This is a genomic window from Herbiconiux gentiana (assembly GCF_024978135.1).
GTDB lineage: Bacteria > Actinomycetota > Actinomycetes > Actinomycetales > Microbacteriaceae > Herbiconiux > Herbiconiux gentiana.
On sequence record NZ_JANTEZ010000012.1, the window covers coordinates 1 to 44,928 of the forward strand.

Below are 44,928 nucleotides of genomic sequence, written 5' to 3' on the forward strand. Positions count from 1 at the left end.
GGGCACTCGGCCGTGACGGCCGTGATCGCGCTCGGCCGGATCGCGCGCCGCGACCCGTCGACGAAAGTCACCTGGGTGCTGCGCCGCGGCACGGTCGGCAACACTTTCGGCGGGGGAGAAGCGGATGAGCTGCCCGCCCGCGGCCAGCTCGGCATCACCGCGAAAGAGTTCGTCGATGCCGGCCTGATCGACCTGGTGACCGGGTTCCGGGTCGAGAAGATCGCCCGCGACGGCGACCGGGTGCTGCTCACCAGCGAAGACGGCCGCACCCTCCCGGCCGCCGATCACGTCGCGGTGCTGACCGGGTTCCGGCCCGATCTGTCGTTCCTGTCGGAGCTGCGCCTGGAGCTGGATGCGACGTTGCAGGCGCCGGTGGGGATCGCGGCCGAGGTCGACCCCAACCTGCATTCCTGCGGATCGGTCGCTGCGACTGGCGCCGCCGATCTCGCCCAGCCGGAGCCGAACTTCTACCTGGTCGGCGCGAAGTCCTACGGGCGCGCGCCGACGTTCCTGGCGATGACCGGCTACGAGCAGGTTCGTTCCGTCGTCGCGGAGCTCGCGGGTGACCACGAGGCCGCTGCCCGGGTTGACCTGGTGCTGCCCGACACCGGGGTGTGCGGGGGAGCGGGCCTGTTCGACTCGACCGGGACCGCGATCGGCGGGAGCTGCTGCGCGCTCCCGGAGCAGCCGCTGATCCAGATCGGCCGCGCCCCCGCCTCGGTCTAGCCGGTCGGGGCCTAGCGGGTCAGGAGTGTCGACTGAATCTGTGCGGCCACGGCCTCGCGCAGCGGCCGCACCGCGTCGGCGTCCCACGCTTCCGGGTTGGGGAATGACCATTCCAGCACCTCGCCGCGCGGCGTCGCCGGCAGGGCGAGTCCGGGCTTCATCAGCACCACAATGTCGGCCTCGTCGAGGTCCGAGGTCGTGACCGCGCGTGGCACGTTCCCCGAAATATCGACACCCAGCTCGGCCACGGTCGCGGCGACGGCCGGGTTCACCTCGTCGGCGGGCGAGAGCCCGGCCGAGGTCGCGGTGAACCGGTCGCCGGCCAGGTGGTCGAGGAGCGCGGCTCCGAGCTGGGAGCGGCCGGCGTTGTGCTGGCAGATGAACAGGACGGTGGGGGTGGCGGTCATGGATCGCTTTCAGTAGTCGTGCGGGTGGTCAGGCGTGCGAGCTGGTGAAGCGAGGGGCGACGTGCAGCTCGTCGAGCAGGGCGAGGACGCGGCGCTCGATCTCGTCGCGAATCGGCCGGATATCCGTGGCGGTCAGCCCGGCCGGGTCATCGAGCACCCATTCCTCGTAGCGTTTTCCGGGGAAGATCGGGCAGGCGTCGCCGCAGCCCATCGTGATGACGACGTCGGCGGCGCGCACCACCTCATCCGTCCACGGCTTCGGGTACTCGTTCGAGATATCGATACCGCGCTCGGTCATCGCGGCGATCGCTTCCCCGTTCACCTGGTCGCCCGGCTCGGAACCGCCCGACCAGGCCACCGCGTTCTCGCCGGCGTAGTGCTCGAAGAACCCGAGGGCCATCTGGGAGCGGCCGGCGTTGTGGACGCACAGGAACAGCACGGTGGGCTTGCCGTCGAGGTGCTTCCCCTCGACCCGGGCGAGGGCGCTCAGCCGTTGGCGGGCGAACTTCTCGGCCAGCAGCGGCAAGAAGGTGGTAACTTTCGCACGTCCCGCGAACTGGTCGTAGGAGAAATGCAGGAACCGTTCGATCGTCTCCACGTTGAACGTGCCGGCGAAGTCACGTTCGAGCCTGGTAGCCGCGGTCTTCAACGCGTACTGCTGATCGAGGGTGATGGCGGGATTCATGGGGTGCTCCCTTGTTCAGGATGCGGCGAGCCGCGGAGCGAGGTCCGAGATGCGTCGGTGCAGCTCGGCATAGGTGGTGTCGAATGCGGCGGCGGTGCCGATTCGAACCGGGTCCGGGATCGACCAGTGGAGGTTCCCGGTCACGCCCAGCTCTTCGTGGGCGTTGTCGCAGACGGTGACCACGAAATCGGTGTCGGTCAGCACGTCACCGAGCACGCGCGGCTGGACGTCTGCGAGGGCGAGGTGGTGGCGCTTGGCGGCGGCGATCGCTCCTGCGTCGATCTGCTCGGCCGGATGGGTGCCCCCGGATGCGGCCGGGATGGTCGACTGCTGCTCCCAGAGCGCGGCCGCGAGCTGCGACCGGGCAGAGTTCGCGGTGCAGACGAACACCACCCGGTCGGCCCGTTCCACCGCACCCGGCGTGAGCCCGGCAAGCGCGGTGGTGGTCAGGTGCACGTAGGAGCGGCGCTTGTCGGCCTCCGATCGGGACCGGGCGACCATGCCGACGGCTTCGAGGGCATTCAGGTGATGGGTGACGAGGTTCGATCGGATGCCGAGCGCAACCTGGATTTCGGTGGGGGAGAGGTCGCCCAGCGTGAGCAGGTCGACGATGCGCAGCCGTGCCGGCTCGCTGAGCGCGGCGTGCTTCGCTGCCCGCCGCTCCAACTCTTCACTTCGCTCAATGTTCATTGTCTCAATCTTGACTGAACTAGTTGGTTCGAGTCAAGATGGGGCCGACATGAAAACCCCACACCTTCACCCCGAGCTGTCCCGCCCGCATCTGGCGCGCCGGGTCACCGCCGAGTTCGTCGGCACCGGCCTGCTCGTGACGGTCGTCGTCGGCTCCGGGATCGCCGCGCAGCAGCTCTCGGCCGGCGACGTCGGCCTGCAACTGCTGGAGAACAGCATCGCCACCGCGCTCGGCCTGGCGGTGCTGATCCTGATGCTCGGACCGGTGTCCGGGGCGCACTTCAACCCGGTCGTGTCGATCGCGGATTGGCTCATCGGCCGTCGTGGCCACGGCCTCCCGGGCCGCGATCTCGGCCCGTACCTGCTCGCGCAGATCGCGGGCGGCATCGCCGGCACCCTGCTGGCCGGCGTCATGTTCGACGTCGCCCCGACGATCTCGACCACCGACCGGGCATCCGGTGGGCACCTGGTCGGGGAGGTCGTGGCCACGGCGGGCCTGGTGCTGCTGATCTTCGCGCTCGCCCGCACCGGCAAGGGCGCGGTCACCGCGGCCGCGGTCGGCGCCTACATCGGCGCCGCCTACTGGTTCACCAGCTCGACGTCGTTCGCGAACCCCGCCGTGACGATCGCCCGCACCTTCACCGACACCTTCGCCGGCATCGCCCCCGCATCCGTCGCCCCGTTCATCCTCGCCCAGCTCGCCGGCGCCGCCCTCGGGCTCGGCCTGCTGCTCGTGCTCTACCCGACCGCCGCCCGCAGCACGGCTGGCGACGTCGCGGTCCCGCACCCTGTCGAAGCCCACTGATCCACCCCTTGAAAGGCACACCCTCATGCACCTCGTAGCGATCGGCGGAAGCGACGCCGGAATCTCCACCGCACTCCGCGCCCGCGAACTCGACCCCTCCGTCGACGTGACCGTCGTCGTCGCAGACTCCTACCCGAACTTCTCCATCTGCGGCATCCCCTACTACTTCTCCCGCGAGGTCAACCCGTGGCAGTCGCTCGCGCACCGCACCCACGCGGACCTCGAAGCGACCGGGATGCAGCTCCGCCTCGACACCCTCGCCACGGGCATCGACGTCGCCGGCCAGCAGCTCACCGTCCGCGACGCGAACGGGCAGGAATCGACGATCGCCTACGACGAGCTGATGGTCGGCACCGGGGCATCCCCGTCGACGGCCGGCATCGAAGCCGGCGGGCTCGGCCCGGACGACGGCGTGCACGTGCTGCACTCGATGGGCGACACCTTCGCGCTCGAGCGCTACCTCGACGAGCACCAGCCCGCGACGGCGATCATCGTCGGCGCCGGCTACGTCGGCCTCGAAATGGCCGAAGCCCTCACCGTCCGCGGCCTCCACGTCACACAGCTCCAGCGCGGACCCGAAGTGCTCTCCACCCTCGACCCCGAACTCGGCGCCCTCGTCCACGACGAACTCACCCGCCACGGCGTCGACGTCGTCACCGGCACCCGCGTTCAGCAGATCACCCGGACGGCCGCAGGCCTCACGGTCACCGGGCAACAGAACGGCACCGAGTTCGCCCGCACGGCCGACCTCGTGCTCGTGGTCGTCGGCGTGCGCCCCAACACCAGCCTCCTCACCGAAGCCGGCGCATCCACCGGCGCCGGGGGAGCGGTCGTCGTCGACGAGCAGATGCGCACCGGTCTCCCGCACGTCTGGGCGGCCGGCGACGGCGTGGTCACCCACCACCGCCTCCTCGGCATCACCTACCTGCCCCTCGGCACGACCTCGCACAAGCAGGGCCGCGTGGCCGGCGAAAACGCGATCGGCGGCGACGCCCGGTTCGCCGGCAGCCTCGGCACCCAGGTCGTGAAAGTCTTCGACCTCGTCGCCGCCCGCACCGGACTCCGCGACCACGAAGCCATCACGGCTGGGCACACGCCCCTGAGCGGCACCGCGATCGCGGACGACCACAAGGCCTACTACCCGGGCGCGAAGCCCCTCAGCATCCGCATCACCGGCGACACCGGCACCGGGCTGCTGCTCGGCGCGCAACTCGTCGGCGCCCGGGGAGCGGAGATCGCCAAGCGCGTCGACACCTACGCCACCGCCCTGCACCACGGCATGACCGTCGACGCGATGAGCGACCTCGACCTCTCCTACACGCCCCCGCTCGGCTCCCCCTGGGACGCGGTGCAGGTCGCTACGCAGGCGTGGAGCCGACAGCTTCGTGCAGCGGTCAGTGTCTAGAGAGGTTCGTCATCGACGAGTTGAGCGTGGCGACAGCGCCACCCACAGCCCGCAGCGGCGACAGATGTAGCCGCCGTCGCTGAGAGCGTGCAGTTTGGCGAGTGGCAGCGTGCGACCGCAGCAGGAACACTCTGTGCCCGGTGCGATCGACGTCACGTTGTCATCTTCTCACTCGGTCCCTGTCACGGCGGGGCTAGGCGACGTGATCTCGGATTGCTTCGATGAGTTGGGCGACGGACGGAGCGCCAGCGAAACCGCTGTCGCTCCGATAGACGCGGCACGCCAATTCCGAGGTTCGTCCCCCGGACGGGAACGCGTCCACGCCATCGAGAAGAATCGTCGGGGAACCCGCGAATGGAACTTCCGAGGCCTGGACGCTGTTCGATAGCAGCCGATACGTCACCTCGACGTCACCGTGCCCCAATTCGGTCAGCGCCTCCTGTGCTCGAACTCCGGCCTCAACCCAGTTGGGGCATTCATCGATATGAAGGATCTCCACGCGCATAGCTCAGTATCGCTCGATCTCGTCAGGACTCAGGGTCGTCGTCCTGATCGAGGAGCATGCCCACGGATGTGGCGCAGGCGTCGCCCTTCCAGGCCTCGATGCCTTCGCGGAAGGCGAAGGCGACGATGACGAGCGCGGCGATCGGGTCGGCCCACCACCAGCCGAGCAGGCTGTTGAGGAGGAGCCCGATCAGCACGGCGGCCGACAGGTAGGTGCAGATCAGGGTCTGCTTCGAGTCGGCCACGGCGGTCGCGGAGCCCAGCTCGCGGCCGGTGCGTCGTTCCGCGAGCGAAAGGAACGGCATGATGGCCACGCTGAGGGCGGTGAGCACGATGCCGACGGTGCTGTGCTCGGCCTCGACAACACCAGTCAGAGCCAGGATCGAGTTCGCGCCGACGTACAGGGCGAGGGCGAAGAAGGCCACGGCGATGACCCGCAGCGTTCCCTTCTCCCACCGTTCGGGGTCCCGGCGGGTGAACTGCCACGCGACCGCGGCCGCGGAGAGCACTTCGATCGTGGAGTCGAGGCCGAACCCGATCAGGGCGCCGGAGGATGCGGCTGTTCCGGCGGCGATCGCGACGACGGCCTCGATCAGGTTGTAGCCGATCGTGACGGCGACGATCAGCCGGATGCGCTTGTGCAGCAGGGCGCGGCGCTGTTCGGTGGGTTGCGCGGTCGTCGCGGTCACGGGGTGGCCTCGCAGCATCCGGGAACCGTGCAGGACTCGTCGTTGCAGGGCGCCGAGGTGTCGACGGCGAGCACCACGCTCACCAGGTCGTTCAGTGCCTTCGCGAGATGGGCATCCGCGATCTCGTACCTGTTCTGCCGCCCCTCGGGCTCCGCGACGACGATGCCGCAGTCGCGCAGGCAGGTGAGGTGGTTCGATACGTTCTGGCGGGTGAGGTCGAGGGCGGTGGCGATTCCGGCCGGGTAGGCCGGCCCATCGAGCAGCAGCATCAGGATGCGCGAGCGGGAGGGATCGGCCATCGCACGGCCGAGGCGGTTCATCACGTCCAACCGCGAGCTGAGCGTGAGCGGCACGGGAGCGCCCGCCATCAGATACTCAGCATTCGGAGCTGGTCGGCGTCTCCGGTGACCACCAGCGCCAGGGTGTCGCCGGCATCCCGGATGTCCCATCTGACGAATGAGCAGCAGCGCGATTCAACGTCCACGAGCCGGCGCAGCTCGGCCACGGACTCCTCGGTGCGTGCGTAGTGGATCGTCAGGACACCATCGGCATCGTCGCGACCTTGGGCGAAGGCCTCATCGAACCGCCGCCAGGCCGTGAGCTGAGCACGCCCATCGGTGGCCGTCAACGAACACGCCGCCGGCACGAGGGGGAGCGCGCTCCGAACGAAAGAAGTCATACCCACATTAATACAGCGTCTGCTGTATTAATCAAGGGTGGTCTGATGGGAACGCGTCAGCCAGGGTACGAGGCGCACGAAGACCACCATGCCGACCAGCTCGACGAGCGTCTGCGTGACGACCGCTAGTGGAGCCAAGCCGAGCGACGCCGGCAACGCCAGAGCCAGGGGGAGGACGACGAGCGAGTTGCGGGTGGACCCGCTGAACATCACGGCTCGGGTCGATGGAACGTCCAACCGGGCCACACGGCCGGCGACCAGCCCGACAAGAACCATGATCGCCAGGAACACCACGTAGAGCGGGACGACGCGAAGCAGTGCCACGGCCTGTCCGCCGACGGCCGCGATCTGAGAGCCGATCACGACCGCGAGAGTCAGCATCATGAGCGGCACCATCGCCCCGGCCATGACGACCTCAATAGCTCGGCCGACACGATGCCTGGTGGCGATCGCTTGAACGATCGCGGCCGCCACCAACGGCACCACGATGAGCACGACAAACGCCTCGACGAATGGCCCCACCTCGATCAGCTCCACCGCGCCGCTGCCCGCGAAGAGGAGCAGATATATAGGCAGGAGCACGATCTGCAACAGCATTAGCAGCGGCGCTGCCGCGAGAAGCCGTGCCCGCGCCCCGCCGGCCAGCCCGGTGAACACGATGACGTAATCCACGCAGGGGGTGAGCAGTACCAGGAGCAGCCCGAGGAGCAGCCCCCGATCGTCGGCGACGAACCGAGAAAGCCCGAACACGATAAGCGGAACGACGAGGAAGTTCACGACCAGAACCGTGAGCAGGAATCTGACGTCGCGGAACGAACGGCCCACCTCGATCAGTGGCACGCCGAGGAACGTGGCGAACAACAGCAGAGCCAAGGTCGGATTGATCGCGACCGTCAGGGCCGGCGCGATCGCCGGCACGAGAGAGCCGACAAGGGCGCCGAGAAGAATCGCCGCGACGTACAGCGGAACCTGTTGCCTGTCCCACCACTCAACGACACGCCCCATTCGACCAGCCTAGAGAACGACAGGCACCAGATCAGCGATGAGGCTAGCCGGCCGGGCGCCGCGGAAACGTGACGTATTGCGAGAAGGTGCCGGGCAACGGCACAGTTGGCCTATGCCGCGCTTCGTCCCACTGCCAGATAGGGATGGCCCTGCCGGCAGCGCGCGGATGTGGATCAATCCTGAGCACGTTGTGTCGCTCGTTCCGAAAGTCCACCGAGACGGAACCCACCACATTCTGCGGGTCGAGATCAAGCTCGTGGGCACGCCGGCCTTCGATGCCTGGCTGGGGAAATTCGACTCCGGAGCTGACGCCGATACGCGATGGGGAGAGTTCCTTCGCGACCTCGGCAACCAAGTGCGCGCGGAGGGCTAATCCGTCGCTATTGACATAACGCACGTTATCCGCGGTACAAAAGCATGTGTGACAAACACACTAAACCTCGGGCCGAACGGCGAAGACTCGCGGTCTGCGGCTGGTTACGCGGCTCTACAGAGAGTCGCTGTAAAACTTTCCATGCGAGCGGATGATGCGTCGCTGCTGCAGTTCCTGGCGAGCCTCTTTGATGAGACGAAGTAGGTCGGGATTCAGCCCTGGAATCCATTGAGGAAGGAACTGATCAGTAGCTTCGATGAGTGCCTCTGGTGATGGATCCGTGCGAGCCACGTGATCAAGCAGCCCGAGCTGGGCTCGCGCATCAGCAGATGCCGGGAGAACGAGAGAACTGACCTCGCTCGGCACAAGTTCAAGGACTCCTCCTCCGAAGCTACGTCCGTTTGTTTCCACCGAGAGGAGGGTGAGGGAATTGTGAAATGCTGCGGCAACATCGTCTGGTGTCAGCGAGGAGCTAGACAGCATCTGGCCTCTGTAGATGGTATCGGTAGTGACGACTCCGGCCCGGTTGACGATCACGCGAGGGAAAAGGTTGGAGCGTTTAGACATCAGGAGTTGGCCAGGCTGCACCACCGGTACTCGGAACCAAGGAGTTCGCACGCGGCATTTGAATCGCTCGTGCAGCTCGGCTTGCTCGCCTCGACTCAGATATCCGTGTGCTCGAGAATTTGAAGTGGGCGAAGGCCTGGCAGCATCGAAGCTCAGCATCCACGCCGAAGCGTCGCTATCGGAGAGCTGCTCGTGTTCCGCTGCCGTGTAGGTCAGGCCCCTCGCGAACCGTGTTCGCGGTAAAAGGGGCAAGGTCCACTGCTTCAGGTCATTCTTCTTCACGGTGGCGCTGTCGACGCAGAAGAAGTCATTGGCGCCCGTGACGGTTGACACCGTGAATCGTGCTTCATTGCCGAGATGAGTTAGACCTTCAAGACGCATGCTCGCCGAGAGCGCGCTCTCCTGTTCGGGATTGAGCAGGTACGGCGTCCAAGTCTTGGCTGCGGGAGAGACTTCGTGGCGCCATTGATGCGTTCCGCCGTTGTGATCGAAGAAACGCACGGTTTTGCTGGCGCTCGCACCTCCGGCAGCCTTACGGCCGGTCAGAATGAGCACTTCCTGCAGGACGGCGGGGAAGGAGCCGGGCTTGAATAGGTCGATGCTGAGGTCAGTAGTGGCTTCCAGTAGCCAAGCGCGAACACGCCCCGCAGAAACGCCCGTAAGAAATTCTGCGGGGAGGATCATGGAGAAGACGCCGCCCGGAGCGAGACGCTGAATCGCAAGCAGAAATACGGGTATCCAGAGGTTGGAGACGGCCGCCCCAGGGATGCCCAGCTGGGCGCCTATGGAAAGTGCATGCTGCTTGTCTTCGGCCGAGATGAATTGGAAGCGCACGTAAGGCGGATTCCCCAGTGCAAGGTCAAACTGAGAGGCGTGTCGCCGATCCCAATCGAGCACATTGGAGGTCTGCACTATTCCCGGCAGCCTCGCCGCTTCGAGAGTCTGCGAGGCCTTGTGTGCTTCCTGATCAAGAATTTCCACCGCCTCGATATGGGCGATGCGGTCGGCCAATGGAGAGCGACGTAGGCCGCGAATGAAAGCACCATCGCCGGCTGCAGGCTCAAGGACACGCAAATTGTGCCGACCCTGCAGGAGGTCAGAGGATCGCTTGAGGCACAGATCCACCAATATGTCGGGAGAATAGAATCCGCCCCGCAGCTTCTCGTCGCTTACTAGGTTGCGAGTTCGCATGGTCTCCACTTCAGTAGCTGAAGCAAATCCTACGTGCTCGCGTCCCACCCAAACGACGCAACGCCCGAGAGACTCATCATGTGAAAGCGCGTTTTGTGGGGCAGCCCGCGCAAGGCCAACCCAGCCTGCTCGACTTTGTAGAGCATGTTCTAGCAACCGATGCCGACCATCTCTCCATCGTGGTGGCATGGGCCAAACGTTCCGGATTGGGGCGAGTTTCTGATCAACTCGAGGCTTTTCGTGCTCGCGGCGGACATGTCGAGATGATCGTCGGTGTCAGCGAAGGGGGAGCAACGCAGGAGGGCCTCACCTTAGCCCGTGACCTTTCAGACGAAGCCTACGTATTTCACGATCCACGCCGAACCTTTCATCCGAAGGTCTACCTCGCGACCGGCGCGCAACAGCATTCGTTGTTCGTCGGCTCGAGCAATCTCACCGCAGGCGGTCTGGGGTGGAACTACGAAGGCTCTCTTTGGCTTGACTCCACTGGCGACGAATTAGAAGGCCCTTTCGCTGAGGCGCGCGATTGGATCGCGACGTTGAGGGCGGAGCCGACCGTCTGCCGGCCCCTGACAGAAGAGCTGATCGACGACATGATGTCGAGTCGGGATATCTTCATCGCAAGTGAAGGAGCCAGCCGGCGGGTATCCACGCCAGAGCAACCGGCTCCCGAGGACTCCGACAGCGTCTCCTCGGGATCTGCAAAAGGGTTGTTCGGCGTCCCGACTGGTCTGATGCGACCGCTCCCGGCTCTCGCCGCAGCATTCAGAAAGGCCAGGTCGCGAGCCCGACCCTCGGCCGCGAAGCCCGTGGCTCCTATTGCTGCTGCTCCCCAACCCGTTGCCCAGATACCCCCCGCTCACGTCGTCCGACGGTGGTTCAAACACATGGACTCAACAGCGGCGCAAAAACCCAAAACGGCTAACAGCAATCCGACTGGAAACCTTCGCCTGAGTCAGGAACGGTTTCCGTTCGACCATCAGACGTACTTCTTTACAGACTTCTTCGGGGGCCTCCCCTGGACGCCGAGAGCAGGGAGGGAGAGCGAGATGGAGGTGATCGTATCGTTCGAGACCTACGTGGACGGCGTTTCATACGGCGATTTGGACCTCAGGCTTAGTCACGATCCTGCCCGGGCGTCAGGTCAAGGCAACGTGACGACGCTTCTGCACTGGGGAACGGTGCTGAGTCGACTCCTCCGGGAGGGCAATCATGTTGGCGACCATGTGACACTGGAACGCCTACAGCCCGAGGGATTTCGGCTGATCATTGCGGCCCAGTCCACCGGAGACTTCGCTGTCTGACATCGGCGGCAAAGTAAGCCCTCGACTCTTGTGTGCTTGAGATGGGACTGTCGGTGGCCAGGACGATTGGTGAGCCAGAACGGCTTCCGCTGTTCGACCCGGTTAATCGGACGGACCCGAACCCTTCGTATTACGCGGAGCCTGAATTCAGGTTCCTAAGTCGCGTGCCAGGACCATGGTGGGATCATGTTCGCCAGCTCATGCAGTCGTGGGCTGATCATGTTCAGGATGACGGCGACTACAAGGACCTCCGTAACCGCCTCCGTTCAAGTGATGACGATCAGTACCGAAGTGCATACTTCGAGCTGTACCTACACGAGTCCCTGATCCGTGCGGGTTTCCAGGTAACCGTTCACCCGTCAATTCCCGGGAGCAGCCGGCACCCTGATTTCTTGGCAGAACGAGAAGACCAACGGCTCTATCTCGAAGCCATCGTTCCGGGGACACCGCCCTTATCAAAGGCCGCCAATCGCCGGCGCGCGATCTTGTTCGATACGGTCAACAGGCTTCATACCCCAAACTTTCTACTCGCGCTGGAGCATCTAGTCGATGGCCCTCGCGATCCCGCGTCCGCGCGGCTTCGTCACGCGCTCGGAGTGTGGTTAAAGACTTTGGATCCCGACACGATCACAACAGAGAACGCTCCGAGTTTTCAATGGGAGAACGCTGGTTGGTCGGTTGGTTTCAAGCCCATCCCGCTTCGACCCGATGCCAGGGGCGTGCGGCCGGGCGATAGAGCCATCGGCATTTTCGGTCATACCGGTGCGCGGGTCGTCAATGAAGCGGCAACAATCGTGAGCGCGCTCGGGGTGAAGCACAACGCGTACGGAGTGCTTGATGCTCCGCTACTTATCGCGGTCGGTTTGCAGGCGTTCAGTGCGCACACCTGGGATAGTGCCAACGCGTTCTACGGCCCCGAAGTTGTGCGGATACGCAACGCCAGTGACGGAATTGAGACGGTCGACCGAAGCCGGGAGATGAACGGCTACTTCGGTTCACCTCCCGACTGGGGTCATCGACAGGTTTCGGGAGTGGTCGTGGTCAACCAACTCGGACCATACAAACCGCTACTGGCCCAGCCGACGACTTGGCTCCACCCCGGAGCCTTATACCCGCTGAGGAACTCTCCCGGTCTCCCGGGGTCGGTCATGGAAGCTGTCGGTGACCAGGTAGTGGAGACCAGCGCTATTCCATCAGCTGACTTCTTCGACCTGCCGGACCCGTGGCCACCCGGAGACCCATGGGGCGCACCATGACTTCGATGCTCTAACGCGAAAGTCAGCGGCGAAGAATTAGGCAGCGCGGTGATGCGACTTCGCCGGCACGAGGCGCCACTCCTACCGGGTGGTCTTAAAGCTAGATACAGCGTTCATGGCGTGTCTGTCGCTATTAAGGCTAGATACATCTCTAGCCTCGGGCTATGGCTCCCCGTCGACTACCTCGTGGCACACGAGTTGACGCAGTGTCGCTCGGCTACAAGATCGAGCGGCCGCAGAAAGAGCGCCTAGACGCGATCGCTCGCAATGCGGGCGTCTCTAGCGCTGTTCTGATCGAGAAGATGCTCGATCACCTGGAGCTGACAGACCAGGGCATTCCCGTCTGGTGGGAGCCCTTGCCGCGTGATGGGGAGTTGCCTATCGACTCGGCTTAACGAGAGAGGCCCGCCAGAGGCGGGCCCGAAGCTCTGGCTCCCTACCTCGGGAATGTTTGGCGACAGAACGAGGTGTGGAGCAATCCCAGTACAAGAACCCGGTAGAGCCGGGAGGCTCTTCCGCGTCTTCAAGGAGACGTGTCGATCGTACCTCACGTGGGACTTGCTGTCCCGTTTTCGCGCGCAAACACGCCGGTCGGCGTGTCAGATCACTTCGACGACCCGATTTTGGGGCCACAGGATGCCCCAGGAGCTGCGAGTTCGAAGCGGTCGGGCTCTTGGAGCCTGGAGGCCCCTCCGGGGGCGTATGCGGCTGTGCCGGCTTGGACGAGTGGTGCTGCGTGGTTCGATGCGGTGATGGATGCTCTGCGCACCCCGGAGGGTGAGGAGCTGCGTCGGCGGGTGTCGATCGCGCCCGATACGCTGCTGCGGATTGCGCACGCGGACATGCTCTCGGCCGACGCCGACACGGGCCGCGGTGTGAGTACCGCGCATGAGACGGTGGCCGAGGTGACGGGTGTGTGTAAGAAGACCGTGCAGCGCGCTCGTGGGCTGCTGGAAGCGCTCGGGTTGGCCGTGTCGATCGTGGAGGGCCGCTACCTCACTGTGGCTGAGCGTGAGGCCGCTGAGAGTGTCCATGGGGGACGTCAGATCAAGGCCGCGTCGGTGCGTGCGCTGACGATGCCGAAACGGTGGGCTGTTGAAAATGTCCATCTACCCCGTAGGGGTGACCTTGGTCTTAAAGCTCCTGATTTAGAAGTTAAACCAACGCGCACAAGCGCGCGCGAGTCGGCCGCTTCGCGCCCTCCAGCAAAGACGAATGGGTCAGACCGCCCAAGTCTCCCGAGGTCGGGCCGGCCGAGGACAATTGGGCTCCAGCGGTTTGCTGCGAGGCTGGTAGCTCGGATGCGGTGGTTGGCGGATGGGCGGCATATCGGTCAGGTGTGCGCGATGCTGGAACGCTGTGAGGTCGACCCGGACAGGTGGACGATCGACGCCTTCATGGACGCTCTCGCCTCGGGTAACAAGCGTGCCGGCTTCACCGTTGCGGAGCCTGCCGGGCAGCGTGATCCGGTGGCGTATCTGGGGTGGCAGATCAAGAATGCGATCGACCCGAACGAGCCGACGCCGGCCGAGGAAGCGCAGCTCCGAGCGATCCAGGCCCGGGCCGAGCTGGAGGCCCGCCGACGTGAACGCGAGGCCGAAGAAGCACGGTGGGCGTCCCGCGATCAGGCGGCTATCGACGAGGCGATCGCCGCGATGCACGAACAGCAGAGAGCGTGGGAACGTGCCCGCCGGCACCCGGGCGGAGCTGCCGAGTGAGCGCACGAGCTTTCACCTCAGTTGCAAGGTGCTCAGTTGGCGGTCGGCGCCGGCCGCCGGCGAGTCGATCAGAATTCGCGAGAGGCGGCCTGGTGCGTCGACGTCGAGCTGCAGTCGAGGTGCCTGCCTTAGGGGCGTGGCCACGTGCTCGAGCACGGTGCGGTGAGGGGTTTGAATCCGGCGTCAGGTCGCCTATCGTGCAGGGAACGGCTTCTGAATGCCGAGCCCGCGCCGCATAGCGCCGGCCGCCCACCCCCAGCAGGGCGGTTCGTAAACCTATTCACTGAGCGCGAATAGTTTGGCGAACGGTTGAGGCCTGTTTTCCCCCACCACCACACCACCCCCGGGCTTCGCCCGCTTCCCAACCTCCCCCAACTCAGCGATGCAGATTTGATGGAGGTTGGGAAGTAAAGGGGTGGTGTGGTGGTGGGGGAAAACAGAAGAGATAGAAGAAGTGGAAAGTGAAGTGAATAGGTAGGTATGGGGGTGGTGGGGTAGTCAGATTTGCATTCGGGTGAGGGTGAGTGGTGGTGACGGATCTGAGTCGATGATGGCTGGTGTCGTCCGAGGATGGGTTGCGGTTTGTGACTCGTGTGGGGGCCATTTGGTCTAGCGTTTGTCGGGGGTGCAACGTAGGGTCGAATTGAAAGGCTCTAGGGGGTTGTATGCGGTTGACCGAGCGGGACGAGCAGATGTTGGCCTGGCTGGACGTGGTCCGGTTGTGCGATATGGATGCGATCAGGTTCGCGCTCGGAGGCTTGTCGGGGGCTGGTGAGCCGGTGAGTTTGCGGAAGGCGCAGCAGTGGGTCGCGCGGCTCGGAGAGGTCGGTTTGGTTGACCGGCAGCGGCTCACGTTCCGGGATGGGTCGATCGTGTGGGCGACGCATCAGGCGACCGGGAAAGCGGCCCCAAATCTGTACAGGCAGACGACGCGTCACGAGATCGTGGTGGCGTCGGCCGCGGCCCGGTTCCTGTGTCGTGGCTACAGCTGGGAGCGCGACCGGAAGCCGGCCAACAGGAACGACCACCAGGCCGACGGCGTCGCCACCCGGGACGGTGTGCGGGAGCTGGTCGAGGTGGAGCTGACGCCGAAGACGGGAGCCCGGTACGGGAAGATCATCGACGATCACGCCCGCCGGCTCGAGCGCGAAGGCTTCGCCCGGGTGATCTACTTCGGCACCTCCGTAGCGCTGCGCGCGGCCGGCGCCGACGAACACACTAGAGCACTCGGATCACTGCGCACCCGATTCCTCTGGCTGCCCCTCCTGGATGCTCGAGGGCAATGGCCGAAGGACGACGAGGCCGCCTGGCAGACGATCGCGGATCAGGCCGTGGCCGTTGAGCTGGAAGGCGCCCGCTCGAGTCGTTGACACGTAGGTGTCAACGACCACGGCGCACCGATGACCCGATGAAGGGGACACGAGGATGAGCAACCCGCAACAGACCGACCAGCCCCAAAGCGACCCAGGCAGCGACGCTCTCACCGCCGTCGTCGCACTCGCATTGAAAGTGGTGCTGGCGCTCCTGCTGCTGCCGCTACTGGTGCCGCTGATCGTGGTGGCGGTGTCGAATGAGATTGTGGCGACCAAGACCCGGTTCTGGATCGTCTCGCCCTGGCGGTGGGTACTCAACACCGTCGGCGTGCTCCTAGTCATTGCCCTCCTCACGGTGGAGGTGATGCTGCTGGCCGGGTGGTTCAGCTCCGGCCAGGCTGAGGCATTCCGCAACTCCCCCGACTGGGGCGATCAGATCCTCCCGACGTTCCTGCCGTGGGCGATCGCCAACCTCGCCTCCGGCGTGTTCCTGATCCCGGCCGCGATGTCGGCCCACCGCCGCCGGATCGCCCGCCGGGTGCGCACCCGCCGCATCTCGGACGTGCTGCGGCAGACCCAGATCGAGCAGGCCCGGAAGCGCGCCGCGGACGCGGCCGCCGCGAAGCGGGTTGGTGTGCAGCTCGACGCCGAAACCGGCGCCATCGCCAGCACCTCCTACAAAGCACTCACCGCTCCCCTAGCCGGCCCCCACGGGCGGCAGGGGTTCGGGTTCGTGTCGCGCGCGACCGTGAAGAACCTCGCGGAACGGTTCTACGACGTGCGCCGCGTGCGCGACTGGACCGACGACGAGGGCAAGCTGATGATGCTCCCCGCCGACGCCGCATCCGTCCGGGCGCTGCTGATCGCCGAATCCGGCACAGGAAAGACGGTGTTGCTGTCGGACATGATGCTGTGCGCGCTGATGTACGGGTGGCCGGTGGTTTTCATCGACGCCAAGGGCGACCCCGCCGACGCCGAAAAGCTCCAGGCGATCGCCCGGTCATTCGGCCGCACCGCCGAAGTCGGCGGCCCGTGGAACCTGTTCACCGGCACCGCCGACCAGGTCACATCCAAGCTGATGCGGCTCATGCCGCCCCCGGACGGTGCGAACCAGTACTACCTCAACGAGATCCGAGGCGTGCTGCAGGTCGTGCAGGCAGCGTCACCACTGGCCAGCGTCGACGACCTCCGCGAACGCCTCACCCGGCCGGAGAACTTCATCGACGACCGCGTCGACCTCGGCATCGTGCTGCACAAGGTCGACCGCGACGGCACCACTGCCGGCGAACGCGCCCTATCGAGCTTGCTCGTGGAGCTTCGCCCGCTGCAGCAGTGGATCGGTCCCGACGGGTGGTCCTACGACAACCCGCAGGCCGACATTCGGATCGTTCCCCTCTCCCCCATCAGCGACACCCAGGCGCGCCTGGGTGACCTGCTGCTGCTTGACCTCCGCAACTACCTCGCCACCCGCCTCGAGCGCCGCGACAAGACCCCCACGCTCGTCGTCGTCGACGAGTTCCCCCAGCTTGTCACCGGCACCACTGACCCCGGCGACACCGCCACGAGCCTGTTCGAGACGGCCCGCAGCGCCGGCATGGGCCTCATCCTCGCCGCCCAGTCCGTCGCCGGCCTCTCCCGTGATGAAATCTCCCGCCGCCGCGCCCTCTCCTCCGGCGCCGCGCTGATTTTCGGGCGATCTAAAGACCCCGAAGACGTCGTGCAATACGCCGGCACCATCATGCAGATGGAAGCCTCCGGCGCCGCCACCGGCGAGGAACTGAAATCCGGCCGCGCGCAACACACCTTCCTCGTCCCACCCCAGGACGTCCGCGAAGCCGCCGACGGAGCATTCTGGATCATCCAGGCCGGCGGAATCGCACCCTTCCGAGCACTCCCCACCCGACGGGCCGCGGCCACTGCCCAGGACGCCGTGCAGGCGGTGGAGGTACCGTCAGCGGTTGTGGCGGAAGATGTTGACGGCGAGCAGCAGAAGCCACGCGAAGAAGAACAGCAGGAGCACGCTCAGTAACCCGATCGGCAGATGCATCCGATTGGTCAGCTCCCCGAACGGCCGCGTGAAACCCCACGCGCTCATCGCCAAGACAAACACGGCGAGGGCGATGACTGCCCAGGCGTTGCCCCGCGTGGCGCCGGCACGAACCGGTGCCACGCGATCCAGCCACGTCTTCGAACTCACTGGCCCGCTCCCCCGCCCTCGACGGCCGGAGGCTGCCGGTGCAGACGCCGAAGCATGTAGATGGCCATGCCCACAAGCGAGGCCGCAACTGCGGCCAGAATGCAGCCGGCGATGAGAATGCCCCAGTCGCGCCGGTCGGTGCTGTCCGACGCCAACTGTGTGGCTCCGGGCGCAGCGATGACGAGGCCGCCGACTACGAGGATCGACTGGACGATAAGGATGCGCCACCAGGCCTTCACGCGAGCAAGCCTGGCACCTCTCGCGCTGGGAAGCATCGAACATATGTTCTAATCTGGCGGCATGGGAACCAATCGCCGATACGGGTCTGACCTGACCGACAAGGCGATCAACGCGGTCCTGGTTCGCCCGAAGCCGCTCTCGCTGACCGAAGACGAAAAAAAGTCCACCGGCGAGGCGGTGCAGCAGCCGCCGGCGGAAAAAGCGCCCCAGGTGCTCGCGTGGGTGCGTTACCCCGAGTGGACGGTCCAGGTCGCTGGCCGGGTAGTCGCGTACAACGACCGGATGGTGCTCGTCGAGTGGGAAACCCAGGGCGGCGGCACTCACCAGGCGTGGGTTTGGCGCTCCGCGGTGACGATCCCGAAGCCTGGCCGGCCAGGCAAATAGGGCCGGCCTAGCGGCCGCTGTTTCTTTCCGCTGCGCTCGACATCTCCGGCCAAACCCTCGCTCACACGGTAGTTCGCTCCCGGCGCTCCGTTCCGGAGTTCTCGGACGCGCCCCTGCGGGGCTTATTTCGCCCGAGAACTCCGGCACTGCGCGCCTCCCGCTCACTGCCATGCACGTGAGGGTTCGGCCCGAGAAAAAGTTTGGAGAGCACCATGACAATCACCATCACGACGAAGGTCACCGTCTACAGCCGCCCCGGCTGCGTGCAGTGCACCGCCACGTATCGCGCGCTTGATCGCAAAGGCATCACCTACAAGCCCGTCGACATCGACCAGACCCCCGGCGCCGAGGAGCTGCTACGCGAACTCGGCTACCTGCAGCTTCCCGTCGTGATCGTTACCGGCACCTGGGACGGCTGGTCCGGATTCCGCCCCGACTGCATCGACGCACTCTGACCCGACCCGCTTTCGAGAAAGGACGACAGCCATGCTCACACTCACCACCCCCGATGGGACCGCGATCACCGCCGCCACCGATGTTGAACTTGCTTCGAAGTGGCTCGACCACCAGTACGGCGAGAACTGGGACACCGGGCTCATCCCCTTCGACCAGCACGACGCAATGAACTCCACGATCGAAGAACTCGCCCTGATGCAAGATGGCATCCTCTCCGGCTACACCGTCACCGAAAGCACCCCCATCAGCACGACCGTGCTCGAACGCTTCGTGGCCGCGTTCACCTGGGACACCGCGGGCGACGTCGCCGCGACCCTCAACTGCGGCGAGGTTGACGCCCTCGCCGATCTTCTCCGCGCCGCCGGAGCCACCGACACCGCCGCCTTGTGGATCGAGCGCCACGCCGAAGGCGACGAAGAGGGCGACGCCCACCACCCCGGAACCGCCGACCAGGAGGCAGGACGTTGACCACCACAACCATCACCGTGCCCCTCGTGGCCGCGATTGAAGAAGCCTGGGCCGCGATCCAGGACCGCCACGAAGATGTTCCCGAGGTCGTCGTGACTCTCGCCTCCGGCAACGGCCGCGGCGGCATGGCCTACGGCCACTTCGCCGCCTCGCGCTGGGCTCGCGGCGATGCCCTCGTGCACGAGCTGCTGGTTGGCGGTGAAGGGCTCCAGCGCGGCGGCCGCGCCGTGCTCGGCACCCTCATCCACGAAGCCGCCCACGCCGCCGCCGAGGCCCGCGGGATCAAAGACACCAGCCGACAGGGCCGATTCCACAACACCCGCTTCAAGGCCATCGGCGAAGAATTCGGGCTCACCCTCACTAAAGACCCCTCGATCGGCTGGTCGATCACCGACGTACCCGCCGCGACCGCCGACAGCTACCGCCACGCCATCGACGCTCTCGACGCCGCGATCGTCGCCTACCGCCTCACCGACATCGGCGGTGTCAGCAAGAAGACCAACAATGGAGTGGTGGCCGCCTGCGAGTGCGGGCGGAAGATCCGCGTCAGCCGCTCCACGTTCGAGGTCGGCCCCATCGTCTGCGGCGTGTGCAACGCTGAGTTCGAAGCAGAGGACGACGAGGGGTGAACCATGCAGGCGCTACAGGCGGCAGGCTTTGCCGTCTTTGCCTGTGGCGCCGTGCTGTTCGTGCTCCCCCGCGTGCTGTCGATCCGCGGCCGCGGCCGCCGCGGAATCGCCCGCGCATCCCTCGCCGCATTCGCGCTCGGGCTGCTGCTCATCATCGGCCCTCTCATCGTTGGCCTGATCGGCCACGCGATCCTGTACCCAAATAGCTGAAAACATCTAGTCCCCCTTGATGTTTACTATCTAGGGGGACTAGACTAGTCTTATGACGAAGCCGCAGAAGTACCGGGACGTTACCAAGTTCCTGCGATCGAAGGGCTGGGAGTTCAAACGCCAAAAGGGCAGCCACGAAATCTGGGGGCCGTCCGAATCCGGCATGATCTTCTCACTCGTCGCTCACAAGGGCGAGGTTTCGGTCGGAGTGGTTCGACAGATTCAGCAGATTTTCCCGGATGCGCCTCGTGAATGGAATTGATGTGAAGACCAGCCAGATGCCCCGCACGCTCCACGCACGCGCCTACCGCGACGCCGGCAAGTGGTGGACGATCGAGATTCCCGAACTCACCTCCACCGGCCCCAACGGCTCCACCATCGTCGCTATCGGCGGCGCCGTCGCATTGAAGGACGTCGACCAGGCCGCCCGCGACCTCGCCGCCGTCTGGCTCGACGTCGACGACGATCAAATCGCCGTCGAGGTGACCGTGGAGCTCCCCGAAGCCGCAGCCACAATGTGGGCCGAGGCGAACGAGAACGAAGAACACTCCCGCGAAGCGGCAGCAGCGGCCGCGCGCCTTCGGCGCGAGGCAGTGCAAACCCTCAAAAAGAGCGGACTCACACAAGCCGACGTCGCCCGCGCGCTCGGCCTCTCCGCTCAACGAATCAGCCAACTCTCACACTGATCGCTCGCTGGTCAACCAAAGGACCACTCCCCCGCATTGCGTAGCGCCAGGACTTTGTCACGGTCATTTCGGATCGTAAGTCTGTAACTCTGTACCAACGTAACTCTGTAAGTTCGTAACTTACGGGGATATGGGCTGTAACTTACAAGCTTTGTGAGTAACGAAGTTACGGACCCCGCATCTTACTGACTCGCCGTAGCGGCACTTTGTAACTCCGACAGTTACAGACAAAATGTCCACATGAGAATCGTCGCGCTAGTCGGCCAGAAGGGTGGCGTGGGCAAGACCACGACCACAATGAATCTCGCTGCGGTGATGTCGAAGCACTCACGGGTTCTCGTGGTCGACGTCGACCCCCAAGGTTCAACAACGTGGTGGGCCGAGAACGCGGGGGAGAGCCTGCCGTTTGACTTCGCGGCCGATGTCGACCCGAATAATCTCGCGCGGCTTCGAGAGCTGCCCTATGACGCGATCTTCGTTGACACACCAGGAAGCCTCGAAGACACCGCGGTACTGTCGGCGGTCCTCGACGTCGCAGACTTCGTGATCCTCCCGCTCAACCCCGAGCCGCTGAACACACCAGCACTCGTCCGAACCGTTCGTCAGCACGTTCAGCCTCGCGATCTGCCATTCCGGATTCTGCTGAGCAAGATGGACAGGCGTCGACCCGGTCAGCTAGAGGACTGGGAACAGCTGATCGATGATGGCCTCAAAATGCCGCGCTTCAAGCAATATGTCCGGCTTTACGCGGCTCACTCAGACGCGCCACTGCAGGGCAAAGTCGTGACGCAATATGCGGACACCAGGCAGAACGCGAACGCGATCTTCGACTACACGCACGTCGCAATGGAGCTGATGGCTCTATGGGCGAACCAGACAACAACTGTGGGGAGCAAATAATGGCAAGAGCCGACCTCAGCAGCATGCTGGGCAAGTTGGAGTCAGCAGAGGCGGCGCCGGCCGCGCCGACGACGACGGCGAGTCGCCCAAGCGCACCACCTACAGGCGGCAGATCCGCGCGCAAACGGGAACAGAAGCCTGTTAAGTCGGCGCCACGCAGCACCCAGTCGAAGGAGGGTCCGCTCTTCAGTAGTCTCGAACGTAAGGAGACGCGCCTTCGTGAAGACCAGTACACAAGCCTCACGGCGCATGCGCGACGACTCAATAAGGCCAAAGGGGCCGGCGGCGAACGGATCACCGAAAACACGCTCATCCGAGTCGCGATCGACCTGCTCCTAAGCCAAGTAGACAGGCTCGAAGGCGCGACTGAACGAGAACTTACAGACTCTGTAACTAACAGGGTGCAGGCCAGCTAGGCACCAGCCGCGTCGAGCCATCTCGACAATCAGGTCAGGTCGGAAGCCTGACCACTGCATCAGCCCCGCCATCACGACCGGGAGTTGAAGATGCCCGAGAGAGCGGATGAAGCCGGCCGCCGCGGGAACCTCGTCGATCTCGACGTATCGGTGCTCGACTCTCTTGATCTCCAGAGTTCGAATGGTGGCGTCGCATTGCACGCAGCCGCTTCGTCCGTAAACGGTGACCATGATCTATTCCTCCCAGACGTTTCGAAATGCCAAAACCGGCAAGAGCATCGAGAGTGAGCGGGAGGCGCGTAGTGCCGGACTTGTCGGACGAAATAAGCCCGTCAGGGCGCGTCCGAGAAGTCCGGAACGGAGCAGTGGGAGCGAGCTACGATGTGGCGGCCGGTCTTGGCATTGGGGCGACCGCGTAGCGGGGGAGTGGCGTTGACACGTAGGTGTCAATCAGCTCGAGCTGACGGAGTCAGCGAACCATCCAGGACCACAACAGGCTGAGGTCGTCGACGAACTTCCCGCGATCGGCGGAGTATCGGACGGTGCGGCCGTTGCGTTGGCCCTCGACGTCGGCGGTGACGTACCCGGCCTCCTCGAGGTCGGTGAGCGAGACGCGCGCTGATGCCGGGCTCACGCCTGTGGCATCCGCGATCGCAGCGACCGTCGACTTGGGGTGGTCGAGGAGGAAGCGCAGCGTCATCATGCGCGAGCTGCCGGAAATCGAGCGATAGGCCACCTCGGCTCGCTCGGGCATGTCGGTCGGGTCGCGACGGCTCGGCATGGCTCCATTGTGCCTCGGTACCTGGCGGACCGCCGTGTGGCCTGAAAGGTCGGGTGGGACGTCGTCCATGAGGTCGGCTCTACTACCTTGTAGTCGAATTGCAAGCTATGGAATTCGGGTCTAATGTCCCAAGGTAGGCATAACCTAGTCAGAAGTCACCACTTCGGGGGGTAGGTAAGTATGAACGACCACAGTCACATTGGCTCAATCCCGCGTTTTGGTGTCGTGCAGGCGGGAGTCAGGAAGCGTCTAGCTGATGGTCGGGTAACGTGCTGTGAGTTGCAAGAATCACGGCATCTGTAGCCAGCCTTTCCGGTTGGCTATAACTTTCATACACACGAAATGAGACTGGGAGTCCCAAAGATGAGTTCAGAACCTGTCGGTGAGTCGCGTACATCCCACTTCTCGGGGGCCTACCAGGCCGCCGGCTACGTCGAGGACTCGGCACCGCCCGCCGGCCTCCGGGCCGTCGGCGGGGGAGTGGCAACCGAGATCGCCCCGGCCGCACTGCCGGCCGAGGTCGTGACGGCAGTCGAGGTCAACGAAGAGCCCGGGCGCACCGTCGGGGCTCACGCGGCGCCGATCACGGATGCGGAGTTCCAGGCGGAGCTCGCGCCCGAACCGCTCGACGATCTTGCCGTCATCAGCACGATCGAGAAGGCGCCCACGGCGACCCAAGGATGGCGTGGGTTGATGAGTCGACTCGGGTTGAAGATGCAGCCGGGCGAGGCGGAGAAGCAGCAGCTGCAAGCTGCCGCGCAGCTCGGGCAGTGGGAGACGGTGATCCGGCAGTTCGTCGGCACCGAAGCCGTCGGGGTGCTCGTCGCGAACCCGAAAGGCTCGAGCGGCAAGACTCCCACGTCGATCGTGCTCGGCGGGCTGCTCGCCACGATCCGCGGTGGGTCGGTCGCAGTCCTCGAAGTCTCCGACGACCGCGGAACGCTCTCGTTCCGCGCCGAGGGAAACCCCTCCCGCGGGGTCGCCGAACTGGTGCGAGACGCGGATGGCATCCGCAGCGCCGGCCAGCTCGCCGGCTACACCGCACCACAGACCAGCTACGCCTCGATCATCGGCTCCGTCGGGAACCGCGCCCCGCTGACCCACGATGACGTCGTATCGGCCACAAGGGTCATTGATGAGTTCTACGCCATCCGGGTCATGGACTCCGGGAACCAGCCGACTAGCTCCGCATTCGCCGGCGCGATCGAGACGACGGATGCGCTCGTCGTGCCGGTGCTGAACTCGGCCGACGTCGTGCTCGAGGCCGTCGCCATGCTCGACCGGCTCCGCTCGGAAAGCCCTAAGGGCGCACAGCTCGCAAACACCGCGATCATCGTGCGCCTGGTTGACGGGCGCCCCGAGAACCCGCAGCTCGTGGCGCGGCTCGACAACATCATCGACCGCGCCGGCGTCAGGGGAGTGTTCACCATCCCCTACGACCCCCACATCGCAGAACGCGGCCAGATCACCCTCAGCAAGGTATCGCCTGCCACCCGGGCCGCATTCACCGCGGCCGCGGCCGCCGTCGTTCACACCATCCAAAAGAACACCAAATAGGCCAGAAGGAGACAACCATGAGCCTCACCACCCGCGTGCCGGCGATCGACAACCCGATCGACGGCATCGTTCCGGACTTCACCATCTTTGGTACAGAGTTCACCGAGCTCTGGCAGAAGCTCTTCGCTGGCCTCTGGGGCCTCGCGATCGTCGCTGCGATCCTCTTCTTGATCGTGAACGTTGCCTCGATGGCGACTGCTTCTGCCGGTAACAACCCGCAGGAGTACAAGACCAGCCGAACTAAAGCACTTGTGTCCGGGATCTCCCTCGGCATCCTCGCCGCCATCGCTGTTGTCGTGGGGGCGATTCTGGCCGTCTTCGGGAGTTGATCCATGCGAGCCAAAGCGCGACCGCCGCGCCGCATCTGGCCCTGGTTCCTCGCCGGTGCCGCCGTGATCGCGGCCGCGGTCGTCGTGCTCGTGATCGCCCTCCGGCCGGCACCGGCCAACCCGGACGCCGCCACGCCCGCGCCAGCCCCCACGCCGAGCACGACGGTGGTGACCGATCAGGAACCGACAGGGTGTCTCGGCGGGCCACAGCGCGATGCGGCGATGCTGCTTGCAGCTCAGGCGGCAGCTCCACACACAACCAACGGCGCAGTCGAGGTGGCCGCAGCAATGGTGCGCTTCACGTTCCGTGATCCGGCTGTGTCAGCCGATGAAGCAGCACAGGTCGAGCCGATCCTTTTCGCATCTACCGCCACGCCGCAGTTCCGCGATTTGACTGGCGCTCTGCCCCAGGGACAGAACAACTCGTCGGGTGTCGTGCCGAACGGCACACCGTTCTACCTGTCGACTGTCCCTGGGGTCTGGCACGTCGAATCGGCCGAGCCTGATCGCGTCGAGGTATCAGTTGGCGCGGGGTACGTCGTAGACGGAGAGCTGAGTGCCCAACTGCGATCGTCATCAACCTTGTCGCTCGTCTGGGAAGACGACACCTGGAAGCTCGAAAGCGGCTCGATCTCGCGCACGACGCAAGACCTCTACGCGATCGGAACCACCTTCACCGGAGGCTGCTGATGGACAACGAATGCCTGAACTGGGTTGACTGCGCTGCAGGCGGTATCGGGGATGTCATCAACGGCGGCGGGGAGGTGCTTGGTTTCTTCCAAGACCCGTGGGGCAAGACGTTCGAGGCGATGCGGGACGCATCGAAGAGCCTCGCCAATGACCTGCTCCCGGCGTTGACCTCGGCAACGCTGCCCGATCTGTCTGTCGACTGGTTCTTGAGTGCTTACGCGGTTTCGTTCGCGACGGCGATCCTCGTGATGGTCGTCATTCTGCTCATGCAGCTCGTGCGTACAGCACGCGGCCAGCAGTCGGGCCGCGCCCTGGCCGAATCGCTGGGCCTCTACACGCCGCTGTTCCTCGGTGGGGCGATGTTCGGGCCGCTGATCGGCCTGCTGTTGGTGAATTTCTTCCACTCGCTGTCGAGCGTGTTCATGAGTTGGGGCATCACCGGCAGCATCGATGACACCATCAGCGGGTTCCAGACGATGCTCGATGAGGCTGACCCGGTCGGCATGGCCGGCGGGGTGCCCGTCGCCGCGATCTTGATGATTCTGATGCTCATCGGCTTGCTGCTGGTGCTGTGCATCCTGATCGTGCAGCTCGTCGCCCTGTACTTCATGGGCGTCATCGTGCCGTTGGGCATCGTGTGGATCATCGACGAGAACCACCGCCGATTCGGACTGCGTCATCGGCCTCTGGGTCGGCATCCTCGCCGCCCACCCGCTGCTGTTCCTGCTGCTGGGGGTCGCGTTCCAGATGATGGGTTCGAGCGTCAACACCTTCGGCAACAACGCCTCTCTGCAGTCCCTTGTCGGGCTCGTCGTCGCCGTGATTGCGCTGTTCATCGCCGCGTTCTCCCCGCTGTTGTTGAAGAGCTTCGCACCTGTGATCCCGCTGGGCACGGGCGGCAATAACGGTGCCGGAAAGGATCCCGGATCGTGGGGGTCGGACAAGCTCACCTCCGTCACCGAGAGGCAGCACCCCGAAGCCACCCAGCAGGCGAGCCCGACGAGCGAATTACAGGCAGCACCCGGGGTCGTGGATGAGCTGCCCGCCTCGAGCGCCGGTGGTGGCGGAGGGCTCGGCGCCGCAGCCGCTCAGCGAGCCAGCATGGGAGCCGTAAGAGCCGGCAGCGGCACCGCTGGTGGAGCTGGCGCGGCCGCGGGAGCGGGGGCCGGCGCATCTGGAGCTGCAGCGGGCGTAGCCGGCGCTGGCGAGGGCATCGCCGCTGGAACTGCTGCGGCCGGCGCCGGGGAGTCCGCAACGGGTGTCGGCGCCGTGATCGGTGTCCCGACACTGGTGGCGGCCGGTGCGATGGCTGTAGGGGCGAAGGCGGTCGAGTACACGGACGCGGCGGCGCAGCAGTCGCTGGACACGATGGATGACGAAGGAGCCGGCCAGTGACCACGGAACAACTCCACAGCGATGCCGCCCGCCACATCGGTGGCGAGAGCGGGCACCGCTCGTTCTTCGGCGGCACAGTCTCCAAGACCCGCATCGTGGGCCTTCTCGGCGCGTTCCTTGCCATGCTCGTGCTCACCCCCATTCTCGGCATCTGGGGCCTCGCGCTCGGGCTCGGCGTGGGCCTGGTGGTGTTCTTCCTGACCCAGCGCACGCACCGCGGATCGATCCTCGACAGGCGCACCCGCCGGGCTCGGTGGCGATCACGGGTAAAGACCGGAACCGACGCATTCGAGCCCTTCGACGTCGCCGTCTGGGACCAGCGCGAGCAAGCCGCAGCGCAGGCCCGCGGCCGCACCGAGAAGTGGGAGGCGGCACGGCAGCTCACGATCATGCGGAGCCACCCGGACGGCGCCGACGGCATGGGGTGGCTGCAGTGCGGCCACAACGAGCCCGGGATTGCCTGGCACGCCCCGCTTGGTGAGCAGCCGTACTTGTCGGTTACGTTCACTGCGACCGGACAGGTGTCCGGGTCGGAGTCGTCCGCGAAGCTCCGCCGGGCGGCTGAGGCGTTCGGTCTGTTCTTGGCGTCGCGGGCGACACCGATGAACCTGGTCAGCGACGTGCAGATGACCACCCGGGTGTTGCCGGCGGATTCGGCGATGCAGGAGTTCTGGGTGCTCAGTTCCCTTGACCCGGACGCACCTGCGGAGGCCGTGCGCTCCTATGAGAACGTGCTGCGGCTGAACAGCGAAGACGCGATGGTGCAGCGTCACTTCTTCACTGTCTCTTGGCCGATCATGGCCGCGTTCCATGATGCGGCCGCGAAGTATGGCGAGGGCCGCGACGGGTGGCGCGGGTTGATGCGGCAGGAAATTGCCTCGACGCTCCGCGGCCTCACCGAGGCCCGCGTCGGGCACGTCGACGTGCTTACCGCACGCCGCCTGGCCGCGGTGATGCTGCACCAGCAGAACCCGTCACGGCCCATCGACCTCGTGAAAGGCGTCGACCCGGCACGGCTTGGTGTCGCGTCGCACGATGAGTTCTCGGCGCAGATCGTAGAGGACGTCGACCCGATCATGGGCACTCCCGTGCAGTGGTGGCACCGCACGGCCGCGATCCGGTCGGAGAACATGGCGATGGGCGCCCGCGGACAGCTGTGGGCGCTCGATCTGCTTACCGGGTCCGACATCCGATTCATCCGAACCCTGTCGTTCCACCTCCACCTCGTGCCCAAGGGCGAGGCGAAGGCCGCGACCGCGAAGGACGTCACGCGCGACCGTGCCGACCGTCTCGACGACGCCCAGAAGGGCCGCGTCGAGAACGACGAAACCGGCGCCAACCTGTCTGCCGCTCGCCGGCGGGCGCTCGATCTCGCCCACGGGTCGCCTCACCACGGCGGCGCCTGGGTGGGCTACGTCACGATCTCCGAGAGGGACCGGGACGCGCTCATGCGCGCCTCCCGCGCTTTGGAGGAGACGTGCGCGACTGGGCTCGGTATCGAGCGGCTGGAGTGGCAGGACTCGTACCAGGCTGCTGCATCCGGCACGACGTGGCCGATCGGCCGTGGGCTCACGCCGGGCCGGTCGTCGTTCGGGTCGAAGTTCATCAACGCCCTCGCGGGCAAGAGCGAGAGGGATGCGCTGTGAGCGCACACGCCGCAGACAAGACCGAACCCAAGACGGCCGCGAAGGCGTGGCACACGATGCCGGTGCTGCGCGCGTTCGCACCGCCCCTCGAGACGGTCGCTCAGGTGGACGAAGCGACTGGTGAGGCGCGCGAGATCGTGCCGTGGACGATGCCCGGGACGCGGCTCCGCACCAAGCTCGGCGCCGCCCGCCGCGGTTTGTACGCGCCCGCTCTCCCGGGTGCCCCGACGTCGACGAGGCAAGCCGAGATCCTGAACACAGCGATCATCGGAGCGCCGACCGGCACCAACGGTGTCGTCATCGGCCGCGACGTGCTCTCGCGCACCATGATCGCCCACGACCCCGTCACTGCCTACAACGCATCCCCGCGGCTGGTATCGAGCCCGAACGTGGTCGTGATCGGCGACGTCGGCTCCGGGAAATCGTCGCTGACGAAGACCGTCTACGTGATCCGACCGCTGCTGCTGAACAAGCGGCGAGCCGTGGTCTTCGACAAGAAGGATCGCGGGGGAGAGGGCGAATACGGTGAGCTGGCTCGCGCCTACGGGCACGAGCCGATCAAGTTCGCCGTCGACGGCTCCGGCACCCGCCTGAATCTCCTCGACCCGCTGATCAGCCGAGGCACCGGCATGGTCGGCCAGATGCAGCTCCTGAACGTCGTCGCCCGCCTCGCCCGCGAAGACCAGGCACTGAACGAGTGGGAAGAAGAAGCGCTCCGCGCCGCCCTCCGCCGCACCGTCAATCAGTACCAGGACGGCCGCACCCCGACCCTGGCAGATGTGCTGCCGAACCTGTCGCGGGTGGCCGACATGGAGGACTACGCCGGCCTCTCGCCGCAGGCGATCGACGCGCTGCACCAGGCCGGACTCTCCGTCCGTTTCACACTCAACACACTGCTGCAGGACTACGGGGGCCTGCTCGACGGGGAAACCTCGAAGAACGTCGACCTCCGCGGCAAGCTCACCGCATTCGACATCTCGCAACTCCCCGACCAGGGTCCGGCCGTGCCGGCCGTGATGGCGATCGGTCACATGTGGCTCCTCGGCCGGCTCCGCGAAGACCGGGGGTGGGCGACGAACTGCATCTACGAGGAGGGTTGGCACATCGCCGCCGGTCCCTCCGCGCAGCTTGCGCGGTCGAACCAGAAGCTTTCCCGCGGGCTCGGGCTGTCGAACGTGTTCGTGTTCCACAAAGGCACCGACATTCCAGCTGGATCACCCGGAATGGCGATGATCCAGGAAGCGCAGACCGTGCATGTGCACCGGCAGACCCTCCGCGAGGACGCCCTGTGGGCGGCCCGCACGTTCGCCTTCGGGCAGGACACTGCGCAGCAGATCGAGCGCCTCGCAGACGGGCACCACATCTTCAAATACGCATCCCGGCCCGAGACGTTGGTGCAGCACATCCGGTCGCTGTGGGAGACACAGATCACCGACACTGACGAAGCATTCAAAGCAGCCGCCGGCATCCAGGACTAACCCGATGGGCTGGAAACTACCGGCCATCGCCGCCGCCACCGTCGTCGCCTTCACGGCGACCGCGGTGCTGTTCGGCATGGCACCCGACGCGCGAGCCGGATGCGGCAGCGGCGTCGTCGACACCGGCAGCGCCGGCAGCCAGTCGATCGCGGGCTTCTCGGGTGATCAGCTCGAGAACGCGGCGCAGATCATGAACGCGGCGGCAGAGCTCCAACTCCCCACGCAAGCGCAAACGATCGGTGTGATGACCGCGATCGGGGAATCCACGCTCCGGAACCTCGATCACGGCGACAACGCCATCAACCCCGACGGTACCGTCGCTGACTCGGTCGGGCTGTTCCAGCAGCAGGAACGCGGGTACGGGCCGCTCGCTGACCGGATGGACCCGTTCAAGGCCGCGACCGCTTTCTTCACCCGTCTCATGGGGGTGGATGGTTGGCAGACGATGGAACCGACCCTGGCCGCGCACGCGGTGCAGATCAACGCCGACCCGAACTACTACACACCCTTCTACGCCCCGGCCACGGCGATCGTTCAGGGGCTCGTGTCGACCGGCGGAGCCGGAGCCTGCGCGATCGGCGGGGACGCGGTGCAACTCGCGCAGCAGCTCGTAGACGCAGCCGACCAAGGCCGGCTCATCGGGTCCACCCCCGACCACATCAAAGAGATCCGCTGGATCGCCCAAGGACAGCAGGTGCCCGACTGCGGGGTCGACGTCCGCATCCTCCAAGTGCTCGTGCTCGCCCTCCAAGTCTTCGACCAGGTCGGCGTCTCCGACATCAATCGCAAATGCACCGGCCAGATCGAGGGCGCCGGCACGGCCTCATCGCACTACTTCGAGGGCGGCGGGCTCGCGGTCGACTTCTACCGCCTGAACGGGCAGGGCCTCACCGGTGCCGACGGGAACTCCATCCGCCTCATCAGCGCCCTCGACCCGGTCATGCCCGACGGTGCACGGGTCGGCCAGGTCCTGTGTCGTGCCGATGCGGGCACCACGATCGGGACGACGCATTTCATCCAGTTCGACGACACCTGCAACCACCTCCACATCGACGTCGGATTCACCGACGGTCAACTCACCACCAACTGAAAGAGCCACGCATGATCTCCAGCGGCTTCAATCTCTCCGGCATCCTCATCGCGATCCTCGCCTACGCCGTCCCCGCCGCGATCGTGCTCTTCGCCGCGTACTGGGTTATCAGATCCGCCGTCGGCAGTGCACTCAAACGACACCAGTACTGGCTCGACACCCGAAGCGCACCCGGCGGCGGGGTTGGCATCCCACCTGAAATTGACACCTAGGCGTCAACCAGCTCGAGCACACCATTGAGGGCAAGCGCCCCGCGCGCGGCAGCCCACACTGCACCAGGAGAGTCAGTGGCAGCAACAGGTGAAACCCCCACCACCCAAGTGATCCTGTGGTGGAACGGGCGAGGCCAATGGGGAGCCCGAGCCAAGCGCGGACACCAACGAGGATGGGCCTACGTCGACGAACTAGCCAACCTGCCCGCAGCGGCCGTTGAGGCCGCTCGCAAGGCCGGCGGCACGCTCCCTGCAGGGACCCGGGTCGAAATTCAACGGCCCGGCACAATCGACCGACTCCTGCCTGAGATCGACGAAGCCGAAGCCCGCGCCGCCGAGTTGCGCCGGCAGCTCCGCGAGCTGGAGAACGAAATCGACCAGATGCGCAAACGCACCTTCACGTCACTACGTCGCGCCAAGCTGCGCCCCGAAGATGCCCTGCATCTCCTAGCCAACGGATTCACCATCGAGGTTCCGGAAGACGGAAACGAGGAACAAGGCTAGAGAAGATCGCGCAGCGCTGCGACCACTGCCTCCGGAGCCGGGAACGCCCCCAACGCGAACACGCGGGCCGTCTGGGCACTGTCATCCGCATGGCTCAGGCGGTAGCCCTCAGACTCATGCTCGATCCGCCACGGCGTCTCCACGAGCATGCCGTCGACCTCCTCAACGACCCAGTAGTGGTCATCTTCGATGCCCCGCGCGAGATACAACACACCCCGACACTACGAGCAGCAACCGACAGACGACAGGCCAGACAGTTGCCGAAGAGGGCGCCCGCCCGCCACAGTTGGCGGTATGGCGCGCTTCGTATCACTCCCCGACCGGGACGGACCGCCCGGCGCCGCGCGCATGTGGATCAACCCCGAACACGTCGTCTCACTCGTACCCAAGGTGAGTCGAGACGGCATTAGTCATACATTGCGCGTCGAAATCAAACTCGTGGGAACCCCGGCATTTGAGGCGTGGCTGGGAGCGTTCGACTCGAACGATGAAGCCGACGCCTGCTGGCGACAGTTCGTGGATAGCTTCGGGGATGACTGAGTGGGCCCGACCGCTAGACGGGGGAGTGACCGACCGGGGGCACCGTTGCTGTGGTGATCAGCACAGAGCGGCGCCGGAGTCAGCCCCTAGTCTGTTCCAGTCCGCTCACATCCAGAATCTCCGTTCGCGTGGGCATAGAGGTCGAAGCGCCCTCTCGCGTCACAGAAATCGAAGCGGCTGCGGTGGCGGCTGACAGGGCGCGTTCGAGCGGCATGTCCTCTGCCATCATCGCAACCAGTGCGCCCACGAACGTATCGCCTGCGGCCGTTGTGTCGACAGCTCGAGCTGGTATCGCAGGTACCGTTCGAACTATTTCGCCCGCTCCGGCGACCAACGCCCCCCGCGATCCACGGGTCATGATCACCAGACCCACTGAGCGGCTGAGTTCTAAAGCAGCCGTGTCCTCGTCACCGATTCCTGCGAGCTCGCAGGCTTCTTGTGCGTTTGGGATGAGAACGTCGACGAGTTGCATCAGTTCCCGATCGACTTCTCGCACGGGGGCGGGGGTCAAGACGGTTGTGACTCCGGCCTCCTTGGCAATGCGGAAGGCCTCCAGGATCAGGGCGGTGGGTCGTTCGAACTGAGCCAGAAGAAAACGCGCGTCGCATATCTTTTTCTTCGCGTGATCATTGAGGGCCGTGATTGAGTTGTTTGCGCCCGGCACCACAACGATGGCATTCTCGCCTCCGTCGAGTACAGAAACATGTGCGGTGCCGGTCTTGATATCAACATGCTGGAGGCCGCTGACGTCAATGCCGTCGTTTAGCAGACAGCTTCGCAGCTCAGATCCGAATTCGTCGCGACCCACGGCACCGAGGAAGCTCACTGATGCCCCGGCCCGCGCGGCTGCCACCGCTTGATTCAAGCCTTTCCCGCCAGGGACGGTGGTGAACTCGGCCCCGAACATGGTTTCGCCCGGGCGCGGTAGTCGTGGCTGCCGCACAACGAGATCCATGTTGGCGCTGCCGAGGACGATGATGTCGTTCATCGTCGCAGGTTAGCGCCCTTGTGCCGCGCAATCTGGGCGCAAACGACATGCAAAACCCAAACTCCCGTTTGCACTGCCATTGCCCTTGACAGCCCTCGGAATGCCGAGCATCGTTGTCCGCAGCCACGAACACAAACCGATTTGCAAAGGAGCATCTGATGGTCTCTTCTCGACGGATCGCTGATGTCGCGGCTGAAGCGGGAGTGAGCCAGACCACCGTTTCGCATGCCCTGAGCGGCCGCCGCCCAGTGGCCCCGGCGACACGTGCCCGGATCATGGATGCTGTTGAACGATTGGACTACCGGCCCGATCGGCTGGCGACGAGCCTGCGGATGCAGCGCACGCAGACTCTTGCTTTGATCGTTCCGGATATCGCCAACCCGTACTACCCGGCTTCGGCGCGGGCTCTTCTCGACGGGGTCAACGATGTCGGCTTCATGACGCTGATCACCAACACCGACGGAGATCCGGAGGGAGAGCGTGCGGCGCTTCAGGAGATGGTCGCGCGACGTGTCGATGGCATCGTCATGCATTCTCTTGCAACCACCACTGCCGACGTGCGCAGGATCGTCGGACCGGATCTGCCTGTCGTGGTCGTTGGTGGTCTAACTGGTCACACCGAAACGGATCTTGTCGTCACTGCGGACTCTGTGGGTCTCGGCGAAGCGGTGAAGTATCTCCATGACCGTGGCGTTCGCGATCTCGGATTCGTCGATGGCCCGGAGGGCAACGGGATGTATCGACTGGTCGCATTCCTCGGTGCAGCTAATGCCCTCGGTATGAATGTCCAAGATGAATGGGTCGCACACACTCCGTTCACTCGTGAGGGCGGTTTCGCCGCAGCGATGTCTCTTCTTCATGGGGATCGGCGGCCAGCTGCGATCATGTGCGCCAACGATCTCATCGCTATCGGTGTCATGGATGCCGCTCGGGCGTTGGGCATCAGCATCCCGCGCGACTTGGCGGTCATCGGGTTCGACGACATCGAAACGGCGGCCCTTGTCACTCCGCAACTGACCACCATTACCAACCCGGCAAGCCTGACTGGTGCAACATGCGCTGAACTCCTGCTCGAGCGCATCGGGCGCGGAGCCGCTGCTCCCTACATGACCCGCATTCTGCCCACCTCGCTCGTCTTACGCGAGTCCGCTTGAGGCCGCCTCAGAGGTAGCCATCGTTGAGGACGACTATCACCCCGGGTCAACGCCCGCGGGTGTAGCGGTCGCATGCCCAGATAGCCCATCCCGACATCAACCAAGCTCAGCACTGAAAGCAAAGGAGCATTCATGTTCACCCGCACAACCCGCCGGCGAGGCCGCCGCATCGCCCTCACCGCCGCAGCATTCGTCGCTGTGCCACTCATCCTCGCGGGCTGCTCCGGCAGCTCGTCATCCGGTGCCGGAGTCATCGAGCTGTGGGCCGCGGCGCCCCCGGATCAGGCTCAGGAAGCAACCATTAGGGCCTCATTCGATGGCTTCACGAAGACGCACCCCGATTCGGAATTGAAGATCACGTTCATGCCGGCCGATGCGGTCGCCGAGAAACAGCGCACTGCGTTGGCTGCCGGCCAGGGGCCGAGCATCGTCGGAGCTGCAGGTCCGTCCACGGTGGGGCCTTATGCGGAAGCCGGCTACCTCGCGGACCTCACCGACCTCGTCACCAAAGAGGGTCTGGATAAGAAGATCTTCCCCTGGGCTCTGGAAGCGGGAACCGTGGACGGAAAGATCGTGGCACTTCCGTCCGCCTATGAATCGCTGGTTCTGTTCTACAACAAGACTCTCTTCGACGAGCACGGATGGCAGCCACCGACCGACCGCGCCTCACTGGAGACGCTTGCCGGCCAAATGGAAGACGAGGGAATCATCCCGTTCGCGGGAGGGAACGCCGATTACCGTGCAGTCGTTGAAATCACACTCTCTGCGCTGCTTAATCAGGTCGCCGGGCCGGGATACATCCATGACGCGCTGCTCGGCGAGGCGTCATGGGCCGACAAACCGTGCGTGGACTCCGCCGCCACGATGGTCGACTACTTCGATAAGGGGTGGATCGGTGGAAGTTCTGAAGAATACTTCACCAAGGGCTTCGGCGCGGTTTACCAAGACTTCGCCAGCGGCGCCGCGGGAATGCTCATCTCGGGCAGCTACGACTTCACCCAGCTTCCGGCGTACTTCGGCGCCGACGGGAACACCTCCGAGTGGGACTGGGTGCCCCTTCCGCCCCTGAGTGATGACGTACCGGCGAATGTGTTCCCCCTCGCTGTCGGCGGAACCTCCTCCGTGAACGCCCAGCTCAGTGACACGGGGCCGACAGAATCGTTCCTCGCGTGGCAGTACACCAACGACAACGCAGCATGGGCGTCCGTGGCAGCAGGGGTTGATGGCGCGACCCCCCTTCCGATCGACTTCGACCCGGCTCAGGTACCCGCCAACGTTGACCCTCGAATCGTGGAGCACTACACCCAGATCAATGAAGCCTCCGCCGAGAACATGGTCGGCTACGTCACATACACGTCCTTTGGACCCAAGTCGGAGGCCTTCGTCGTTACAAACACCGAGAAACTCATCACGGATGACATGACGCCGGCCGACTTCTGTGGGGGCCTCGAGAGCGCCTCCCAGGAGGATATCGCGGCAGGAAATGTGCCCTCCGTCTGGACGACAGACGCCCGATGATCGACACCAGCTACGCCTCCACCGGAGCTGCGCCGGCCAGCGACCTGCAAGTCTCTGGCCGGCGGCGGCGCCGGCCCCGTAGAAGCCTCCTCCAGAGAAGATCGCGGCGTGTGGCCCTGTTGTTCTTCCTCCCCGCCATTGCAGTGAACCTTCTGGTGATCGGCGGACCCGCGGTGAGCAGCATCGGCTACTCCTTCACGGACTGGAACGGCATCAGCCCACCGGAGTTCGTCGGGCTCGATAACTGGCAGCGGATGCTCACCGATGCCGCGTTCTGGTCGACGATGCGCAACAACGCCATCTACCTCATCGTGTTGGTGATCGTTCCGACCTCGCTCGGACTCCTCGGCGCTTTTCTGCTGACGCGTGTTCGCCGAGGATCGACCGTCTTCCGTGCGATCTACTTCATTCCGTTCCTGCTCATCAGCGTCGTCGTTGCACAGATCTGGCGAAATCTGCTGAGTCCGGACACCGGTATCGCGGCGGCGCTCGACGCCGTCGGAATCACCTGGCTCAACGACGTCTACTTCCTCGGCTCACAGGAGCTCGCTCTGCCGACCGTAATCGGCGTGCATGTGTGGAGCTTCCTGGGCTTCTCGATGGTCTTTTTCTACGCCGCGATCAAGACCGTCGACCCGGCGCTCATCGAAGCGGCGCGCCTGGATGGCGTCGGCGTTTGGGGCGAGTTCTGGCACGTCGTCATCCCGGGCATCCGACCCATGATCGTCTTCTCGGTCAGCTTCGCAGTGATTGCAGGACTGCTCGTCTACGACATGCCGCGCATCCTCACTGGCGGAGGCCCGGCCGGGGCGAGCGACGTCGCGGCGTTGCTCATCAACCGGACATCAATCGTGGGGCGCGAGGCGGGCTATGGCACCACTTTGGCCCTCACCCTGACCTTGATCTCCGGTGTCGTGATCGGCGTCATCACCTACCTACGACGTAAAGAGGAGAGCTGATGTCGACGTCATCACTGCGACGATTCCAGAAGGCTGGCGCCGCCGACCCGCGGCCAGGCGGCTCAGGACGCACCCCGGTTGCCTACATCGTCCTCGTCCTGTTCGCCGTCATCGCGGCATTCCCCATCGTGGTGATGTTCTTCAACGCACTGAAGAGCTCGGCGGAACTGGCCATGAACCCGATCGGCCCCCCTCTCAATCCTCAGTGGAGCAATTTCGCGGAGGCGTGGGAGCGCGGCGGGATCGGACAGGGACTTCTTAACACCGCGATTATTGTGTTCTTCACAGTCATCGGAACGTGGATCTGCGCAGGACTGGCCGCCTACGCAATGGCGAGGTTGGATCTCCCGTTCAAGGGCGGGTTCCAGACCTACCTGTTTGTGATCATCTCCCTGCCGGTGCAGTCGTTCATCGTTCCGCTCTTCTTCCTCTGGGTGAAGCTCGGGCTCGTCAACACGCTGCAGGGCCTGATCATCATCTACATCGCCTTGAACACACCGTTCGCGGTGCTCCTGCTCCGTACCTTCCTGGTCAACATCCCAAAAGAACTGGATGAGGCTGCCCGATTGGATGGGGCAAACGAGCTGCAGGTGGCGAGCCGGGTCATTCTGCCGCTCACCTGGCCGGGCTTGCTCACCGTCGGTCTCGTTGTCGGTCTGGCCGCGTACGGAGAACTCCAGTTCGCTGTGACGTTCATCCTCGACCCTGCGCTGCTGCCGATCTCGACGACGTTCCTGAACTTCAGCCAGGGGCAGACGCAGCTGTTCAATCTCATCAACGCGGCGTCAGTGATCATCGTCGTGCCGCTCATCATCCTGTTCCTCTTCATGCAGCGACAGTTCGTCGCCGGCCTCGCCAGCTCCGGCACAAAGGGCTAATCCACCCAAGTTTCATTCCATACCGCAGGCCGGTCGGCTTGCTGAACCTAAGGAGAACCCATGGAGTACATTTCTGATCTCGAACGCGAGATGGGGATGTCGCAAGAACCGTTCGGCCTCGTCTTCACCGAACTCACCCAGGCGGAAGAGCTCGGGCACGACGTCTCCGAGCTTCGCGCCCGGTTCGAGGGTCTGAGCGCGACCGGCGCCGACGATTCCACACTCCGCGAGATCTACGCTGATATCCCACTCAGCCCTCCCGCGGGGTGGCCCTACTTCGAAGAGTCCTCATTGGAGTCCATCGTCGACGAGCTGCCTCCCGCGCAGGCCAGCCAGCCGCCTCGGGGAGACGTGCTGCGAGACAAGGTGCGCGGTGCGTGGTTCGGCCGTGTCGCCGGCAACATGCTCGGCAAACCGGTCGAGCACGGCTTCCAGCGCCCAATCCTGAAGAAGTATCTGGAGTCGAAGTCGTCGTACCCGATCGAGGACTACATCCCCATCGACCTCGACCACCTCGCCGAAGACGGATTCTTCGCCCCTCCCGGCTGGGACATCCAGAAGCTCGCACGCGGTGGCATCAAGGGCGGCGTGAGAGATGACGACATCGACTACACGGTTCTGGGGCTCCACCTGCTCGAGACCTACGGGAAAGACCTCACCACCTACGACGTCGCGAGGGAGTGGCTGCTGCGGCTCCCGCTGCAGCAGACCTACACCGCCGAGCGAGCCACGTACAACAACCTCGTCCGCGAAGTCGACCTCGACGATGCGGGAGAGTTCCAGAACCCGTTCCGAGAGTGGATCGGTGCGCTGATCCGCGCCGACATCTTCGGCTTCGTCTTCCCCGGAGACCCCCGCCGAGCGGCGGAGTTTTCCCACCGAGACGCCATTCTCAGCCACCGGGCCAACGGTGTGTACGGCGAGATGTGGGCTGCAGCACTTATCTCCTCCGCATTCACGGCGGACTCGCCGGAGGCCTCTGTGCGTGAGTCCCTTCTCCACATCCCCGCACGGTCCAGGCTCGCGGAAGAAATCCGTCGCGTGCTCGACGACTTCACCGCCGGCAAGAGCTGGGAGAGCGCTGCCGACGCGCTCGACGCGCGCTACGAGGGCATGGGATGGGTGCACACCATCAACAACGCCGGCGCCTTAGCGGCCGCAATCCTCTGGGGAGAGGGCGACTTCACTCGAACGGTGGCGCTCTCCGTGCAGGCAGGACTGGACTCAGACTCGATCGGCGCTTCGGCAGGGGCGTGGGCAGGAATCTACAACGGGTTCGACAACATTCCGTCGCACTGGGTGGAACCCCTCGAGGGCCGCACAGTGAGCGCTGTCTTCGGCTACGGGGAGATCGTTCTGGAAGAGCAAGTTGACCGGACCCTGAAACTCATCGAGGAATTGAGCTGATCTAGAGCGAACGGAGGGTTTGAGACCGGCGCACGCCGCTGGCCTCAAACCCTCCGTCTTTAATTAGTGGTCTCGTAACAGTCGGAATTTCACGTACGGCGGCACAAGACTTCGGCATCTTGGTTGTCTCGATAGGGGATCGCTCGACGGACACTCCTCGAGGGTCGCGAACACGCCGTGATGGCGCGTCTCATTTCGCTGATCCGAAATGGCTCGCGGCGATCGGGGGCTATATGAGACGACGAGGGCGCTCAGAAGTGATCGAGGCTCGTCGTCCATCCGTCGCGTGCATTCCCTTGCCACGACGTGTAACGGAGACCATGCTCTTCCAATACCGGGCCGACGTAATCGAGGCCAGCAGGATCGCCGGAGCTCGAAGGCATGAAGAAGTTATCTGGTCCAAAACGCGGCACGAGCCACTGTGCGAGATTGGTGCCGAATGCATCGAAAATCGCGAACACCCACTTGCCGTCCATCAGTTGGACTTTTGCAGTCTTGGCGTCGTCTAGATCCCCCATATGTTGAGCCTAACCGCGCCGAGTGCGTACTCGGGGCGTTGAGGGCATCCAATGCTAGATAGGAAACGAGGGTGAGATTTCAAAAGGACATGGTCGATTGAAGGCCACGTTTGAATGAGGGGTGGCCTTTTCCGAATACTGCCACGTAGAGGTCATTAAGGGAGTCGACGATCGCACTCAGGAACCGCTCCACGTCAGCGGGAGTTAGTACAACGACCTCGCGCGGATGGACTAGCGCGTTGCGCTCTTTAATTCCTGAAAGTAGATCCGACCACCATGCGTAACTTGAAGGAGTCCGCTTGGCGTACTGAGCGATGAGAAAGGAGATTCGGTCCTCTAGCCGAAAGAATTTCTCTCTTCCGAGTTGCCACTCTCCTTTATCGATCTTGACCTCTCTTTCGAGGAGTAGCGAGTTGTCAAGAAGGCTGGTCTGAGGGCGAGTGGACAGCTCGTCGGCGATGCCATTCAGGTGCGACTCAAGCGCACTGAATCCGACTATCAGCGCCGCGTGAAGGTACGCGTTTCGCTCGTCAGTCGAGCCCACGGAGCCCTTCTCCATGAATCGCTTCGCCTCATCAAGAAGTTGAATCGAGAAGGCATCCGCTTCAGTCGTCATCAGGGATTGGCCTTCTCGGATGCCTTAGATACTTCGAGCAGCGCCTCTTTCGCTACAGCCTTCTTGATGGCCAGATCAACCATCGCGGGTGTGATTTTGGAGCCATCCTCGGCTTGCAAATAGAACAACTCGACTAGGCGGCTGCGCTCTTTTGCATCCGTCCGGTATCCGAGCCCTCTGTAGTTTTCTGGGTCGGTCTTGTGTCGGCCCTTCGCTAGCGCACCGGCGTTGAGTGGATCTTTCCCTTCGGCCGTTCTCAAATCGAAATGACGCTTCTGTCTTGTCTTGTTCTTACTCAACACGCCAGACACATATGCCCATGCGCTCAGAACGGCGTAGTTCATCGCTTTCTCGGCCGAGTCGGCGGCTCCTGGCTTCAGCTTGCCCGCGGCTGTGGTGAAGCGTTTACGTTGTGCTTCCACTAACTGCGAGAACTCGGCACCTGCCAGCTGCAAGTTCGCGTCCTCCCACAGCGTCGGTCGTTGCAGCTTCAATTCAGTCCATTCCTCAACCTGCACTCCAGACTTCAAAATCACCGGTGTGGTTGCCGAAGAGTCAAATTTTTTTGGTTCGATGTCGGTGCCTCGGTAGTAGTTGATTATGAAAGTTCTTGCAGCGCGTACGGTTATTGGGTTCCCACGTGCTCGTCGATCGGCAAAGTCTTCACCGTCTTTCAGTAGTCCAACCTTCTGGCACCACTGGCGGAGTTCCGGCCCTGCGAGCGTCTCGGTCATGCGATCGAATAAGTCAGTCGAAACCGCAATATTCGTGTTTGAGATCAATTGCACATCGAGGCGCTGCTCGTTATCGAGCGCAAAATACAGCTTCACGCCGTGATGCTCATTCACGCCACCTTCCAGGGCCTCCTGAATGGCGGTAAATCGGTGCTGTCCGCCGATGATTTTTAGGGGATGGTCCTCGTTAAACGCCCTCGTGAACTCGCAGACTAAGTTGCTAAATGCGCGGGCGTTCTTAGCGTCATCCTTCATCTTCGCGAAAGCCACGTGGTCCTCGACGACCTCGCGATTGGCTCGGTAATCAGCAGAGTCTTCTGGATCAAGGGGAACATCAACCGTCGCTGCCGGGACCAGGCTGTCGGCCAGGAGATGTACCTCGACAAAAATTGCATCGGTCGCTTTGTCCCGCATCACCAGAATTGGTAAGGACTCGACGGGTTTGCACATTTCCACGAAGTCCTCGATCATCGCTTGGACACCGGGATCAAGAGTCCCCACCAATCTGGTATCCAGAGTTTCCACGCCGTCTGTCATGCATTCCCCCTTGGTATCCGGTCGGTCACACTGACCTCGCCTCGTCGCATCATTCCAGATGCACTCAAGGCGAACTACACATTGCCGCGTAGTGATCTCAGCGGTCTCGCAACTCTAGGGATGCGAGGCGTCTTGTGCATGTCTTGGCGGACAGCGTCTGATCGGTTCCAGTGCGCGGCGGCCGCGTCTCGCAGCTGTGTGCCTAAACCTGCCGCGACGGCCCACGTGGTCGAGCAGTCTTGTGAGACACGGGACGCCACGGTCAGCGTGATTGCGCGCTTTGGTGGCGGTAGAGAGTGGCGCGGCTCCAACCGACTAGTTCCGCGGCCTCGGCCGCGGTCTTGCCGGCTGATCGTGCCTGGGCGACGATCGCGAGTTTCTCGCCGACGACACCGGGGTCGGACTTGGGGCGTCCGAATTGGGTGCCGGCTTCTCGGGCGACGGCGATGCCGGCGTTGACGCGTTCGACGATCAGTTCGCGCTCGTACTCGGCCAAGGTGGCGAGCATGTTGAGCATCAGCCGGCCCGTCGACGTCGCTGGGTCGATTCCGTCTGAGATGGATCTCACGTTGATGCCGGCGTCGCGGAGCCCGTTCACGGTGTTGAGTACGTCGATGAGAGACCGGCCGAGCCGGTCGACGCGCCAGACGACAACGGTGTCGCCGGCCTCCGCGTACTCGAGGAGCTGCTGCATCCCTGGACGTGATGCGGCCGTCTTACTGCCGGATGTGACGTCGGCGAAGATGTCACGTTTCTGCACCCCTATAGAGAGGAGTGAATCGATCTGGAGCTGCGGGTCTTGGCCGGCGGTGCTCACACGTGTGTAGCCAAGAAGCCTCATGCCGCAATCATGTCTCGTAAAACCTCTCGATCGGCCCTAAGACACGCAGGCGAATGAGATGACTTTGTGAGACACCGAGCGGTGCCGAGATTCCGGGGAAGGGGAGTGGCCGGCCGTGCCCGCCCCGGGTGTCTCAGAATTCTTTTGTTTTTCGAGACCCGAATGCATGTCGAGGGTGTCCGGGCGGCGACGACTGTCAATGTCGGATGCCAACGGTATGGTCCGGTCACGATCGAGTGAGAGATGGTGGGCATGTTTGCTGACGAGTATGCGTTTCCTGTGGCCGTTTCGCAGGTGGGGGCGTCGGACTCGAGGGACGCACAGAGTGCCCGCGCGATCAGGTGGCTGCTGGAGCAGCCGGGTGGCCCTGTCGTCGTGGTGACACCGCAGAGGCAATTCGACGGTGACTCCCTTCGCCGCGTGGTCGCGCTGCCGGGCACGCGTCATCTCACCTGGAAGGGCTTGTCGGTCGGATCTCTGGTGGGCCGTCGCGTGATTCATGCGTGGCCGAGCCGGAAGCATCTGAACGAGATGTGGGGGGTACAGGCTGATGCTCTCGTGGTGATCGAGTGGGGTGTCGAGGAGAGCGCCGAGTGGGTGGAGGATGCCAGGCCGGTGCGGCTGCTTCCGGGACAGATCATTGCGCCCGCGACCGCGCCGGTCGAGGCTGCTCGTGTGGATTCCCTGCCGGCCGACGTGGAGCAGATCCTCGAGAGCATTGCCCGATGGGCGGCGGGTTATGACTCGGGTCTGAAGTGGAACGAGGAAGATAAGCTCAAGGCCGACATGATGAACTGCGCTGAGCGATGGGTGCCGGTGACAGTGGAGCAGGTGCGGGCGAAGTGTCGAGAGCTCAAGATGCGTCCCGACGACGTCGACACGGTTGCCGGGTTCCTGGAGCGTCGAAAGCAAGGGCGCCGGTTCAACGTGCGCGGTAGCTATCGCGACTTCCGATTCTCCTGACCCACGAATCCTCTTTGGTTTGTGGAGCGCTGAGGAGCCTACGAAGAGCCGTCAATGCTCCGGCGCTCGATGAGGATGGTGTCTCGCCACTGGCCGGCCCAGGGGCCGTAGGTCATCAAGGCAATGCGCTCACGTGTTCCGATGCGGCGGAATCCGGCGTGATCGTGGAGGGTGAGGCTGGCGGTGTTCTCGGGGAAGATGCTGGACTGGATCGTCCAGATGCCGGCGGACTCTGCGGCGCTGATGAACGCGTCGACGAGCTGCCGGCCGACGCCCTGCCCGGCGACCGCGGGGGCGACATACACGGAGTGCTCGACCACGCCCCGGTAGACCAGTCGGGCCGACACGAGGGAAGCGGCAACCCACCCGACCACGGCTCCGGTGTTGTCGATGGTGACTAGGCGGCCGACGTCGAGCTTGCCGGCGTCGAAGTGCTCCCAGCTCGGAGGTTCTGCCTCGAAGGTCGCGTTGCCGGTGGCGATCCCGGCTCGGTAGATCGCCTCGACGGCCGGCCAGTCGGCGGCGGACATCGGCCGGATGGTCAACGGGCCGGTCATGGGCGGAGGGCTTGGGCCGCTCGGTCGAGGGCGTCGTCGACGACCCGGTAGTAGGCCCAACGGCCGCGCTGCTCGCGCACGGCGAGGCCGGCGTCGACGAGCTGCTTCATGTGGTGCGACACGGTGGGCTGGGACAGGCCGACGGGCTCGGTGAGGTCGCAGATGCATGCCTCCTTGCCTTCGCTCGCTGCGATCAGTGACAGCAGGCGCACCCGGGTCGGGTCACCGAGCGCCTTGAAGGTGCGGGCGATGCGCTCGGCTTCCTCAGCGGTGAGTACCCCGCCGGTGACGGGGGTGCAGCACGCGCCCGCATCCGTGGTCAGCAGGGGCAGGGCGATCGTCATGGTCCGATTCTCGCACGTCGTATTGACATCTGTCGATGCATCGACCAATCTCGATGCATTGAGGTTTGTCGATGTGTGAGGAGTTGACGGTGCAGAACGAGCTACCCGTCGTCGTGATCGGTGCCGGCCCCCAGGGATTGGCGGCTGCGGCGCATCTGGTCGAGCGTGACCAGCCGGTGCTGGTGTTCGAGGCCGGCGAGAGCGCCGCGGCCGCGGTGTCCGAGTGGGGGCATGTGCGGTTGTTCTCGGAGTGGGGCGAGCTGGTCGACAAGGCCGCGGCCCGGCTGCTCGAGCCCACCGGTTGGGAGGCGCCGACGACCGGCTACCCGACGGGTGCGCAGTGGATCAGCGGCTACCTCGCCCCGCTCGCCACCGCGCTGGGTGACCGCGTGCGCTACGGAGCGCGCGTCGTCGGTGTCTCTCGACGTGGCCGTGACCGTCTGGTCGACGCAGGACGCGCGGAGCAGCCTTTCACCGTGCACGTCGTAGCCGTTGACGGCACCGAGTATCGGGTCGATGCGCGCGCGGTGATCGACGCCTCCGGCACCTGGTCGGCTCCGAACCCGGCCGGCGCCGACGGCCTGCCGGCGCTCGGAGAGCGCGCGGCCGCGGAGCTGCTGGAGTACCGCATCCCGGACTACCGGAGCCGCTCGAAGTATGAGGGCAAGCACAGCGTCGTCGTCGGGTCTGGGCACTCGGCCGTGACGGCCGTGATCGCGCTCGGCCGGATCGCGCGCCGCGACCCGTCGACGAAAGTCACCTGGGTGCTGCGCCGCGGCACGGTCGGCA

General features: G+C 64.5%; 56 protein-coding genes and 1 pseudogene. 36 read left to right on the forward strand and 21 right to left on the reverse strand.

Annotated elements, in window-relative coordinates; translation table 11 throughout:
- Positions 1–726 (forward strand): annotated as a pseudogene (locus NVV95_RS17720) (flavoprotein); the annotation flags it as partial.
- Positions 727–737: 11 nt separating this feature from the next.
- Here the strand turns inward: NVV95_RS17720 and NVV95_RS17725 are convergent.
- From NVV95_RS17725 to NVV95_RS17735, 3 genes are read right to left on the reverse strand one after another with little or no spacing between them, the layout of a single operon-like run.
- On the reverse strand, positions 738–1,133 hold the full coding sequence (locus tag NVV95_RS17725) for an arsenate-mycothiol transferase ArsC (protein ID WP_259487905.1): 396 nt from the start codon (positions 1,131–1,133) through the stop codon (positions 738–740).
- 28 nt (positions 1,134–1,161) lie between these two features.
- Complete coding sequence (locus NVV95_RS17730; protein ID WP_259487906.1) at positions 1,162–1,818, reverse strand: arsenate reductase ArsC; 657 nt, start codon at positions 1,816–1,818, stop codon at positions 1,162–1,164.
- A 15-nt stretch (positions 1,819–1,833) separates the two neighbouring features.
- Positions 1,834–2,508 carry an arsenate reductase/protein-tyrosine-phosphatase family protein gene (locus tag NVV95_RS17735; RefSeq protein WP_259487908.1) on the reverse strand — a complete coding sequence of 225 codons (675 nt, stop codon included), beginning with the start codon at positions 2,506–2,508 and terminating at the stop codon, positions 1,834–1,836.
- A 49-nt stretch (positions 2,509–2,557) separates the two neighbouring features.
- Here NVV95_RS17735 and NVV95_RS17740 point away from each other — a divergent pair, with 49 nt between their 5' ends.
- Positions 2,558–3,313, forward strand: a complete 756-nt coding sequence (locus NVV95_RS17740) for an aquaporin (RefSeq protein ID WP_259487909.1) — start codon at positions 2,558–2,560, stop codon at positions 3,311–3,313.
- 25 nt (positions 3,314–3,338) lie between these two features.
- On the forward strand, positions 3,339–4,718 hold the full coding sequence (locus NVV95_RS17745) for an FAD-dependent oxidoreductase (RefSeq protein ID WP_259487910.1): 1,380 nt from the start codon (positions 3,339–3,341) through the stop codon (positions 4,716–4,718).
- 193 nt (positions 4,719–4,911) lie between these two features.
- Here NVV95_RS17745 and NVV95_RS17750 read toward each other — a convergent pair whose 3' ends face one another.
- The 5 genes from NVV95_RS17750 to NVV95_RS17770 form a co-directional block, all read right to left on the reverse strand.
- The gene (locus tag NVV95_RS17750) at positions 4,912–5,223 is read right to left on the reverse strand and encodes a thioredoxin family protein (protein WP_259487911.1); all 312 of its coding nucleotides are present in this window, start codon (positions 5,221–5,223) and stop codon (positions 4,912–4,914) included.
- A 22-nt stretch (positions 5,224–5,245) separates the two neighbouring features.
- Complete coding sequence (locus tag NVV95_RS17755; RefSeq protein ID WP_375163860.1) at positions 5,246–5,911, reverse strand: cation efflux transmembrane domain-containing protein; 666 nt, start codon at positions 5,909–5,911, stop codon at positions 5,246–5,248.
- Positions 5,908–6,279 carry a Cd(II)/Pb(II)-sensing metalloregulatory transcriptional regulator CmtR gene (gene cmtR / locus NVV95_RS17760; RefSeq protein ID WP_259487913.1) on the reverse strand — a complete coding sequence of 124 codons (372 nt, stop codon included), beginning with the start codon at positions 6,277–6,279 and terminating at the stop codon, positions 5,908–5,910. The genes NVV95_RS17755 and cmtR overlap by 4 nt, the downstream gene beginning before the upstream one ends.
- The gene (locus tag NVV95_RS17765) at positions 6,279–6,539 is read right to left on the reverse strand and encodes a hypothetical protein (RefSeq protein WP_259487914.1); all 261 of its coding nucleotides are present in this window, start codon (positions 6,537–6,539) and stop codon (positions 6,279–6,281) included. The genes cmtR and NVV95_RS17765 overlap by 1 nt, the downstream gene beginning before the upstream one ends.
- Before the next feature lie 78 nt (positions 6,540–6,617).
- Positions 6,618–7,595 (reverse strand): arsenic resistance protein, encoded by a 978-nt coding sequence (locus tag NVV95_RS17770; protein WP_259487915.1) that lies wholly within the window; start codon positions 7,593–7,595, stop codon positions 6,618–6,620.
- 112 nt (positions 7,596–7,707) lie between these two features.
- On the opposite strand from NVV95_RS17770, the gene NVV95_RS17775 reads away from it, so the two are divergent.
- Entirely contained in the window at positions 7,708–7,968 is a 261-nt protein-coding gene (locus NVV95_RS17775; protein ID WP_259487916.1) for a hypothetical protein, read from the forward strand.
- Positions 7,969–8,082: 114 nt separating this feature from the next.
- Here NVV95_RS17775 and NVV95_RS17780 read toward each other — a convergent pair whose 3' ends face one another.
- On the reverse strand, positions 8,083–9,726 hold the full coding sequence (locus NVV95_RS17780) for an Eco57I restriction-modification methylase domain-containing protein (protein ID WP_375163863.1): 1,644 nt from the start codon (positions 9,724–9,726) through the stop codon (positions 8,083–8,085).
- An 80-nt stretch (positions 9,727–9,806) separates the two neighbouring features.
- Here NVV95_RS17780 and NVV95_RS17785 point away from each other — a divergent pair, with 80 nt between their 5' ends.
- From NVV95_RS17785 to NVV95_RS17810, 6 genes are all read left to right on the forward strand, one after another.
- Positions 9,807–11,030 (forward strand): phospholipase D-like domain-containing protein, encoded by a 1,224-nt coding sequence (locus NVV95_RS17785; RefSeq protein ID WP_259487919.1) that lies wholly within the window; start codon positions 9,807–9,809, stop codon positions 11,028–11,030.
- Between the two features lie 41 nt (positions 11,031–11,071).
- On the forward strand, positions 11,072–12,286 hold the full coding sequence (locus NVV95_RS17790) for a hypothetical protein (protein ID WP_259487920.1): 1,215 nt from the start codon (positions 11,072–11,074) through the stop codon (positions 12,284–12,286).
- A gap of 206 nt (positions 12,287–12,492) precedes the next feature.
- On the forward strand, positions 12,493–12,681 hold the full coding sequence (locus tag NVV95_RS17795) for a hypothetical protein (protein ID WP_259487921.1): 189 nt from the start codon (positions 12,493–12,495) through the stop codon (positions 12,679–12,681).
- Between the two features lie 357 nt (positions 12,682–13,038).
- Positions 13,039–14,004, forward strand: a complete 966-nt coding sequence (locus NVV95_RS17800) for a hypothetical protein (protein ID WP_259487922.1) — start codon at positions 13,039–13,041, stop codon at positions 14,002–14,004.
- 665 nt (positions 14,005–14,669) lie between these two features.
- A complete protein-coding gene (locus NVV95_RS17805; protein WP_259487924.1) occupies positions 14,670–15,374 on the forward strand; it encodes a hypothetical protein in 705 nt (234 codons plus the stop codon).
- A gap of 55 nt (positions 15,375–15,429) precedes the next feature.
- Positions 15,430–17,346 (forward strand): type IV secretory system conjugative DNA transfer family protein, encoded by a 1,917-nt coding sequence (locus tag NVV95_RS17810; protein WP_259487925.1) that lies wholly within the window; start codon positions 15,430–15,432, stop codon positions 17,344–17,346.
- Here NVV95_RS17810 and NVV95_RS17815 read toward each other — a convergent pair.
- Both NVV95_RS17815 and NVV95_RS17820 read right to left on the reverse strand, forming a co-directional pair.
- Complete coding sequence (locus NVV95_RS17815) at positions 17,269–17,514, reverse strand: hypothetical protein (protein ID WP_259487926.1); 246 nt, start codon at positions 17,512–17,514, stop codon at positions 17,269–17,271. The two genes, NVV95_RS17810 and NVV95_RS17815, sit on opposite strands and share 78 nt — an antisense overlap.
- The gene (locus tag NVV95_RS17820) at positions 17,511–17,753 is read right to left on the reverse strand and encodes a hypothetical protein (RefSeq protein WP_259487927.1); all 243 of its coding nucleotides are present in this window, start codon (positions 17,751–17,753) and stop codon (positions 17,511–17,513) included. The genes NVV95_RS17815 and NVV95_RS17820 overlap by 4 nt, the downstream gene beginning before the upstream one ends.
- Before the next feature lie 61 nt (positions 17,754–17,814).
- Between NVV95_RS17820 and NVV95_RS17825 the strand changes: the two genes are divergently transcribed.
- From NVV95_RS17825 to NVV95_RS17860, 8 genes are all read left to right on the forward strand, one after another.
- Positions 17,815–18,138, forward strand: a complete 324-nt coding sequence (locus NVV95_RS17825) for a hypothetical protein (protein ID WP_259487928.1) — start codon at positions 17,815–17,817, stop codon at positions 18,136–18,138.
- Positions 18,139–18,350: 212 nt separating this feature from the next.
- Positions 18,351–18,593 carry a glutaredoxin-like protein NrdH gene (gene nrdH, locus NVV95_RS17830; RefSeq protein ID WP_259487929.1) on the forward strand — a complete coding sequence of 81 codons (243 nt, stop codon included), beginning with the start codon at positions 18,351–18,353 and terminating at the stop codon, positions 18,591–18,593.
- Between the two features lie 31 nt (positions 18,594–18,624).
- Positions 18,625–19,062 carry a hypothetical protein gene (locus NVV95_RS17835; RefSeq protein ID WP_259487930.1) on the forward strand — a complete coding sequence of 146 codons (438 nt, stop codon included), beginning with the start codon at positions 18,625–18,627 and terminating at the stop codon, positions 19,060–19,062.
- Positions 19,059–19,691, forward strand: a complete 633-nt coding sequence (locus tag NVV95_RS17840; RefSeq protein WP_259487931.1) for a hypothetical protein — start codon at positions 19,059–19,061, stop codon at positions 19,689–19,691. The genes NVV95_RS17835 and NVV95_RS17840 overlap by 4 nt, the downstream gene beginning before the upstream one ends.
- Before the next feature lie 3 nt (positions 19,692–19,694).
- A complete protein-coding gene (locus tag NVV95_RS17845; protein ID WP_259487932.1) occupies positions 19,695–19,901 on the forward strand; it encodes a hypothetical protein in 207 nt (68 codons plus the stop codon).
- A 52-nt stretch (positions 19,902–19,953) separates the two neighbouring features.
- Positions 19,954–20,163 carry a type II toxin-antitoxin system HicA family toxin gene (locus tag NVV95_RS17850; protein ID WP_092558431.1) on the forward strand — a complete coding sequence of 70 codons (210 nt, stop codon included), beginning with the start codon at positions 19,954–19,956 and terminating at the stop codon, positions 20,161–20,163.
- Between the two features lies 1 nt (position 20,164).
- Positions 20,165–20,587 carry a helix-turn-helix domain-containing protein gene (locus NVV95_RS17855; protein WP_259487933.1) on the forward strand — a complete coding sequence of 141 codons (423 nt, stop codon included), beginning with the start codon at positions 20,165–20,167 and terminating at the stop codon, positions 20,585–20,587.
- Between the two features lie 240 nt (positions 20,588–20,827).
- Complete coding sequence (locus NVV95_RS17860; RefSeq protein WP_375163861.1) at positions 20,828–21,487, forward strand: ParA family protein; 660 nt, start codon at positions 20,828–20,830, stop codon at positions 21,485–21,487.
- A gap of 335 nt (positions 21,488–21,822) precedes the next feature.
- On the opposite strand, the gene NVV95_RS17865 is transcribed toward NVV95_RS17860, so the two are convergent.
- Together NVV95_RS17865 and NVV95_RS17870 are read right to left on the reverse strand one after the other, a co-directional pair.
- Positions 21,823–22,134, reverse strand: coding sequence for a glutaredoxin domain-containing protein (locus NVV95_RS17865; RefSeq protein WP_259487934.1), 312 nt, complete (start codon positions 22,132–22,134; stop codon positions 21,823–21,825).
- 238 nt (positions 22,135–22,372) lie between these two features.
- Entirely contained in the window at positions 22,373–22,753 is a 381-nt protein-coding gene (locus NVV95_RS17870; RefSeq protein WP_259487935.1) for a winged helix-turn-helix domain-containing protein, read from the reverse strand.
- A 294-nt stretch (positions 22,754–23,047) separates the two neighbouring features.
- On the opposite strand from NVV95_RS17870, the gene NVV95_RS17875 reads away from it, so the two are divergent.
- The 10 genes from NVV95_RS17875 (at position 23,048) to NVV95_RS17920 (ending at position 31,585) form a co-directional block, all read left to right on the forward strand.
- Entirely contained in the window at positions 23,048–24,241 is a 1,194-nt protein-coding gene (locus tag NVV95_RS17875) for a MinD/ParA family ATP-binding protein (protein WP_259487936.1), read from the forward strand.
- Positions 24,242–24,258: 17 nt separating this feature from the next.
- On the forward strand, positions 24,259–24,570 hold the full coding sequence (locus NVV95_RS17880; RefSeq protein WP_259487937.1) for a hypothetical protein: 312 nt from the start codon (positions 24,259–24,261) through the stop codon (positions 24,568–24,570).
- A 3-nt stretch (positions 24,571–24,573) separates the two neighbouring features.
- Entirely contained in the window at positions 24,574–25,260 is a 687-nt protein-coding gene (locus NVV95_RS17885) for a hypothetical protein (protein ID WP_259487938.1), read from the forward strand.
- Positions 25,260–26,165, forward strand: coding sequence for a hypothetical protein (locus NVV95_RS17890; protein ID WP_259487939.1), 906 nt, complete (start codon positions 25,260–25,262; stop codon positions 26,163–26,165). Before NVV95_RS17885 ends, NVV95_RS17890 begins: the two co-directional genes overlap by 1 nt.
- Before the next feature lie 196 nt (positions 26,166–26,361).
- Positions 26,362–26,655 (forward strand): hypothetical protein, encoded by a 294-nt coding sequence (locus NVV95_RS17895; protein ID WP_259487940.1) that lies wholly within the window; start codon positions 26,362–26,364, stop codon positions 26,653–26,655.
- Between the two features lie 95 nt (positions 26,656–26,750).
- A complete protein-coding gene (locus NVV95_RS17900; RefSeq protein WP_259487941.1) occupies positions 26,751–28,301 on the forward strand; it encodes a hypothetical protein in 1,551 nt (516 codons plus the stop codon).
- The gene (locus NVV95_RS17905) at positions 28,298–29,779 is read left to right on the forward strand and encodes a putative type IV secretion/conjugal transfer ATPase (RefSeq protein WP_259487942.1); all 1,482 of its coding nucleotides are present in this window, start codon (positions 28,298–28,300) and stop codon (positions 29,777–29,779) included. The genes NVV95_RS17900 and NVV95_RS17905 overlap by 4 nt, the downstream gene beginning before the upstream one ends.
- A 4-nt stretch (positions 29,780–29,783) precedes the next feature.
- Positions 29,784–30,869, forward strand: coding sequence for a hypothetical protein (locus tag NVV95_RS17910; protein ID WP_259487943.1), 1,086 nt, complete (start codon positions 29,784–29,786; stop codon positions 30,867–30,869).
- Between the two features lie 11 nt (positions 30,870–30,880).
- Positions 30,881–31,081: a hypothetical protein gene (locus tag NVV95_RS17915; RefSeq protein WP_259487944.1), complete on the forward strand. Its 201-nt coding sequence runs from the start codon at positions 30,881–30,883 to the stop codon at positions 31,079–31,081.
- Positions 31,082–31,156: 75 nt separating this feature from the next.
- The gene (locus tag NVV95_RS17920; protein ID WP_259487945.1) at positions 31,157–31,585 is read left to right on the forward strand and encodes a hypothetical protein; all 429 of its coding nucleotides are present in this window, start codon (positions 31,157–31,159) and stop codon (positions 31,583–31,585) included.
- Here NVV95_RS17920 and NVV95_RS17925 read toward each other — a convergent pair.
- The gene (locus NVV95_RS17925) at positions 31,582–31,797 is read right to left on the reverse strand and encodes a hypothetical protein (RefSeq protein WP_259487946.1); all 216 of its coding nucleotides are present in this window, start codon (positions 31,795–31,797) and stop codon (positions 31,582–31,584) included. The genes NVV95_RS17920 and NVV95_RS17925 overlap by 4 nt on opposite strands.
- Positions 31,798–31,879: 82 nt before the next feature.
- Between NVV95_RS17925 and NVV95_RS17930 the strand changes: the two genes are divergently transcribed.
- On the forward strand, positions 31,880–32,125 hold the full coding sequence (locus NVV95_RS17930; protein WP_259487947.1) for a hypothetical protein: 246 nt from the start codon (positions 31,880–31,882) through the stop codon (positions 32,123–32,125).
- 79 nt (positions 32,126–32,204) lie between these two features.
- Here NVV95_RS17930 and NVV95_RS17935 read toward each other — a convergent pair whose 3' ends face one another.
- Positions 32,205–33,113, reverse strand: coding sequence for a ribokinase (locus tag NVV95_RS17935; protein WP_259487948.1), 909 nt, complete (start codon positions 33,111–33,113; stop codon positions 32,205–32,207).
- A 158-nt stretch (positions 33,114–33,271) separates the two neighbouring features.
- Between NVV95_RS17935 and NVV95_RS17940 the strand changes: the two genes are divergently transcribed.
- From NVV95_RS17940 to NVV95_RS17960, 5 genes are all read left to right on the forward strand, one after another.
- Positions 33,272–34,267, forward strand: a complete 996-nt coding sequence (locus NVV95_RS17940) for a LacI family DNA-binding transcriptional regulator (protein WP_259487949.1) — start codon at positions 33,272–33,274, stop codon at positions 34,265–34,267.
- Between the two features lie 132 nt (positions 34,268–34,399).
- The gene (locus NVV95_RS17945; protein ID WP_259487950.1) at positions 34,400–35,785 is read left to right on the forward strand and encodes an ABC transporter substrate-binding protein; all 1,386 of its coding nucleotides are present in this window, start codon (positions 34,400–34,402) and stop codon (positions 35,783–35,785) included.
- Positions 35,782–36,744 carry a carbohydrate ABC transporter permease gene (locus tag NVV95_RS17950; protein WP_259487951.1) on the forward strand — a complete coding sequence of 321 codons (963 nt, stop codon included), beginning with the start codon at positions 35,782–35,784 and terminating at the stop codon, positions 36,742–36,744. The genes NVV95_RS17945 and NVV95_RS17950 overlap by 4 nt, the downstream gene beginning before the upstream one ends.
- Positions 36,744–37,622, forward strand: coding sequence for a carbohydrate ABC transporter permease (locus tag NVV95_RS17955; protein ID WP_259487952.1), 879 nt, complete (start codon positions 36,744–36,746; stop codon positions 37,620–37,622). The genes NVV95_RS17950 and NVV95_RS17955 overlap by 1 nt, the downstream gene beginning before the upstream one ends.
- A gap of 60 nt (positions 37,623–37,682) precedes the next feature.
- On the forward strand, positions 37,683–39,029 hold the full coding sequence (locus tag NVV95_RS17960; RefSeq protein ID WP_259487953.1) for an ADP-ribosylglycohydrolase family protein: 1,347 nt from the start codon (positions 37,683–37,685) through the stop codon (positions 39,027–39,029).
- Between the two features lie 251 nt (positions 39,030–39,280).
- On the opposite strand, the gene NVV95_RS17965 is transcribed toward NVV95_RS17960, so the two are convergent.
- From NVV95_RS17965 to NVV95_RS17980, 4 genes are all read right to left on the reverse strand, one after another.
- Positions 39,281–39,547 carry a hypothetical protein gene (locus NVV95_RS17965; RefSeq protein ID WP_259487954.1) on the reverse strand — a complete coding sequence of 89 codons (267 nt, stop codon included), beginning with the start codon at positions 39,545–39,547 and terminating at the stop codon, positions 39,281–39,283.
- Between the two features lie 79 nt (positions 39,548–39,626).
- Entirely contained in the window at positions 39,627–40,163 is a 537-nt protein-coding gene (locus NVV95_RS17970) for a hypothetical protein (RefSeq protein WP_259487955.1), read from the reverse strand.
- A complete protein-coding gene (locus tag NVV95_RS17975; protein ID WP_259487956.1) occupies positions 40,163–41,434 on the reverse strand; it encodes a hypothetical protein in 1,272 nt (423 codons plus the stop codon). Before NVV95_RS17975 ends, NVV95_RS17970 begins: the two co-directional genes overlap by 1 nt.
- Positions 41,435–41,696: 262 nt before the next feature.
- Positions 41,697–42,275, reverse strand: a complete 579-nt coding sequence (locus NVV95_RS17980) for a recombinase family protein (RefSeq protein ID WP_259487957.1) — start codon at positions 42,273–42,275, stop codon at positions 41,697–41,699.
- A gap of 252 nt (positions 42,276–42,527) precedes the next feature.
- Here NVV95_RS17980 and NVV95_RS17985 point away from each other — a divergent pair, with 252 nt between their 5' ends.
- Positions 42,528–43,238 (forward strand): hypothetical protein, encoded by a 711-nt coding sequence (locus tag NVV95_RS17985; RefSeq protein WP_259487958.1) that lies wholly within the window; start codon positions 42,528–42,530, stop codon positions 43,236–43,238.
- A gap of 38 nt (positions 43,239–43,276) precedes the next feature.
- On the opposite strand, the gene NVV95_RS17990 is transcribed toward NVV95_RS17985, so the two are convergent.
- Entirely contained in the window at positions 43,277–43,795 is a 519-nt protein-coding gene (locus tag NVV95_RS17990; RefSeq protein ID WP_259487959.1) for a GNAT family N-acetyltransferase, read from the reverse strand.
- The gene (locus NVV95_RS17995) at positions 43,792–44,139 is read right to left on the reverse strand and encodes an ArsR/SmtB family transcription factor (RefSeq protein ID WP_259487960.1); all 348 of its coding nucleotides are present in this window, start codon (positions 44,137–44,139) and stop codon (positions 43,792–43,794) included. Before NVV95_RS17995 ends, NVV95_RS17990 begins: the two co-directional genes overlap by 4 nt.
- Positions 44,140–44,228: 89 nt before the next feature.
- Here NVV95_RS17995 and NVV95_RS18000 point away from each other — a divergent pair.
- A partial coding sequence (locus tag NVV95_RS18000) for an FAD-dependent oxidoreductase (RefSeq protein ID WP_259487961.1) occupies positions 44,229–44,928 on the forward strand: 700 nt, incomplete at its 3' end.

Excerpts from the sequence above, each read along its gene's own strand:
- NVV95_RS17805 (WP_259487924.1), top strand. The coding sequence starts at position 14,670 with ATGCGGTTGACCGAGCGGGACGAGCAGATGTTGGCCTGGCTGGACGTG.
- NVV95_RS17990 (WP_259487959.1), bottom strand. The coding sequence starts at position 43,795 with ATGACCGGCCCGTTGACCATCCGGCCGATGTCCGCCGCCGACTGGCCG.
- NVV95_RS17745 (WP_259487910.1), top strand. The coding sequence starts at position 3,339 with ATGCACCTCGTAGCGATCGGCGGAAGCGACGCCGGAATCTCCACCGCA.
- NVV95_RS17860 (WP_375163861.1), top strand. The coding sequence starts at position 20,828 with ATGAGAATCGTCGCGCTAGTCGGCCAGAAGGGTGGCGTGGGCAAGACC.
- NVV95_RS17730 (WP_259487906.1), bottom strand. The coding sequence starts at position 1,818 with ATGAATCCCGCCATCACCCTCGATCAGCAGTACGCGTTGAAGACCGCG.
- NVV95_RS17985 (WP_259487958.1), top strand. The coding sequence starts at position 42,528 with ATGTTTGCTGACGAGTATGCGTTTCCTGTGGCCGTTTCGCAGGTGGGG.
- NVV95_RS17775 (WP_259487916.1), top strand. The coding sequence starts at position 7,708 with ATGCCGCGCTTCGTCCCACTGCCAGATAGGGATGGCCCTGCCGGCAGC.
- NVV95_RS17965 (WP_259487954.1), bottom strand. The coding sequence starts at position 39,547 with ATGGGGGATCTAGACGACGCCAAGACTGCAAAAGTCCAACTGATGGAC.
- NVV95_RS17915 (WP_259487944.1), top strand. The coding sequence starts at position 30,881 with ATGATCTCCAGCGGCTTCAATCTCTCCGGCATCCTCATCGCGATCCTC.
- NVV95_RS17835 (WP_259487930.1), top strand. The coding sequence starts at position 18,625 with ATGCTCACACTCACCACCCCCGATGGGACCGCGATCACCGCCGCCACC.
- cmtR (WP_259487913.1), bottom strand. The coding sequence starts at position 6,279 with ATGGCGGGCGCTCCCGTGCCGCTCACGCTCAGCTCGCGGTTGGACGTG.
- NVV95_RS17780 (WP_375163863.1), bottom strand. The coding sequence starts at position 9,726 with ATGCGAACTCGCAACCTAGTAAGCGACGAGAAGCTGCGGGGCGGATTC.
- NVV95_RS17875 (WP_259487936.1), top strand. The coding sequence starts at position 23,048 with ATGAGTTCAGAACCTGTCGGTGAGTCGCGTACATCCCACTTCTCGGGG.
- NVV95_RS17930 (WP_259487947.1), top strand. The coding sequence starts at position 31,880 with ATGGCGCGCTTCGTATCACTCCCCGACCGGGACGGACCGCCCGGCGCC.
- NVV95_RS17995 (WP_259487960.1), bottom strand. The coding sequence starts at position 44,139 with ATGACGATCGCCCTGCCCCTGCTGACCACGGATGCGGGCGCGTGCTGC.
- NVV95_RS17885 (WP_259487938.1), top strand. The coding sequence starts at position 24,574 with ATGCGAGCCAAAGCGCGACCGCCGCGCCGCATCTGGCCCTGGTTCCTC.
- NVV95_RS17810 (WP_259487925.1), top strand. The coding sequence starts at position 15,430 with ATGAGCAACCCGCAACAGACCGACCAGCCCCAAAGCGACCCAGGCAGC.
- NVV95_RS17960 (WP_259487953.1), top strand. The coding sequence starts at position 37,683 with ATGGAGTACATTTCTGATCTCGAACGCGAGATGGGGATGTCGCAAGAA.
- nrdH (WP_259487929.1), top strand. The coding sequence starts at position 18,351 with ATGACAATCACCATCACGACGAAGGTCACCGTCTACAGCCGCCCCGGC.
- NVV95_RS17750 (WP_259487911.1), bottom strand. The coding sequence starts at position 5,223 with ATGCGCGTGGAGATCCTTCATATCGATGAATGCCCCAACTGGGTTGAG.
- NVV95_RS17980 (WP_259487957.1), bottom strand. The coding sequence starts at position 42,275 with ATGAGGCTTCTTGGCTACACACGTGTGAGCACCGCCGGCCAAGACCCG.
- NVV95_RS17910 (WP_259487943.1), top strand. The coding sequence starts at position 29,784 with ATGGGCTGGAAACTACCGGCCATCGCCGCCGCCACCGTCGTCGCCTTC.
- NVV95_RS17945 (WP_259487950.1), top strand. The coding sequence starts at position 34,400 with ATGTTCACCCGCACAACCCGCCGGCGAGGCCGCCGCATCGCCCTCACC.
- NVV95_RS17825 (WP_259487928.1), top strand. The coding sequence starts at position 17,815 with ATGGGAACCAATCGCCGATACGGGTCTGACCTGACCGACAAGGCGATC.
- NVV95_RS17955 (WP_259487952.1), top strand. The coding sequence starts at position 36,744 with ATGTCGACGTCATCACTGCGACGATTCCAGAAGGCTGGCGCCGCCGAC.
- NVV95_RS17975 (WP_259487956.1), bottom strand. The coding sequence starts at position 41,434 with ATGACAGACGGCGTGGAAACTCTGGATACCAGATTGGTGGGGACTCTT.
- NVV95_RS17890 (WP_259487939.1), top strand. The coding sequence starts at position 25,260 with ATGGACAACGAATGCCTGAACTGGGTTGACTGCGCTGCAGGCGGTATC.
- NVV95_RS17950 (WP_259487951.1), top strand. The coding sequence starts at position 35,782 with ATGATCGACACCAGCTACGCCTCCACCGGAGCTGCGCCGGCCAGCGAC.
- NVV95_RS17970 (WP_259487955.1), bottom strand. The coding sequence starts at position 40,163 with ATGACGACTGAAGCGGATGCCTTCTCGATTCAACTTCTTGATGAGGCG.
- NVV95_RS17940 (WP_259487949.1), top strand. The coding sequence starts at position 33,272 with ATGGTCTCTTCTCGACGGATCGCTGATGTCGCGGCTGAAGCGGGAGTG.
- NVV95_RS17850 (WP_092558431.1), top strand. The coding sequence starts at position 19,954 with ATGACGAAGCCGCAGAAGTACCGGGACGTTACCAAGTTCCTGCGATCG.
- NVV95_RS17880 (WP_259487937.1), top strand. The coding sequence starts at position 24,259 with ATGAGCCTCACCACCCGCGTGCCGGCGATCGACAACCCGATCGACGGC.
- NVV95_RS17895 (WP_259487940.1), top strand. The coding sequence starts at position 26,362 with ATGGGAGCCGTAAGAGCCGGCAGCGGCACCGCTGGTGGAGCTGGCGCG.
- NVV95_RS17735 (WP_259487908.1), bottom strand. The coding sequence starts at position 2,508 with ATGAACATTGAGCGAAGTGAAGAGTTGGAGCGGCGGGCAGCGAAGCAC.
- NVV95_RS17845 (WP_259487932.1), top strand. The coding sequence starts at position 19,695 with ATGCAGGCGCTACAGGCGGCAGGCTTTGCCGTCTTTGCCTGTGGCGCC.
- NVV95_RS17870 (WP_259487935.1), bottom strand. The coding sequence starts at position 22,753 with ATGGACGACGTCCCACCCGACCTTTCAGGCCACACGGCGGTCCGCCAG.
- NVV95_RS17770 (WP_259487915.1), bottom strand. The coding sequence starts at position 7,595 with ATGGGGCGTGTCGTTGAGTGGTGGGACAGGCAACAGGTTCCGCTGTAC.
- NVV95_RS17725 (WP_259487905.1), bottom strand. The coding sequence starts at position 1,133 with ATGACCGCCACCCCCACCGTCCTGTTCATCTGCCAGCACAACGCCGGC.
- NVV95_RS17865 (WP_259487934.1), bottom strand. The coding sequence starts at position 22,134 with ATGGTCACCGTTTACGGACGAAGCGGCTGCGTGCAATGCGACGCCACC.
- NVV95_RS17790 (WP_259487920.1), top strand. The coding sequence starts at position 11,072 with ATGGGACTGTCGGTGGCCAGGACGATTGGTGAGCCAGAACGGCTTCCG.
- NVV95_RS17740 (WP_259487909.1), top strand. The coding sequence starts at position 2,558 with ATGAAAACCCCACACCTTCACCCCGAGCTGTCCCGCCCGCATCTGGCG.
- NVV95_RS17935 (WP_259487948.1), bottom strand. The coding sequence starts at position 33,113 with ATGAACGACATCATCGTCCTCGGCAGCGCCAACATGGATCTCGTTGTG.
- NVV95_RS17800 (WP_259487922.1), top strand. The coding sequence starts at position 13,039 with ATGGATGCTCTGCGCACCCCGGAGGGTGAGGAGCTGCGTCGGCGGGTG.